Origin of the sequence: Streptomyces sp. NPDC050508 (genome assembly GCF_040655155.1) — a bacterium.
GTDB lineage: Bacteria > Actinomycetota > Actinomycetes > Streptomycetales > Streptomycetaceae > Streptomyces.
The window spans coordinates 1-54,653 of sequence record NZ_JBFAJJ010000034.1 but is presented as its reverse complement, the minus strand read 5'-3'; the positions used below and the strand labels follow the sequence as shown (position 1 = coordinate 54,653).

Annotated in this window: 55 protein-coding genes (1 of these 55 running past the window's edge); 23 read left to right on the top strand and 32 right to left on the bottom strand. The window is 69.5% G+C overall.

Features of this window, described 5'->3' with window-relative positions:
- The 3 genes from AB0I69_RS47205 to AB0I69_RS47195 all read right to left on the bottom strand — a co-directional run.
- A protein-coding gene (locus AB0I69_RS47205; protein WP_363102027.1) for a MarC family protein crosses the window boundary here: on the bottom strand, nt 1–537 show its 5' portion. 69 nt of this gene lie to the left of the window's left edge; 537 of the gene's 606 nt are visible here — the first part of the coding sequence; the start codon lies at nt 535–537; its stop codon lies beyond the left edge, outside the window.
- 63 nt (nt 538–600) lie between these two features.
- Nucleotides 601–1,458 carry a PHP domain-containing protein gene (locus AB0I69_RS47200; protein WP_363102026.1) on the bottom strand — a complete coding sequence of 286 codons (858 nt, stop codon included), beginning with the start codon at nt 1,456–1,458 and terminating at the stop codon, nt 601–603.
- 173 nt (nt 1,459–1,631) lie between these two features.
- Nucleotides 1,632–2,273, bottom strand: a complete 642-nt coding sequence (locus tag AB0I69_RS47195; protein WP_363102025.1) for a DUF6758 family protein — start codon at nt 2,271–2,273, stop codon at nt 1,632–1,634.
- Nucleotides 2,274–2,421: 148 nt separating this feature from the next.
- Here AB0I69_RS47195 and AB0I69_RS47190 point away from each other — a divergent pair, with 148 nt between their 5' ends.
- The gene (locus AB0I69_RS47190) at nt 2,422–3,672 is read left to right on the top strand and encodes an MFS transporter (protein ID WP_363102024.1); all 1,251 of its coding nucleotides are present in this window, start codon (nt 2,422–2,424) and stop codon (nt 3,670–3,672) included.
- A 42-nt stretch (nt 3,673–3,714) separates the two neighbouring features.
- Here the strand turns inward: AB0I69_RS47190 and AB0I69_RS47185 are convergent, their stop codons facing one another.
- Entirely contained in the window at nt 3,715–4,311 is a 597-nt protein-coding gene (locus tag AB0I69_RS47185) for a suppressor of fused domain protein (protein ID WP_363102023.1), read from the bottom strand.
- Between the two features lie 511 nt (nt 4,312–4,822).
- Between AB0I69_RS47185 and AB0I69_RS47180 the strand changes: the two genes are divergently transcribed.
- The gene (locus AB0I69_RS47180) at nt 4,823–5,941 is read left to right on the top strand and encodes a magnesium and cobalt transport protein CorA (RefSeq protein ID WP_363102022.1); all 1,119 of its coding nucleotides are present in this window, start codon (nt 4,823–4,825) and stop codon (nt 5,939–5,941) included.
- 23 nt (nt 5,942–5,964) lie between these two features.
- Entirely contained in the window at nt 5,965–6,477 is a 513-nt protein-coding gene (locus AB0I69_RS47175) for a hypothetical protein (RefSeq protein ID WP_363102021.1), read from the top strand.
- 6 nt (nt 6,478–6,483) lie between these two features.
- Here the strand turns inward: AB0I69_RS47175 and AB0I69_RS47170 are convergent, their stop codons facing one another.
- Nucleotides 6,484–7,203, bottom strand: a complete 720-nt coding sequence (locus tag AB0I69_RS47170) for a hypothetical protein (protein ID WP_363102020.1) — start codon at nt 7,201–7,203, stop codon at nt 6,484–6,486.
- Between the two features lie 208 nt (nt 7,204–7,411).
- On the opposite strand from AB0I69_RS47170, the gene AB0I69_RS47165 reads away from it, so the two are divergent.
- Genes AB0I69_RS47165 through AB0I69_RS47155 form a run of 3 tightly spaced genes read left to right on the top strand, consistent with a single transcriptional unit; the run spans nt 7,412 to nt 10,491 of the window.
- Nucleotides 7,412–8,731: a CBS domain-containing protein gene (locus AB0I69_RS47165; protein ID WP_363102019.1), complete on the top strand. Its 1,320-nt coding sequence runs from the start codon at nt 7,412–7,414 to the stop codon at nt 8,729–8,731.
- Nucleotides 8,721–9,314: a DUF1003 domain-containing protein gene (locus AB0I69_RS47160; RefSeq protein WP_363102018.1), complete on the top strand. Its 594-nt coding sequence runs from the start codon at nt 8,721–8,723 to the stop codon at nt 9,312–9,314. The genes AB0I69_RS47165 and AB0I69_RS47160 overlap by 11 nt, the downstream gene beginning before the upstream one ends.
- A gap of 43 nt (nt 9,315–9,357) precedes the next feature.
- Nucleotides 9,358–10,491, top strand: a complete 1,134-nt coding sequence (locus AB0I69_RS47155; RefSeq protein WP_363102017.1) for an Mrp/NBP35 family ATP-binding protein — start codon at nt 9,358–9,360, stop codon at nt 10,489–10,491.
- A 61-nt stretch (nt 10,492–10,552) separates the two neighbouring features.
- On the opposite strand, the gene AB0I69_RS47150 is transcribed toward AB0I69_RS47155, so the two are convergent.
- The 3 genes from AB0I69_RS47150 to AB0I69_RS47140 all read right to left on the bottom strand — a co-directional run bounded on the left by AB0I69_RS47150 (nt 10,553) and on the right by AB0I69_RS47140 (nt 13,599).
- Complete coding sequence (locus tag AB0I69_RS47150) at nt 10,553–11,212, bottom strand: hypothetical protein (RefSeq protein WP_363102016.1); 660 nt, start codon at nt 11,210–11,212, stop codon at nt 10,553–10,555.
- A 212-nt stretch (nt 11,213–11,424) separates the two neighbouring features.
- On the bottom strand, nt 11,425–11,865 hold the full coding sequence (locus tag AB0I69_RS47145; RefSeq protein ID WP_363102015.1) for a sec-independent translocase: 441 nt from the start codon (nt 11,863–11,865) through the stop codon (nt 11,425–11,427).
- A 201-nt stretch (nt 11,866–12,066) separates the two neighbouring features.
- Nucleotides 12,067–13,599, bottom strand: a complete 1,533-nt coding sequence (locus AB0I69_RS47140; RefSeq protein WP_363102042.1) for a trypsin-like peptidase domain-containing protein — start codon at nt 13,597–13,599, stop codon at nt 12,067–12,069.
- A gap of 84 nt (nt 13,600–13,683) precedes the next feature.
- Here AB0I69_RS47140 and AB0I69_RS47135 point away from each other — a divergent pair, with 84 nt between their 5' ends.
- Nucleotides 13,684–14,217 carry a hypothetical protein gene (locus AB0I69_RS47135; protein ID WP_363102014.1) on the top strand — a complete coding sequence of 178 codons (534 nt, stop codon included), beginning with the start codon at nt 13,684–13,686 and terminating at the stop codon, nt 14,215–14,217.
- Between the two features lie 263 nt (nt 14,218–14,480).
- Here AB0I69_RS47135 and AB0I69_RS47130 read toward each other — a convergent pair whose 3' ends face one another.
- A complete protein-coding gene (locus AB0I69_RS47130; RefSeq protein WP_363102013.1) occupies nt 14,481–15,458 on the bottom strand; it encodes an anti-sigma factor in 978 nt (325 codons plus the stop codon).
- The gene (gene sigE / locus AB0I69_RS47125) at nt 15,455–16,228 is read right to left on the bottom strand and encodes an RNA polymerase sigma factor SigE (protein WP_174447548.1); all 774 of its coding nucleotides are present in this window, start codon (nt 16,226–16,228) and stop codon (nt 15,455–15,457) included. Before sigE ends, AB0I69_RS47130 begins: the two co-directional genes overlap by 4 nt.
- A gap of 199 nt (nt 16,229–16,427) precedes the next feature.
- Between sigE and AB0I69_RS47120 the strand changes: the two genes are divergently transcribed.
- Nucleotides 16,428–17,126, top strand: coding sequence for an O-methyltransferase (locus AB0I69_RS47120; protein WP_363102041.1), 699 nt, complete (start codon nt 16,428–16,430; stop codon nt 17,124–17,126).
- Between the two features lie 106 nt (nt 17,127–17,232).
- Here the strand turns inward: AB0I69_RS47120 and AB0I69_RS47115 are convergent, their stop codons facing one another.
- Nucleotides 17,233–17,400 carry a DUF3117 domain-containing protein gene (locus AB0I69_RS47115; RefSeq protein ID WP_003966491.1) on the bottom strand — a complete coding sequence of 56 codons (168 nt, stop codon included), beginning with the start codon at nt 17,398–17,400 and terminating at the stop codon, nt 17,233–17,235.
- Between the two features lie 375 nt (nt 17,401–17,775).
- Here AB0I69_RS47115 and AB0I69_RS47110 point away from each other — a divergent pair, with 375 nt between their 5' ends.
- Nucleotides 17,776–18,579 (top strand): enoyl-CoA hydratase-related protein, encoded by an 804-nt coding sequence (locus tag AB0I69_RS47110; RefSeq protein ID WP_363102012.1) that lies wholly within the window; start codon nt 17,776–17,778, stop codon nt 18,577–18,579.
- A 55-nt stretch (nt 18,580–18,634) separates the two neighbouring features.
- Here AB0I69_RS47110 and AB0I69_RS47105 read toward each other — a convergent pair whose 3' ends face one another.
- Together AB0I69_RS47105 and AB0I69_RS47100 are read right to left on the bottom strand one after the other, a co-directional pair.
- On the bottom strand, nt 18,635–19,216 hold the full coding sequence (locus AB0I69_RS47105) for a DNA-3-methyladenine glycosylase I (protein WP_363102011.1): 582 nt from the start codon (nt 19,214–19,216) through the stop codon (nt 18,635–18,637).
- Nucleotides 19,213–19,563, bottom strand: coding sequence for a DivIVA domain-containing protein (locus AB0I69_RS47100; RefSeq protein ID WP_363102010.1), 351 nt, complete (start codon nt 19,561–19,563; stop codon nt 19,213–19,215). The genes AB0I69_RS47105 and AB0I69_RS47100 overlap by 4 nt, the downstream gene beginning before the upstream one ends.
- A gap of 135 nt (nt 19,564–19,698) precedes the next feature.
- Here AB0I69_RS47100 and folP point away from each other — a divergent pair, with 135 nt between their 5' ends.
- Entirely contained in the window at nt 19,699–20,559 is an 861-nt protein-coding gene (gene folP / locus AB0I69_RS47095) for a dihydropteroate synthase (RefSeq protein ID WP_363102009.1), read from the top strand.
- 120 nt (nt 20,560–20,679) lie between these two features.
- Here folP and AB0I69_RS47090 read toward each other — a convergent pair whose 3' ends face one another.
- Nucleotides 20,680–21,438, bottom strand: coding sequence for a TIGR00730 family Rossman fold protein (locus AB0I69_RS47090; RefSeq protein WP_043674715.1), 759 nt, complete (start codon nt 21,436–21,438; stop codon nt 20,680–20,682).
- 77 nt (nt 21,439–21,515) lie between these two features.
- A complete protein-coding gene (gene dapE / locus AB0I69_RS47085; protein WP_363102008.1) occupies nt 21,516–22,595 on the bottom strand; it encodes a succinyl-diaminopimelate desuccinylase in 1,080 nt (359 codons plus the stop codon).
- An 85-nt stretch (nt 22,596–22,680) separates the two neighbouring features.
- Here dapE and AB0I69_RS47080 point away from each other — a divergent pair, with 85 nt between their 5' ends.
- Both AB0I69_RS47080 and AB0I69_RS47075 read left to right on the top strand, forming a co-directional pair.
- Entirely contained in the window at nt 22,681–23,664 is a 984-nt protein-coding gene (locus AB0I69_RS47080; RefSeq protein WP_363102007.1) for a heavy metal transporter, read from the top strand.
- Between the two features lie 297 nt (nt 23,665–23,961).
- Nucleotides 23,962–24,414, top strand: coding sequence for an ATP-binding protein (locus tag AB0I69_RS47075; RefSeq protein ID WP_262055831.1), 453 nt, complete (start codon nt 23,962–23,964; stop codon nt 24,412–24,414).
- Between the two features lie 111 nt (nt 24,415–24,525).
- Here the strand turns inward: AB0I69_RS47075 and AB0I69_RS47070 are convergent, their stop codons facing one another.
- Entirely contained in the window at nt 24,526–25,620 is a 1,095-nt protein-coding gene (locus AB0I69_RS47070; protein WP_363102006.1) for a bifunctional succinyldiaminopimelate transaminase/glutamate-prephenate aminotransferase, read from the bottom strand.
- Between the two features lie 130 nt (nt 25,621–25,750).
- Nucleotides 25,751–26,071 carry a ferredoxin gene (gene fdxA, locus AB0I69_RS47065; RefSeq protein WP_019058397.1) on the bottom strand — a complete coding sequence of 107 codons (321 nt, stop codon included), beginning with the start codon at nt 26,069–26,071 and terminating at the stop codon, nt 25,751–25,753.
- A gap of 141 nt (nt 26,072–26,212) precedes the next feature.
- On the opposite strand from fdxA, the gene AB0I69_RS47060 reads away from it, so the two are divergent.
- Together AB0I69_RS47060 and AB0I69_RS47055 are read left to right on the top strand one after the other, a co-directional pair.
- A complete protein-coding gene (locus AB0I69_RS47060) occupies nt 26,213–27,265 on the top strand; it encodes a GNAT family N-acetyltransferase (protein ID WP_363102005.1) in 1,053 nt (350 codons plus the stop codon).
- Nucleotides 27,266–27,282: 17 nt separating this feature from the next.
- Nucleotides 27,283–28,134, top strand: a complete 852-nt coding sequence (locus AB0I69_RS47055) for a transglutaminase-like domain-containing protein (RefSeq protein WP_363102004.1) — start codon at nt 27,283–27,285, stop codon at nt 28,132–28,134.
- A gap of 75 nt (nt 28,135–28,209) precedes the next feature.
- Here AB0I69_RS47055 and AB0I69_RS47050 read toward each other — a convergent pair whose 3' ends face one another.
- The 8 genes from AB0I69_RS47050 to AB0I69_RS47015 all read right to left on the bottom strand — a co-directional run bounded on the left by AB0I69_RS47050 (nt 28,210) and on the right by AB0I69_RS47015 (nt 36,085).
- Complete coding sequence (locus AB0I69_RS47050) at nt 28,210–28,824, bottom strand: response regulator transcription factor (RefSeq protein ID WP_363102003.1); 615 nt, start codon at nt 28,822–28,824, stop codon at nt 28,210–28,212.
- Nucleotides 28,821–30,026 carry a histidine kinase gene (locus AB0I69_RS47045; protein WP_363102040.1) on the bottom strand — a complete coding sequence of 402 codons (1,206 nt, stop codon included), beginning with the start codon at nt 30,024–30,026 and terminating at the stop codon, nt 28,821–28,823. The genes AB0I69_RS47050 and AB0I69_RS47045 overlap by 4 nt, the downstream gene beginning before the upstream one ends.
- Before the next feature lie 5 nt (nt 30,027–30,031).
- On the bottom strand, nt 30,032–30,772 hold the full coding sequence (locus AB0I69_RS47040) for an ABC transporter permease (protein ID WP_363102002.1): 741 nt from the start codon (nt 30,770–30,772) through the stop codon (nt 30,032–30,034).
- Nucleotides 30,769–31,695: an ABC transporter ATP-binding protein gene (locus tag AB0I69_RS47035; RefSeq protein ID WP_363102001.1), complete on the bottom strand. Its 927-nt coding sequence runs from the start codon at nt 31,693–31,695 to the stop codon at nt 30,769–30,771. The genes AB0I69_RS47040 and AB0I69_RS47035 overlap by 4 nt, the downstream gene beginning before the upstream one ends.
- A 168-nt stretch (nt 31,696–31,863) precedes the next feature.
- Nucleotides 31,864–34,392 carry a hypothetical protein gene (locus AB0I69_RS47030; RefSeq protein WP_363102000.1) on the bottom strand — a complete coding sequence of 843 codons (2,529 nt, stop codon included), beginning with the start codon at nt 34,390–34,392 and terminating at the stop codon, nt 31,864–31,866.
- Nucleotides 34,393–34,542: 150 nt separating this feature from the next.
- A complete protein-coding gene (locus AB0I69_RS47025; protein WP_363101999.1) occupies nt 34,543–34,959 on the bottom strand; it encodes a DUF6113 family protein in 417 nt (138 codons plus the stop codon).
- On the bottom strand, nt 34,959–35,867 hold the full coding sequence (gene mshB, locus AB0I69_RS47020; RefSeq protein WP_363101998.1) for an N-acetyl-1-D-myo-inositol-2-amino-2-deoxy-alpha-D-glucopyranoside deacetylase: 909 nt from the start codon (nt 35,865–35,867) through the stop codon (nt 34,959–34,961). The genes AB0I69_RS47025 and mshB overlap by 1 nt, the downstream gene beginning before the upstream one ends.
- Nucleotides 35,868–35,890: 23 nt before the next feature.
- A complete protein-coding gene (locus tag AB0I69_RS47015) occupies nt 35,891–36,085 on the bottom strand; it encodes a hypothetical protein (RefSeq protein ID WP_019058412.1) in 195 nt (64 codons plus the stop codon).
- A gap of 202 nt (nt 36,086–36,287) precedes the next feature.
- Here AB0I69_RS47015 and AB0I69_RS47010 point away from each other — a divergent pair, with 202 nt between their 5' ends.
- Nucleotides 36,288–38,405, top strand: a complete 2,118-nt coding sequence (locus AB0I69_RS47010) for a prolyl oligopeptidase family serine peptidase (RefSeq protein WP_363101997.1) — start codon at nt 36,288–36,290, stop codon at nt 38,403–38,405.
- 150 nt (nt 38,406–38,555) lie between these two features.
- Here the strand turns inward: AB0I69_RS47010 and AB0I69_RS47005 are convergent, their stop codons facing one another.
- The 5 genes from AB0I69_RS47005 to AB0I69_RS46985 all read right to left on the bottom strand — a co-directional run bounded on the left by AB0I69_RS47005 (nt 38,556) and on the right by AB0I69_RS46985 (nt 43,165).
- The gene (locus tag AB0I69_RS47005) at nt 38,556–39,659 is read right to left on the bottom strand and encodes a dipeptide ABC transporter ATP-binding protein (protein WP_363101996.1); all 1,104 of its coding nucleotides are present in this window, start codon (nt 39,657–39,659) and stop codon (nt 38,556–38,558) included.
- Nucleotides 39,652–40,626: an ABC transporter ATP-binding protein gene (locus tag AB0I69_RS47000; protein ID WP_363101995.1), complete on the bottom strand. Its 975-nt coding sequence runs from the start codon at nt 40,624–40,626 to the stop codon at nt 39,652–39,654. The genes AB0I69_RS47005 and AB0I69_RS47000 overlap by 8 nt, the downstream gene beginning before the upstream one ends.
- 8 nt (nt 40,627–40,634) lie before the next feature.
- A complete protein-coding gene (locus AB0I69_RS46995; RefSeq protein WP_363101994.1) occupies nt 40,635–40,817 on the bottom strand; it encodes a hypothetical protein in 183 nt (60 codons plus the stop codon).
- A 451-nt stretch (nt 40,818–41,268) separates the two neighbouring features.
- Nucleotides 41,269–42,249 carry an ABC transporter permease gene (locus AB0I69_RS46990; protein WP_363101993.1) on the bottom strand — a complete coding sequence of 327 codons (981 nt, stop codon included), beginning with the start codon at nt 42,247–42,249 and terminating at the stop codon, nt 41,269–41,271.
- Nucleotides 42,242–43,165, bottom strand: a complete 924-nt coding sequence (locus AB0I69_RS46985) for an ABC transporter permease (RefSeq protein WP_363101992.1) — start codon at nt 43,163–43,165, stop codon at nt 42,242–42,244. The genes AB0I69_RS46990 and AB0I69_RS46985 overlap by 8 nt, the downstream gene beginning before the upstream one ends.
- A gap of 280 nt (nt 43,166–43,445) precedes the next feature.
- Between AB0I69_RS46985 and AB0I69_RS46980 the strand changes: the two genes are divergently transcribed.
- Together AB0I69_RS46980 and AB0I69_RS46975 are read left to right on the top strand one after the other, a co-directional pair.
- Entirely contained in the window at nt 43,446–43,889 is a 444-nt protein-coding gene (locus tag AB0I69_RS46980; protein WP_363101991.1) for a hypothetical protein, read from the top strand.
- Between the two features lie 20 nt (nt 43,890–43,909).
- Entirely contained in the window at nt 43,910–44,527 is a 618-nt protein-coding gene (locus tag AB0I69_RS46975; protein ID WP_363101990.1) for a hypothetical protein, read from the top strand.
- Here the strand turns inward: AB0I69_RS46975 and AB0I69_RS46970 are convergent.
- Complete coding sequence (locus tag AB0I69_RS46970) at nt 44,514–46,148, bottom strand: ABC transporter substrate-binding protein (protein WP_363101989.1); 1,635 nt, start codon at nt 46,146–46,148, stop codon at nt 44,514–44,516. The genes AB0I69_RS46975 and AB0I69_RS46970 overlap by 14 nt on opposite strands.
- A 450-nt stretch (nt 46,149–46,598) precedes the next feature.
- Here AB0I69_RS46970 and AB0I69_RS46965 point away from each other — a divergent pair, with 450 nt between their 5' ends.
- The 5 genes from AB0I69_RS46965 (at nt 46,599) to AB0I69_RS46945 (ending at nt 52,693) form a co-directional block, all read left to right on the top strand.
- Nucleotides 46,599–47,624, top strand: a complete 1,026-nt coding sequence (locus AB0I69_RS46965) for an ABC transporter permease (RefSeq protein WP_363101988.1) — start codon at nt 46,599–46,601, stop codon at nt 47,622–47,624.
- A 93-nt stretch (nt 47,625–47,717) separates the two neighbouring features.
- Nucleotides 47,718–49,448: an ABC transporter substrate-binding protein gene (locus AB0I69_RS46960; protein WP_363101987.1), complete on the top strand. Its 1,731-nt coding sequence runs from the start codon at nt 47,718–47,720 to the stop codon at nt 49,446–49,448.
- 102 nt (nt 49,449–49,550) lie between these two features.
- The gene (locus AB0I69_RS46955) at nt 49,551–50,531 is read left to right on the top strand and encodes an ABC transporter permease (protein WP_363101986.1); all 981 of its coding nucleotides are present in this window, start codon (nt 49,551–49,553) and stop codon (nt 50,529–50,531) included.
- Between the two features lie 49 nt (nt 50,532–50,580).
- Nucleotides 50,581–51,621, top strand: a complete 1,041-nt coding sequence (locus AB0I69_RS46950; protein ID WP_363101985.1) for an ABC transporter ATP-binding protein — start codon at nt 50,581–50,583, stop codon at nt 51,619–51,621.
- A gap of 25 nt (nt 51,622–51,646) precedes the next feature.
- A complete protein-coding gene (locus AB0I69_RS46945; RefSeq protein WP_363101984.1) occupies nt 51,647–52,693 on the top strand; it encodes a dipeptide ABC transporter ATP-binding protein in 1,047 nt (348 codons plus the stop codon).
- A 9-nt stretch (nt 52,694–52,702) separates the two neighbouring features.
- Here the strand turns inward: AB0I69_RS46945 and AB0I69_RS46940 are convergent, their stop codons facing one another.
- Nucleotides 52,703–53,089, bottom strand: coding sequence for a VOC family protein (locus AB0I69_RS46940; protein ID WP_363101983.1), 387 nt, complete (start codon nt 53,087–53,089; stop codon nt 52,703–52,705).
- 94 nt (nt 53,090–53,183) lie between these two features.
- On the opposite strand from AB0I69_RS46940, the gene AB0I69_RS46935 reads away from it, so the two are divergent.
- Nucleotides 53,184–53,954: a class I SAM-dependent methyltransferase gene (locus tag AB0I69_RS46935; protein WP_363101982.1), complete on the top strand. Its 771-nt coding sequence runs from the start codon at nt 53,184–53,186 to the stop codon at nt 53,952–53,954.
- Nucleotides 53,955–54,653: the final 699 nt, after the last annotated feature.

Below are 54,653 nucleotides of genomic sequence, written 5' to 3'. Positions count from 1 at the left end.
CCCGGCGAGCCGCGTCACCAGCACCACACCGCCGTCCTTGATGACCCGGATGATCAGCAGCGAGTACCGCATCACCACCCACAGCACGACATGGATCGCGAGGATCGCCGCCCACACCGACACCTGGGTGGCCACGCTGTCGGCCTTCTGCACGGCGAGGATGACGGACACGATCGCACCGGGCCCGGCGAGCAGCGGCATGCCCAGCGGTACGAGGGCGACGTTGACGTCCTTGGTCTGCTTGGGCTCGTCGGTCTTGCCGGTGAGCAGGTCGAGCGCGATCAGCAGGAGCAGCAGCCCGCCCGCGATCATCAGCGCGGGCACGGAGACGTGCAGGTAGTCGAGGATCTGATGCCCGAGCAGCCCGAAGACGGTGATCACACCGCCGGCCACGCAGACGGCCTGGAACGCCATCCGCTTCTGCACCTTGGACGGCCGTCCGGCGGTCAGGGCGAGGAAGATGGGGGTGATCCCAGGGGGATCCATGATGACAAAAAGGGTCAGGAAGAGAGAGCCGAAAACAGCGACGTCGAACATGGGTGAGCCACGAGCCTTGCAGAGAGGTGAGCGGAGAGAAGACGTACGAGATCGGTGCGGGCGTCAGGCTCCGCCGGCCCCTGGCACCGGGAACGCCCCGGTAGCGCGCCGCGTGATCTCGCCGTACACCTCGGGATCGGTCGTGTACTCCCCGAGCTGCACGCTCTTGCGGCTCCCGTGGTAGTCGCTGGACCCGGTCGTCAGCAGCCCGAGCTCCTTGGCGAGCCCCCGCAACCGCACCCGCGTCTCGGCGTCGTGATCCATGTGGTCGACCTCGATGCCGTCGAGCCCGGCGGCGGCCATCTCGGCGATGGCGGCCTCGGGCACGGTGTGACCGCGCTTGCTGGCCCCGGGATGCGCGAAGACGGTGACCCCGCCCGCGGCCTTGACCAGTCGGATCGCCTCGAACGGATCGGTCTCGTGCTTGGCCACATGCGCCCGGCCGCCGTCGGCGAGCCAGTCCTCGGTGAAGGCGTCGTTCACGGTCGGTACGACACCCAGCTCGACCAGCGCGGTGGCGACATGAGGCCGCCCGACCGACCCCTCACCGGCAATCCGGGCAACCTGCTCCCAGGTCACCGGCACACCCAGCTCCTGCAGCCGCCCCACCATGGCCCGAGCCCGGGGCACCCGATCGTCCCGCACCAGCTCCCGCTCGGCGAACAGAGCAGGCTCCTCCGGATCGAAGAGATAGGCCAGCATGTGCATGGACACCCCGTCGATCCGACAGGACATCTCGGCCCCGGTGACGAGAGTGAGCCCCGAGGGCAACGCGTCGATCGCCTCGGCGTACCCACGACTGGTGTCGTGATCGGTCAGCGCGACAACGTCCAGCCCGGCGGCACCGGCATTCCGCACCAGCTCAGCAGGCGTGTCCGTACCGTCGGAGGCCGTGGAGTGGGTGTGCAGATCGATACGCACGCGCAGACTCCAGACGGTGACGATACGAAGGGGACCACTCAAGGGTAACGGCAACCCCGAGGGCCTCCAGGACACCGCTTAGGGCATCCCACCTAAGGGGCGCGGGGAACTGCGCGACAAGCCCCCACACACCCGCACCCGCCCCACAACAGAACCCGGCACCCCCCTAGGCGCTACGGCTCCAGCAAGCGCGGCGACAACGCCCCACACGGCACCAGATCAACCTCGGCCCCCGCATCCCGCAAATCCGTCAACACCAGCTCGTCATACATCAACAACCCCGACTGCTCAGGCCAGACAACAGCCCACAGCCACAGCCCCAACGCCTCCCCCGCAAACACCGCCCGATCATCCGGCGCCGTAGCAACATGCCACAACGGCGTAGGCCGCCCCGCAGCCAGCAACTTCGCCTGAGGAGGCTTCTCGACGTTCATATAGGGCCCAGGATCCGGCCCGTCGATCCCCGCATACCGCGCCCCGAGCCCAACCCCTAGCTCCTCGGCGACAAGGATCAACTCCCCGATCCCCCCGAGCGGCCCCGGCCCGGAACAGGCCACGGCCGTAGCCCGCCCCCCACTACGGTCATCCCCCGCGCAGACCACGCCGGTGAACAGCCATCCGACCGGCAACGGCCACGGCATCCACACCGGCACCTTCGTCCGATGCACGACAACGCTGAGGGCCTCGACGCTGGGCGGGATCACGGGCTGCAGCGGATGCACCGTCCCGTGGACATCGCACTGCCAGGAATCGGCGAAGAGTCCGGGAGCCCTGACCCGGCCACCACACTTCGGGCAACTGGGTTCGCCCCTCATAGGGCCCCACGGTCCTACCCTCACTCCCCCGCGTCAAGGACGATCACCCGTCCGGCCCGGACCACTCACGGAGCGAATCTAGATGTAGCTTGCATTAATTACCTTGCCTAACTTACTATGTGCATATACCAACTACTCGGGAGGAAGCATGGACGACCCCTTCAGTGCGGGAGCCGACGCGGGAGCCGACACCGGCACCGGCAGCCTTCTGCGGCAGCCGAAGGCCGTATGGGCCACCGCCGGCGCCTCGGTCGTCGCCTTCATGGGCATCGGACTCGTCGACCCGATCCTGCCGTCGATCGCCAAGGGCCTCGACGCCACGGCGAGTCAGGTCTCCCTGCTCTTCACCTCGTACTTCCTGATCACCGCCGTCGCGATGCTGGTGACCGGCTTCGTCTCCAGCCGGATCGGCGGCAAGAAGACCCTGCTGCTCGGCCTCGCCCTCGTCGTGGTCTTCGCCGGTCTCGCCGGCACCTCGGGCTCGGTCGGCGAACTCGTCGGCTTCCGGGCGGGCTGGGGTCTCGGCAACGCGCTCTTCGTGTCCACGGCCCTCGCGGTCATCGTCGGCGCGGCGGCCGGCGGCAGCGCCGCGGCGATCCTGCTCTACGAGTCCGCCCTCGGCCTCGGCATGGCCTGCGGCCCGCTGCTCGGCGCGCTACTGGGCAACCAGAGCTGGCGCTACCCCTTCTTCGGCACCGCGTTCCTGATGGCGATCGGCTTCCTGTGCATCACGGTGTTCCTGAAGGAACAGCCGAAGCCCGCACAGAAGACGTCACTGCTCGACCCGCTCAAGGCGCTCGGCCACGGCGGTCTGGCCTCGGCCGCGATCTCGTCGTTCTTCTACAACTACACGTTCTTCACCGTGCTGGCCTTCACCCCGTTCGTGCTGAACATGACCCCGTACAAGTCCGGCGCCGTGTTCTTCGCCTGGGGTGTCCTGCTCGCCGTCTTCTCGGTCTTCGTCGCCCCGCGCCTGCAGGCCCGGTTCGGCTCTCTGAAGGTGCTCGGCGGTTCGCTGGTGCTCCTCGCCGTCGACGTCCTGGTCCTCGGCTACGGCAGCCACACCACCGCCGTCGTCTGCACGATCCTGTCCGGCGCCTTCATCGGCGTGAACAACACCGTCTACACCGAGCTGGCCCTGGGTGTGTCGGACGCGCCGCGCCCGGTGGCGAGCGCGGGCTACAACTTCGTCCGCTGGTTCGCCGCCGCTGCCGCGCCGTTCTTCGCGCCGAAGATCGAGGGCTGGACCAACATCCATATCCCGTTCGTGGTCGCGGCGGTCACCGCGGCGCTGGGCGCGCTGGTGGTCCTCGTACGACGGAACGCGCTCACGCACGAGGCCGAGGAGCTGGAGCCGAGGCACGCGGTGGAGGACAGTGTCGGGGTGTTCGCCAACTAGCCGATTACCGGCCGACGTTGGTGAGCTTGCTCACTCTGACTGTCAGTCGAGCGGGACGGATCTACGGGACGGATCCCGGAGGTCCGTCCCGTTCGTCAGCCAGCGCTCCTGGAGGGCCTGCGCGCCGTGGACGCGTTTCCAGGCGGCCTCGTTCGGGGTCATGGGGAGCAGCGGCAGGAAGCGGACCGGGTCGAGGGGCGCGTCGAGTTCCAGGTCCTCGACCAGGCCGCCCGGCTCGGCGACCAGCACCGAGGTGAACGGAGCGCCGGGCCACAGGGGTTCGCCCACGTCGAGGGAGGCGCCGGGGGCCACGACCACGCCCTCGACCTGCGGGGACGCGGCGAGCACGGCGAGGGGCCGGAGCACCTTGTCGGTGTCGGCGAGGCCGCCGCGGACGGACAGGACCAGCTCTGCGCGCGGGCCCGCGACCGGGTCGGCGAGCATCGCCGTGGGGTCGCTCATGGGCTGCGCGGACATGCCGAGGGTGGCGTAGCGGACGACGGGCCCGTCCTGGTTGTCGCCCGGGAAACGCAGTACCTCGACGCGGTCCGTCCCCAGGAAAGTGACCGCGGCGCGGGCGTCCGGATCGCCCAGCGCGGTACGCAACCGTGCCTCGACCAGAGCAAGAACATCAACCATGCGGCGAGCATAGAACTCGTCAGTACCGGGCAAAGCAGCGCCTTGACACTTCGGCCGGCTGCTAGTCTGGGCCGGTCGTTCGGGCAGCACGCAGAAGCGTCGCGATCAAGTCCCGACGCCGTTGAGACTCCCCTACGGGGGACCGGCCGGAGGAGGTGGGGCTGCAATGGACCGAAGTCGGCCTGGCAGTACCACCCGCTCTTCCGGCCGCTGATGTCGTCGCTCTGGCTCTAGCCCCTCCAGTCGGCTGCCGCCGCTCGCACTTCTTCACTGTCGCGGAAGAGCACTTCGTTTCTTTTTCCTGATCTGCCTGATCTGTTCGGTGTATCCGATCCGACCGATCTGTCTGTTCCGAAGTCAGTGCCTGTATCAGTAGCGAAGTTCGCCACCGCGACGGTGCGGTGCTCCCCGCTTTGTGGACGTGCCAAACATCCGCACTCAGGACGTCCCCATTCCGGGCAGTTCCAACCGTCGTTGGCGCCTTTCGTTGCTCGTCGCGAAGGAGCCCGCCATGTCGATGATCCGCGACCTGCGTGCCGTGGTCCGCCCGTCCCGTCCCTCCCTGCGCAAGGACGGCGGCGCGTACGACACGACCCGCGACCCCGGCACCCCCTCGGCCGTCGTCGACTGCGCCGTCTACCGCGACGGTGCCCGTATCGACATCGGCAAGCCGCTCACCCCGCACGAGGCGATGCGCCTGGTGCGCCGTGACGGCGGCTTCGTGTGGATCGGCCTGCACGAGCCGACCGAGGCCGAATTCGCCGTCATCGCCCGGGAGTTCGGACTCCACCCGCTCGCCGTCGAGGACGCCGTACAAGCCCACCAGCGGCCCAAGCTGGAGCGCTACGACGACTCCCTGTTCACCGTCTTCAAGACCATCCACTACGTCGAGCACGACCAACTCACGGCCAACAGCGAGGTAGTTGAGACCGGCGAGGTCATGTGCTTCACCGGGCGGGACTTCTTCATCACCGTCCGGCACGGCGGCCAGGGCTCGCTGCGGGCGCTGCGGCACCGGTTGCAGGACGACCCCGAGCTGCTCGCCCGCGGTCCCTCGGCGGTGCTGCACTCGATCGCCGACCACGTCGTCGACGGCTATGTCGCGGTCGCGGACGCGGTGCAGGACGACATCGACGAGGTCGAGACCGAGGTGTTCACGCCGGGCCGCAAGGGCGGGGTCTCGCGCGGTGTCGACTCGGCGCGGATCTACCAACTCAAGCGCGAGGTACTGGAGTTCAAGCGCGCGGTGTCGCCACTGCTGCGTCCCATGCAGCTGCTGAGCGAGCGGCCGATGCGACTGATCGACCCGGACATCCAGAAGTACTTCCGGGACGTCGCCGACCACCTCGCCCGCGTCCACGAGCAGGTCATCGGCTTCGACGAGCTGCTCAACTCGATCCTCCAGGCCAACCTCGCGCAGGCGTCCGTCGCGCAGAACGAGGACATGCGGAAGATCACCGCGTGGGCCGCGATCATCGCCGTACCGACGATGGTCACGGGCGTCTACGGCATGAACTTCGACAACATGCCGGAGCTCCACTGGAAGTACGGCTATCCGCTGGTGCTGACCTTCACCGTGACCGTCTGTCTGGCGATCCACCGCACGCTGAAGCGCAACGGCTGGCTGTGAGCGGCCTGGATAGGCTGAGCGCCATGACAAGCGAGCTGCTCGACCAGGCCCTCGTCGAGGAGGCCACGAAGAAGTCCGGCCTCGTCTGGGTCAACGGTCCCGGAGTCCCGGCCCGTGCCCTGTGGCACGTCTGGCACGAGGGCGCGGCCTGCCTGATCGGCGACGGACCGGGCGAGCAGCCGCTGCCGGGACTGACCGACGGCGGCGGTGCCGAGGTCACGGTCCGCAGCAAGGACAAGGGCGGCCGGCTGGTCTCGTGGACCGCGAAGGTCGTCGAACTGGCACCGGACTCCGAGGCCTGGACGGCGACCGTCGCCGAGCTGAAGGGCAAGCGCCTCAACGCCCCCGACGGCGAGGCGATGACGGCCCGCTGGGCGCGCGAGTGCCGGGTGCTGCGCCTTGAACCGACGGGAGCGACGGCCGACCTGCCGGAGGGTTCGCTGGCGGAGCCCCCGCTGCCGTCCACGGCGACGACCCGGCATCCGGTCCCGGCCGGCCTGCCGCGCCTGCTCCTGAAGAAACGCAAACGCCGGTAACTGCCGCTAGGAAGACGGCAGTTGCTTGCCGTAGTCGACAGTGTCGTCGTCCTTCGGCTCCTTCACTGTGAAGCTCTTGCCCCAGTCCGAGAAGGTCAGGGTGCCCGCGCCGCCCGCGCGGACCAGGCGGAGGGGGTACGGCTTGCCCTCCAGGGAGACGTCGAGGGTGCCGCCGGAGCCGTCGTCGCCGGTGATGCGGATCGTACGGACGCCGTTCTGGTCGTGGTGTCCGTCCGTCGCGAGTGAGCCGTGCAGGGTCAGCAGACTGGAGAGGAGGACGTCCTTGTCCGTGAAACCACTGAACTTCTTGTACGAGGGGTCGCCCTGCGGCACCTTCACGTACTTGCCGTGCAGCGAGTCGCCGACGCCCGAGTCCCCGTTGCTGTTCCAGAAGTCCGCGTCGGCCTTCAGGTACAGCTCCTCGCCGATCCGCAGCAGCCCGAAGGTCGACCCCTTCGAGGTGACCGACCCGCTGCCGCCGTCGGACTTCAGCCGCATGTCGAGCGTGTACGTCCGCCCGCTGGTGACGACGGTCCCGGACAACCGTACGGCGTCGGCGGCGCCCGCGGCCGTCACCGACGTCGACTGGATCTTGTCGGCGGCCAGCTTGCCGACCCCGTTGGTCCCCGCGTCCGGGTCCCCGCCGCCGCATCCCGTCAGGGTCAGGACACAGACCGCGCCGAGCAGCGCCGCACGAGGGTTTCGGACCTGGGGGAGCGCAGTCACAGGTGGGTTGCCTTCCGTGCGGGGGCGATGGCGTACGGCAGCGTACCGGGGCCGCGAGGCGTCGGCGGAGCCAGTCCGTCCGGACCGTCCACCAGCGCGGATCACATAGGGACGGGCTAGCCTGAAGCCCGTCCGAGCAGGCATTTCGGAAGATCCGGAAAGCACAGAATCCATCGGCGGATCAGAAGAGAAAGAAGGAGGTGCGGCCATGGCAGCCGGCGCTCCCCGAGTCTTCGTGTCGCACCTCTCCGGTGTCGCCGTCTTCGACCCGAACGGCGACCAGGTGGGCCGCGTCCGCGACCTCGTCGTCATGCTCCGCGTGGGCCGGCGGCCCCCTCGGCTGCTCGGCCTCGTCGTCGAACTCTCCACCCGGCGCCGCATCTTCCTCCCGATGACCCGCGTCACCGGCATCGAGTCCGGCCAGGTCATCACGACCGGCGTACTGAACGTCCGCCGCTTCGAGCAACGGCCCACCGAGCGGCTGGTGTTCGGCGAACTCCTGGACCGGCGCGTCACCCTCGTCGAGACCGACGAGGAGGTCACCGTCCTCGACCTGTCCGTGCAGCATCTGCCGGCCCGCCGGGACTGGGAGATCGACCGCATCTTCGTACGGAAGGGCAGGACCGGCGGAGCCTTCAGGAGGGCCAAGGGCGAGACGCTGACCGTGGAGTGGTCCGCCGTCACCGGTTTCTCCCTGGAGGAGCAGGGACAGGGCGCGGAGAGCCTCCTGGCCACCTTCGAGCAGCTGCGCCCCGCCGACCTCGCCAACGTCCTGCACCATCTCTCCCCCAAGCGACGGGCCGAGGTCGCCGCCGCCCTCGACGACGATCGCCTCGCCGACGTCCTCGAAGAGCTGCCGGAGGACGACCAGATCGAGATCCTCGGCAAGCTGAAGGAGGAGCGCGCGGCGGACGTCCTGGAGGCCATGGACCCGGACGACGCGGCCGACCTCCTCTCCGAACTCCCCGAGGACGACAAGGAGCGCCTGCTGAACCTGATGCAGCCCTCCGAGGCAGCCGACGTACGCCGCCTGATGTCGTACGAGGAGCACACCGCGGGCGGCCTGATGACGACCGAGCCGATCGTCCTACGGCCGGACGCGACCGTCGCCGACGCACTCGCCCGGGTCCGCAGCGCCGACCTCTCCCCCGCGCTCGCCGCCCAGGTCTACGTCTGCCGCCCGCCCGACGACACCCCGACCGGCAAGTACCTCGGCACGGTCCACTTCCAACGGCTGCTGCGCGACCCGCCGTACACCCTGGTCAGCGCGATCATCGACGACGACCTGCAACCGCTCGACCCGGACGCGACGCTTCAGCTCATCGCCGGGTTCTTCGCGACGTACGACATGGTCGCGGCGCCCGTGGTCGACGAGACCGGGTCGCTGCTGGGTGCGGTGACCGTGGACGACGTGCTGGACCACATGCTGCCGGAGGACTGGCGGGAGACCGAGTTCCATCTCGACGAGGGCGACGGCGAGAACGAGGCATCGGCAGAGGCGGAGGAGGTGGCGGCTCATGACTCCTGAGCGCGAGACCACGCGCGAGCGGACACCGGCGGGCGCGACCGCCACCACCCGGACCCGGGCCCGGCTCGACCAGCCGCGCCCGCCCCGGCGCCGGTTCCTGCCCGAGTACGACCCGGAGGCCTTCGGGCGGCTGTCGGAGCGGATCGCGCGGTTCCTGGGGACCGGGCGGTTCATCGTCTGGATGACGGTCGTCATCATCGCGTGGGTGCTGTGGAACATCTTCGCGCCGCGGGACGTGCGGTTCGACAACTACCCGTTCATCTTCCTGACGTTGATGCTGTCGCTCCAGGCCTCCTACGCGGCCCCGCTGATCCTGCTCGCGCAGAACCGGCAGGACGACCGCGACAAGGTCAACCTCGAACAGGACCGCAAGCAGAACGAGCGGTCGATCGCCGACACCGAGTACCTCACCCGCGAGATCGCCGCCCTGCGCATCGGCCTCGGCGAGGTGGCGACCCGGGACTGGATCCGCTCCGAGCTGCAGGACCTGGTGAAAGAGCTCGACGAACGGGAGAACGGCCACCACAAGCACGTCGTATTCCCGGCGGAACGGTCGCACGGACGTGACGTAGACGACCGGTGACCGGCTTGGCCGGGGCCCCGCGCGGCGCCGTACCATCGACCCCATGGCTACGGAAGACGCGGTGCGTGAAGCGCTGTCGACGGTGAACGACCCCGAGATCAACCGACCCATCACCGAGTTGGGGATGGTCAAGTCGGTGGAGATCGGTGCGGACGGAGCGGTCGCGGTCACCGTGTACCTGACGGTCTCCGGCTGCCCCATGCGCGAGACGATCACGCAGCGCGTGACGGAGGCGGTCCTGGGTGTCGAGGGCGTCACCGGTGTCGACGTGACCCTGGACGTGATGAGCGACGAGCAGCGCAAGGAACTCGCGACCGCCCTGCGCGGTGGCAAGACCGAGCGCGAGGTCCCCTTCGCGCAGCCCGGCTCCCTCACGCGCGTGTACGCGGTCGCCTCCGGCAAGGGCGGCGTCGGCAAGTCCTCGGTGACGGTGAACCTCGCCGCCGCGATGGCCGCCGACGGCCTGAAGGTCGGTGTCGTCGACGCCGACATCTACGGCCACTCCGTGCCGCGCATGCTGGGCGCCGACGGCCGTCCCACCCAGGTCGAGAACATGATCATGCCGCCGTCGGCACACGGCGTGAAGGTCATCTCCATCGGCATGTTCACGCCGGGCAACGCGCCGGTGGTGTGGCGCGGCCCGATGCTGCACCGCGCGCTCCAGCAGTTCCTGGCGGACGTGTACTGGGGCGACCTGGACGTGCTGCTGCTGGACCTGCCCCCGGGCACCGGCGACATCGCGATCTCGGTCGCCCAACTCGTCCCGAACGCCGAGATCCTGGTCGTGACGACCCCTCAGCAGGCGGCGGCCGAGGTGGCCGAGCGGGCGGGCTCCATCGCCGTACAGACCCACCAGAAGATCGTCGGCGTCGTCGAGAACATGGCGGGCCTGCCCTGCCCGCACTGCGGCGAGATGGTCGACGTCTTCGGCACGGGCGGCGGCCAGTCGGTGGCGGACGGCCTGACGCGCACGACGGGCGCGAACGTCCCCGTCCTCGGTTCCATCCCGATCGACGTCCGCCTCCGCGAGGGCGGCGACGAGGGCAAGCCGGTGGTCCTGAGCGACCCCGACTCCCCGGCGGGCGCGGCGCTGCGCGCGATCGCGGGGAAGCTGGGGGGACGGCAGCGGGGCCTTTCGGGACTGTCGCTGGGGATCACTCCCAAGAACAAGTTCTAGGGATCTTCTTACGACGATGGGGGCGCCGTCTCACCGGACGGCGCCCCCATCGTCGTAACCGCTACTGGGCGTACGTAGCGATGTCCTTGATCATGGCGAAGCCGAGCCCGTACGCGCTCATGCCCCTGCCGTACGCCCCCACGTGGACCCCCGCCTGAGTGGACCCGGCCAGCACCCAGCCGAACTCGGACTCGCGGTAGTGGAAGGGCGTCGGCACACCGTCCACCGGAAGGGACAGGGTCGACCAGTCGTCGCCGGCGAGGTCGTCGGCCAGCACCCACGCCGTCTCGGTCTGCTGCTCCAGCCAGTCGTCGCGCAAGGTGTGGTCCATCTGGCCGGGCCAGGTGAAGGACAGCAGCCCCACACCGGCGAGCCAGGCCGCCGAGGACACCGAGGTGGCCTCCAGGAGGCCCGTGCCGTCCGCGGTGCGCCGGGCGGGGTTGCCCGCGACGGTGACGACCACCGCGAACTTCTCCTTGTCCTCCGTGCCTTCGTTGCGTACGGAGGGCTCGTCGCCGTGCCCGATCGAACCGTGCTCGACGGCACCGTCCGCCGCCATGCCCACCTGCATCAGCCAGCGCGGTCCCGTGAAGGCCTCGTCGAGGCCGTACCACGGGAAGGGCGCCAGCAGGTAGCCGTCGACCGTGCGCCGGGCGGAGGGGAGTTGTTGTCCACCCTCCGCGGCCGGCGCCTGCGCGCCTACCCGACTCGTCGTCTCCATGCTCCGGACGCCTCCTCGTTCTCGTCGGACCGGGGCGGCCCGCCCCCCTTCGGGCGACTCGCCCGGTCCGCACAACAACTCGGCAGCATAGCCACCTCGTGCGAGGCAGCCCGGAAAGCGCCCGGCGCGTGAGGCGCGCAAGGGCCTTGTTCAGGCCGTACGGGGGCGTGGTGAAGGTATGAAACGCGTCACGTAAAAGCCGCGCGAGGGGGTCAGGTGGCGTCGGCGTCGAAGGGCGGGCGGTCGTCCTTCTCCGGGTCCTCGGGCTTCTTGGTCATATCGAGACGACCGCTGCCGGAGGAGGACGACGACGAGGAGGCAGAGGGGGTGTCCGCGTTCTGGACCGCCTCCGTGACCTCGGCCATCTCCTTCTTCAGGTCGAAGCCGTTGCGGATCTCCTTGAGCCCCAGCTCGTCGTTGTCCAGCTGCTTGCGCAGGAACGTCTTGGGGTTGAGGTCCTCGAAGTCGAAGTCCTTGAACTCCGGGCCGAGCTCCTCGCGGATGTCCGCCTTGGCGCTCTCCGAGAACTCTCGGATCTTCCGGATCGTCCGCATGACGTCCTGGATGACCTTCGGGAGCTTGTCCGGACCGAAAACGAGCACGGCGAGGACAATGATCGTCACCAGCTCTAGCGGTCCTATGTCATTGAACACCTGAAGCTCCTTGCGATGTCCTCGGCCCTCGGCCCTCGGTGGTCTGTGCGCGTCTTCCGTGGTCCGGGCCGGGTCCACGGTACCCGGCGATCCCACCCGACCGGTACTGTCCCGGGGGCTACGAGTGGGTGTACGCGACCGGTTTTCCGGGTTGTTTGCCTAGTGGGACGGGTCGCAGGGCTCTCACCTGTGACGTTTCTGTCAATCACCGGTCGAGGAGCCCAGGACGAGCGACACGGTCAGGCCCCTGCCACCGCGTCGGAGGGTCAGGCGCAGGTGGTCGCCTGGGCGGTGGGCCCGGGTCCTGACGATGAGCTCGTCGCCGGAGTGGACGCGCACGCCGTCCACCTCGGTGATGACGTCGCCCGCCTTGAGGCCGGCCTCGGCACCGGGCCCGCCGACGGTGACGGCCGGGGCACCGTCACTTGCCTTCGTCGCGACGCGGGCTCCGTCGCCGGTGTAGTCCATGTCGAGGGTGACGCCGATGACCGGGTGGGTGGCCTTCCCGGTGTTGATCAGTTCCTCGGCGACGCGCCTGGCCTGGTTGACGGGGATGGCGAAACCGAGCCCGATGGAACCGGCCTGACCGCCTCCCGTGTCGGTACCGTCGTCGGCGGAACGGATGGCCGAGTTGATCCCCACGACCCGCCCCTGCGAGTCGAGCAGCGGCCCGCCGGAGTTGCCGGGGTTGATGGGCGCGTCGGTCTGCAGAGCATCGACGTACGACACGTCGCTCCCGTCCGCCGCCTCACCGCCGGCCGTGATGGGCCGGTCCTTGGCGCTGATGATGCCGGAGGTCACGGTGTTGTCGAGGTCGAAGGGCGCGCCGATCGCGACGACGGGGTCGCCGACCCGCACGTTGTCGGAGTTCCCGAGCGGCATCGGCTTCAGCCCACGCACCCCGCTCACCTGCACGACGGCGAGGTCGTACCCGGTGTCGTGCCCGACGACCTTGGCCCTCGCGGTCTGTCCCCCGCTGAAGCTCACGGATATCTCGCCGTCGGCGCCCGCGGGCTGCACCACATGGTTGTTGGTGAGGATGTGCCCCCGCGTGTCCAGCACGATCCCGGTACCGGTCCCCGACTCCTCGTCACCGGTCACATGCAGGGTCACGACACTGGGCAGAGCCCGAGCCGCGATCCCGGCGACACTCCCCGGCACCCGCCCACCGTCCTCCGTCCCGGCCTGCGGCAACACGATGTCCCCACCACCACTGTCCCGCTCGACGTACGCCCCTACGACACCTCCGACGCCCCCGGAGAGAAGAGCGAGCGCGAGCGCGGAGACGATGAGGAGTTTCCGGCTGCGGTTGCGACGCTGCTGGTGGGTGGGGGTGGGGGCGCCGTTCTGTTGGAGGGGGGCGGGGGACGCCCACGGGTCGTAGCGGTGCCAGGGGTCGGTGGTGGGGTCCGGCACGGGTGCGGGGGCGCCAGCGGTCGGGGGGTCGGAGAAGGAGGGTGTCGCAGGGACACCAGCGGTCGCGGCGTCGGAGAAAGGTGGCGCAGGGATGCCGGGGGCCGCGGGCGCGGTGTGCGGAGCCGGCGGGACGGAAGTACCGGGAGCCGCTGTGGGGGCCTGTGGGGCGGCGCCGGGCACGGAGGCGACCGCAGGGTGCTGAACGGGCGGCGCGGGCGCCCAGGGCCCCGGCTCGCCGTACGGCGGGGTGCTGTAGGGATCGGGGTCGTGGAGAGGCTTGGGCCGGTCGCTGGGCGGAAGGACCGCGCCGACGGTCACCGAAGGTCCGGACGCGACAAGATCCGACACGAAGCCACCGTCAACTTCGTCACCCGCACCGCCGGTCCGAGACTCCGACGCGGGGTGCCCCGACTCGAACCCACCATCGGCGTCTACGACCACGCCGCCGACCGGGGACTCCGGAACACCGGTATCCACGGCCACGCCACCGGCCGAGGTCCTCGACGCAGGACGGCCCAACTCGAAATCACCGTCAACACCCGCAGCCGCACCGCCAGTTGCCGACTCGACCACGGGAGGACCGGGCTCAGCACCACCACCGGCGTCCACGGTCCCACCGCCCACCGAAGACTCCCGGACGCCAGAGCCCGCCTCGAAACCACCACCGGCGTCTACGACCACGCCACCGGCCGAGGACTCCGACACGGAACGATCCGGCCCAGCGCCACCGCCCACCGGGGACGCGGACACAGGACGGCCCGGCCCGACGCCACCATCGGCACCCTCAGCCGCACCACCCACCGAGGCCCCCGACACAGGACGAGCCAACTCGAAGTCGCCCTCGGCAGAAGGCGATTCGGCGCTCAGTTCCTCGGTCGGTGCGCGCAGCTCGAAGGACTCGTCGTCCGATTCCCGAAGCGCACCCGGCGGTCGTAGCGCGAAGTCCCCGTCGGTGGCATCTGCAGGCCCATCGAGATCCGCGCCGGCATCAGCCGCACGCCCGGGCTCAGCGGGCTCGACCCCGGTCGCGTCCGGCGTCGCCAGGTCCCCGGGATCTCCCGGGCGGGCCCGACCCCACCACTTCGGTTTCGTGGGCCTTGGTTTCGGCGTCGCCTCGTTCATGCTCTCTCCACAGCCCGCCGTGCCACCCCGTACTCCCCGGATTCAACCAGGTTCGCGGGTCGTGGCGCAGGGGCCGGTCAGCGGAGTGGGCGGGAGGAGGCGGAGGGGGTGGGAGTGGGGGAAGAGGTGGTGTCGGGGAGGGGCGCGGCGAGCAGGCCGGGGGACATGATCTCGGGGGCCGTGGACCACGTCGTGAGGGCGACCGGTGTGGTCGCGTTCAGCGGGCGTATCAGCGGGGACATGGCAGCCGCTCCGGCCATCACCGGCGTGGTCAGCGTGTGCATGACCTCGTCGCGCTGGACGGCCGCCGGAGACGGCACCCCGGGCAGCAGCGGTGCGGAGACGGAGGTCGGCGCCATCGCTGTGTCGCCGAGCATCGATCGCTGACTCGTCCCCTGGGCGAGCAGGGGTCCGACCCCACGGCGACGCCCCGCGTCGGGGGTCGCGGCGCCCGTCCCCTGGGTCCGAGCCGGCGTCACACCCGCGCCACCGCGCGCTTCCGCGGCCGTGTCGCCCGGCGTGACCGTGGCCACCCCGCCCAACGCGATCGCGGCCAGCGACACCGCGCCGGCGGCGACGAACGCGAACCGCATCCCGCGCGAGGCGGAGCGGTCGGCGTCGTGCCGGCTGACGTCATGGATACGGAAACCCTCGCGGGCGGAGGGAGACGAAGGGGCCAGGGCTGTCGCGGCGTGCGGGCCCGCCGGGACGTAGCCGAACTCGAACACGTCGAGCGGCCCGTTTCTCTTCACGCCGAAGAGGCCGACCCCGGCGAAGAGTCCCCCGCCGGGCGGCTCCTCGCTGTCGGTGTCGCCGTCTCCCCCGGGGAGTCCCTGCAGGCGGGCCAGGAAGCTCTCGGAGGGGGGCGGTGGGGCCATTTCCGCGAACACGTTCTTCAGTCGGCGCTGCGCGTCGGCCTCGGCCTTGCACTTCGTACAGGTGGCAAGGTGCGCCAGTACGCGCTCGCGCGACTCATGACCGAGCTCCCCGTCCACCAGGGCGGAAAGTCGGTCTCCCAGATGCTGCTCCGAAGGCGTAGGACGAGATCCACTCACGCGGTCGCGCCCCCTCCCCCCAGCGCGGGCACACGCGCCACGAAGGAACGGCGCTCGGCCCGTGCTTCCGGCGAGCGGTGCGCGAGGGCCTTGCGGAGCTGGGAGCGGCCACGGTGGATCCGGGAACGGACCGTGCCGAGCTTGACGCCCAGGGTCGCGGCGATCTCCTCGTAGGAGAGGCCCTCGATGTCGCACAGGACGACCGCCGCCCGGAACTCCGGGGCGAGGGTGTCCAGGGCCTGCTGGACGTCGGCGTCGAAGTGCGCGTCGTTGAAGACCTGCTGGGGAGACGGCTCGCGGCTGGGCAGGCGCTCGGCCGCGTCCTCCCCCAGCGCGTCGAAACGGATGCGCTGCTTGCGGCGGACCATGTCCAGGAAGAGGTTGGTGGTGATGCGGTGCAGCCAGCCCTCGAAGGTGCCGGGCGTGTACGTCGACAGGGAACGGAAGACCCGGACGAAGACCTCTTGCGTCAGGTCCTCGGCGTCGTGCTGGTTCCCCGTCAGGCGGTACGCGAGCCGGTACACACGGCCGCTGTGGGTGCTGACGATCTCCTCCCAGGTGGGCGGAGTCCACGCCTGCCCGTCCGCGTCGGTGGAGAAGGTCGCGGTCTGGGCATGGTCAGCGGCGTGGCTGTGGTCAGCAGCGGTGTCGTTCACGGATTTCGGCCTGCCCGCCGATCCGAGAAAGCGCCGGAGCACTCCTCCCCGATCCACAGGTACAGCCGCACCTCCCCTGTCGGCTCTGGTGGTGTCCAGTGGAGCCCCTACCATAGCCACCTCGCCCGTTAGCTCCGGATAAGCGGTTTTACGAGAATTTGATACACGCTCATACCGACCTGCCGGTGGTGTGAGCCGATGCTCGTGCCCCTGCTCGGGCCGCTGCCCGACGTACTGATCCATCCTCATCCCCCGCTCTTCCCTCCGGCCGCGTCCCCCAGTGCTTTCCTCCCCCCTCTAAACGCCCGGTCCCATCAGCAGGTTCCCGGCACCAACGGATACAGTCACGCCCAGGCAACCACGGGGACAGGAGAGGGTCATTACCGGCAACCGGCAGACGAGCTGGGCGTTCGCCGACGCCTATGTCGCCGAGGACGAAGCACTGCGCTGGGCCCGGGACCGGGCCCGCGAGGCAGGGCTGCGCTCGGTGTCGCCCGGCACGGGCGCCGCGCTGCGGATGCTCGCCGCCACCGTGGACGCGAAGGCGGTCGCGGAGATCGGAACCGGGACCGGCGTGTCCGGCATGCATCTTCTGTACGGCATGCGGCCGGACGGGGTACTGACCACGGTCGACCCGGAGCCGGACCACCAGCAGTTCGCCCGCCAGGCCTTCCGCGCCTGCGGCTTCGCCAGCAACCGGGCCCGCTTCATCCCGGGCCGCGCCCTGGACGTGCTGCCCCGGCTCGCGGACGCCGGTTACGACCTCGTGTTCTGCGACGGTGACCGGCTGGAGTTCCTGGACTATCTCGCTGAATCGTTGCGCCTGCTGCGTACGGGTGGCCTGGTGGTCTTCGAGGGCGTCTTCGCCAACGGCCGCACCGTCGACTCGGGCCCCCAGCCCACCGAAGTCCTCCGGCTGCGCGAACTGCTGCGCGCCGTGCGCGAGAGCCCTGAGCTGGTGCCCTCGCTGCTCCCGGTGGGCGACGGGCTACTGTGCGCCGTCAAACGGTGAACAGGCCTCAACCACTCGACAGGCCATAGGACTTCGGGAAAGCAGCTGCCCCGGCACCGTCTCGGGTGCCGGGGCAGCTGAAGGGGTATGGTCGCGTTCCGCCGCGTCAGCCGACGACCTTCTTGAGGGCGTCGCCCAGCGCGTCGGCCTCGTCAGGGGTCAGCTCGACGACGAGCCGACCGCCGCCTTCGAGCGGAACGCGCATGACGATGCCCCGCCCCTCCTTGGTCACCTCGAGCGGGCCATCGCCCGTCCGCGGCTTCATGGCCGCCATGCTCGTTCCCCTTCCTGAAACCAGCTCATCGTCGCCGACGGCCCCATGGAGGGCACGCGCGGCCCCTAATGAGACACGCGTCACCGGCATCGAACACATTGCTTCCAAGCCATTATCCCGCATCTCAGGACCCGATGACCAACATCAGTCGGCATCGCTTGGGCAACGCGCGCGAGCAAAACCACCCAATTCGCCGATGTGACTGCGATACTTCGCCGCCGCGCGGACTCCGGCCGACCGAATCCGGAGCGGAATTCTTTGACGCAGGTCACACGTCCGGTCCGGTGCGTGGACGGCGATCTCCGCCATGCTGTCCTACGGACGTAGGACGTACCGACCGGTACGCCGGAGCCGCCACACCGGAGGGGATACGCCATGGCCGACACCGTGCTCTACGAGGTGAGCGACGGACTCGCGACGATCACGCTGAACCGCCCGGAGGCGATGAACGCGCTGAACATCGCGACCAAGGTCGCCCTCCGGGAGGCGGTCGAGTCCGCAGCGGCCGACGACGCCGTACGGGCCGTGCTGCTGACCGCGGCCGGGGAGCGGGCGTTCTGTGTGGGCCAGGACCTCAAGGAGCACATCACGCTGCTGGCGTCCGACCGGGAGGCCGGGACCGGGGCCACCATGACCACGGTGAAGGAGCACTACAACCCGATCGTGCGGGCGCTGGCCGGGATGGCGAAGCCTGTTGTCGCCGGGGTCAACGGGGTCGCCGCGGGCGCCGGTTTTGGTCTCGCCCTGGCGGCGGACTACCGGGTCGTGGCGGAGACGGCCGGCTTCAACACGTCCTTCGCGGGGGTCGCGCTGACGGCTGACTCCGGCATCTCCTGGACGCTGCCGCGGGTCGTCGGACCGGGGCGGGCATCCGACCTGTTGCTGTTTCCGCGCACGATCTCCGCGCAGGACGCGTACGACCTGGGGATCGCCAACCGTCTCGTGCCCGTCGGTGAGCTGCATGCCGAGGCGGAGAAGGTTGCTCGGCAGTTGGCGGACGGGCCGACGGTGGCGTATGCGGCGCTGAAGGAGGCGGTGGCGTATGGCCTGACGCACACGCTTGAGGAGACCCTGGAGAAAGAAGACGAACTTCAGTCTCGGGCGGGCGCGTCGGAGGACCATGCGATCGCTGTGCAGGCCTTCGTCAACAAGGAGAAGCCGAAGTACTTGGGTCGGTAGCGCCGTGGGGGGGCTGCGGGTCCGCTGTGGCTGGTCGCGCAGTTCCCCGCGCCCCTTAAGGGGCGCTCCTGGCCACGCATGTTTTCAAGTGGTCGTTCACCAAGCCGCACGCCTGCATCAGGGCGTACGCCGTCGTCGGGCCCACGAATTTCAGGCCCCGCTTCTTGAGGGCCTTGGACAGGGTTGTCGACTCCGCCGTGACCGCCGGGACGTCTCCGAGGGTTTTCGGGGCCGGGCCCGGGGTCGGGGCGTGGGACCAGATGAACTCGTCCAGCTCGCCCGGGGCCCAGTCCGCCAGCACGCGCGCGTTGGCGATCGTCGCGTCGATCTTGAGGCGGTTGCGGATGATGCCCGCGTCGGCGAGGAGGCGTTCGCGGTCGGTGTCCGTGAAGGTCGCCACCTCGGCGATCTTGAAGCCGGCGAAGGCGGCGCGGAAGCCCTCGCGGCGGCGCAGGATCGTGATCCAGGAGAGGCCGGACTGGAAGGCCTCCAGGCTGAGCCTCTCGTAGAGGGCGTCGTCGCCGTGGACCGGACGGCCCCACTCTTCGTCGTGGTAGGCGACGTAGTCCTCCGTGGACAGCGCCCAGGGGCAGCGCAGGGCGCCGTCCGGACCGGCGACGGCCCCGCCCTCGCTCACTGCTGGTCGCCTTCCACCGGCTTCTGCATGGAGACATGGGCGCTGGCCTGCGCGCCGGCGAGCGCGGACTCCAGGTCGGCGATCCGCGCGTCGCGCTCGGCGAGTTCGGCGGCGAGGCGGCTCAGCACGTCGTCCACCTCGTCCATGCGGTAGCCCCGCGCGGCGAGCGGGAAGCGGAGAGTCTCCACGTCGGTGTGGTTGACCGGCCGGTCCAGGGGCAGCGGGTCGTCGAGGCGCTCGGGCGCGGCGTCGGGAAGCGGGGCGCTGTCGCCACCGCCGATCACCGAGAGCGTCACGGCGCCGACGACGACGGCGAGCGCGACGACCAGGAACAGGAACATGAACATCGCTGGGGTCTCCACGGGCGTCGATGTCGGACGTGCCGAAGCCGAATGTGTCAGGGTCCGATCGTGCCATGCGACGCTGACAGTTAGGGTCACAGGCGGCTGAAGACCGGTACGCACTAGGAGAGGTCACAGGGGATGCTCAGGCTGGGCAGGCGTGAATTCGACGCGCACGAGCCGGTGATCATGGCGATCGTGAACCGGACCCCGGACTCCTTCTACGACCAGGGGGCCACGTTCCGCGACGAGCCCGCCCTCGCGCGCGTGGAGCAGGCGGTGGCCGAGGGCGCCGCGATCATCGACATCGGCGGGGTCAAGGCCGGGCCCGGCGAGGAAGTGACCGCCGAGGAAGAAGCCCGGCGCACTGTCGGCTTCGTGGCCGAGGTACGGCGACGCTTCCCTGACGTGATCATCAGCGTCGACACCTGGCGGCACGAGGTCGGCGAGGCCGTCTGCGAGGTCGGCGCGGATCTCCTGAACGACGCGTGGGGCGGCGTCGATCCCCGGCTCGCGGAGGTCGCCGCGCGGTACGGCGTGGGGCTGGTGTGCACGCACGCGGGTGGCGCACAGCCGCGTACACGGCCGCACCGGGTGACGTACGACGACGTCATGGCCGACATCCTGCGCGTGACCCTGGGGCTCGCCGAACGGGCCGTAGAACTGGGCGTGCCCCGGGAGTCGGTGTTGATCGATCCCGGGCACGACTTCGGGAAGAGCACCCGGCACAGTCTGGAGGCGACGCGGCGGCTCGGGGAGATGGTGGAGACGGGGTGGCCGGTGCTGGTCTCCCTCTCCAACAAGGACTTCGTGGGCGAGACGCTCGACAAGCCGGTCAAGGAGCGGGTTGTCGGCACGCTCGCGACCACTGCCGTGTCGGCTTGGCTGGGGGCTCAGGTGTATCGGGTGCACGAGGTCGCGGAGACGCGGCAGGTGTTGGACATGGTGGCGTCGATCGCTGGGCATCGGCCTCCGGCGGTGGGGCGGCGGGGGCTGGCGTAGGTTTTTTCGCCCCCGCCGCCCCTACCCGTCCCGTCCCTGGGGGCTGCCGCCCCCAGACCCCCGCTTCGGCCCTGAAGGGGCCTCGTCCTCAAACGCCGGACGGGCTGAAAGCAGGCTGCGTCAGCGGCCTGCCTCCTTCGACACCAACGCGACCGCCTCGTCCACGTCATCCGTCACGTGGAACAGCAGCAGGTCCTTCTCCGATGCCTTGCCCTGGGCGATCAGTGTGTTCTTCAGCCAGTCGACCAGGCCGCCCCAGTACTCGCTTCCGAAGAGGACGATCGGGAAGCGGGTGACCTTCTGGGTCTGTACGAGAGTGAGGGCCTCGAAGAGTTCGTCGAGGGTGCCGAGGCCGCCGGGGAGGACCACGAAGCCCTGGGCGTACTTGACGAACATCATCTTGCGGACGAAGAAGTAGCGGAAGTTCAGGCCGATGTCGACGTAGGCGTTGAGCCCCTGCTCGAAGGGCAGCTCGATGCCGAGGCCTACGGAGATGCCCTTGGCCTCCAGGGCGCCCTTGTTGGCCGCTTCCATGGCGCCGGGGCCGCCGCCGGTGATCACGGCCCACCCGGCCTCCACGAGGGCGTGTCCGAGGCGTACGCCCGCCTCGTACTCCGGTGAGTCCGGCTTGGTGCGGGCCGAGCCGAACACGCTGATCGCGGGCGGCAGTTCGGCCAGGGTGCCGAAGCCCTCGATGAACTCCGACTGGATGCGCAGGACACGCCACGGGTCGGTGTGGACCCAGTCCGAGGGGCCGCCCGCGTCCAGGAGGCGCTGGTCGGTCGTGCTCGCGGTCACCTGGCCGCGCCGCCGGAGGACCGGTCCCAGGCGCTGCTCCTCCGGTGGCTGCTGCTTGCCCTCGGGGTTGCCTGTAGCCATGTGCGCTCCCTCCACTTGCAGGTGTTTCGTACTTCAGCGTAGGTCTACGCGGGTTACGGAGGGGGGACATACGGATGTCAGACGGTGAGCCAGTCCCGCAGCCGCCGCTCCGCCTCGGGGATGAGAGCCGCCTCGACCCGCTCGTCCACCTTGTGGGCGAGGAGTTGGGCACCCGGGCCGTAGTTCACCGCGGGCACTCCGAGCGCACTGAAGCGGGCCACGTCGGTCCAGCCGAACTTGGGGCGGGCCTCGCCGCCGACGGCCGCCATGAAGGCCGCGGCGGCCGGGTGGGTCAGGCCGGGGCGGGCGCCGCCGGTGTGGTCGTCGACGACGAACTCGTCGACCCCGCAGTCGGCGAAGTAGTCGCGCACGAAGGCCTCCGCCTCCTCCTCGCTGCGGTCGGGCGCGTAGCGGAAGTTGACGACCAGGGTGCACGCGTCGGGGATGACGTTGGTGGCCACTCCCCCTTCGACGCGCACCGCGTTGAGGCCCTCGTGGAACTGGAGGCCGTCCACGACGGGCGTACGGGGTTCGTACGCGGCGAGCTTGGACAGCGCCCTGGAGGCGGCGTGGATCGCGTTGGAGCCCATCCACGCGCGCGCGGAGTGCGCCCGCTCTCCCTTGAACTTCAGGAACACCCTGAGCGTGCCCTGGCAGCCGCCCTCGACCTGACCGTCCGTCGGCTCCAGGAGGACCGCGAAGTCGCCCTCCAGCCACTCGGGGTGGGCTTCGGAGACGTGCTTGAGGCCGTTGAGAGGGGCGGCGACCTCTTCGTTGTCGTAGAAGACGAACGTCAGGTCGCGGTTGGGGGCCGGAACCGTGGCCGCGATGCGGAGTTGGACCGCCACTCCCGACTTCATGTCGCAGGTGCCGCAGCCCCACAGGACGCCGTTCTCGTCGAGGCGCGAGGGGACGTTGTCGGCGATCGGGACCGTGTCGATGTGGCCCGCCAGGATGACGCGTTCCGGGCGGCCGAGGGTGGTGCGCGCGACGATGTTGTTGCCGTACCGGTCGACCGTCAGGTGCGGCAGGGCGCGCAGCGCGGTCTCGATCGCGTCCGCGAGGGGCTTCTCGCTGCCGCTCTCCGAGGGGAAGTCGACGAGCTGCGCGGTGAGCCGTGCGGCGTCCAGCGTGAGGTCAAGTGGGGTGTCGGCCATGGCGTCGACCCTAACGCGAACGGCCTGTGCGCCGACTGTCCACACCCGGCGCAGCGGTAACAGGAGCCTCCAGTACCTTGTGGGGATGCTTGAGCAGTCCCCCACCCCAAAGAAGCGTCGACGCGGCCGCCTCTTCCGAATCTCCTCGGCCTTCGTGGTGCTGCTCGCGGTCGCGGGCTATCTGGTCGTTCAGTACGTCACCGGCGGCCGGGGCGGGCCCGGCTGCAAGGTCGTCTCCGGGAAGAACGACGGCCAGGAGTACGAGTTCTCGCAGGAGCAGACGATGAACGCGGCGACGATCGCCGCCGTCGGTACCGGGCGCGGGATGCCGGAACGGGCCGTGACGATCGCGCTCGCGACCTCCCTCCAGGAGTCGCAGCTCGTCAACATCCAGCACGGCGACCTGGATTCGCTCGGCCTGTTCCAGCAGCGGCCCTCGCAGGGCTGGGGCACCAAGAAGGAGATCCTGGACCCGACGTACGCGGCGGGCGTCTTCTACGAGCACCTGTCCAAGGTGGACGACTACCAGAAGCTCCCTCTCACCGTCGCCGCGCAGCGCGTGCAGCGCAGCGGTTACCCGGAGGCGTACGCCAAGCACGAGCCCGAGGCCACGCTGCTGTCCGCCGCCCTCACGGGGCAGGCGGCCGCCACGCTGACCTGTCAGGGCCTCCCGGACAGCACGCAGGCGAACGTCGGCCCGGACGCCGTACGGGCCGCGCTGGTACGGGACTTCGGGCGCACGGTACTGAAGGAGACCGGTGCGGAGGTGACCGGGAGCGGCTCGACGTCGAAGGGCAAGGCGAAGGCCAAGTCCACGCCGGCGCCCAGCGCGAGTGCGACCGGCGGGAGCAGCACCGTGACCCTGCCGGTGCGGTCCGGCAGCACGAGGACCGGCTGGCAGCTCGCGCACTGGGCGGTGGCCAACTCCTCGGAACTGCACATCGAGCGCGTGTCGTACGCCGGTCGCGAATGGGCCGCCGGCAGTGCGGACGACCCGTGGCACTCGACCGCCACGAAGGCCGCCGGCGGGGTTCGCATAGTGACCGAGCGGCAGGGCGGGGAGAAGTAGCCGGGCAGTCGCGGTCGGGCAGTCGTACGGGGCCTCACCCGTAAGGGTCGTGCGCGGTCGATCCGGGCCCGGGGGTGCTCAGGTTTTCGCGCGGTCACCCTCGTGTGTACCGAAGTCCTTGAAAACAAAGGGCTGCGACCATTCGACGGGGTTTCGGGCCGGGCGCTCTTTGTCCGTTTTTATCCGTAGCTGATAATGCGACGCATTGCCAACTCTTTACGTTGGCGCTCCGCAACCTTCGCGCGCTTCGAGCGGTAGTCACTGCGTCCGAGCCCGGAGATCAACACAAGGAGCATCATGTCCCTCCCCCTGACCCGCCGGATCGCCCGTGCCGCGCTGCTCGTCGCAGCGGGAGCGGCAGCCGGGGTCGGTGCGGCCGGCTCCGCCAGTGCGGCCCCCTCCCTGCCGGCCACCCCGAACCTGGGCGCGCTGACCGCCCTGGACGGGGCGAGCGTCGGCAACACGGTCGACGGCGCGAGCCAGAACGTCACGGGGGTCGCCGGCAAGTCCGGTGGCCAGACGCTGGAGAAGGCGGTGCCGGCCGCCGGGAAGACCGGCGGGAAGGTTGCCAAGACGGTGGCGCCGGCTGCGCAGCATGTTGCCGGGGACACGGCGGGTCAGGCGGGTGGCCTGCTTGGTGAGACCGCGAAGACGGCGACTGCGGGTGGCGGGTTGCCGACTGACGCGGTGACCAAGGGTGGGTTGCCCACGGCTCAGGAGCTGCCGTTGAAGGGGCTGCCGCTCGGCTAGTCCGGCTGCGTTGAAGGGGTCCAGGGAGTTCCCTGGGCCCCTTTTTTCGGTCGTTCGTCGACTGACGGCCGGTGGGGGCTGGTCGCGCAGTTCCCCGCGCCCCTAAAAACCTCAGCCCAGCCTCTCTACAGCTGCCCGGACTCGCTCATCCGTCGCCGTCAAAGCCACCCTTACGAAGTTTTCGCCGGCCTCTCCGTAGAAGTCGCCCGGGGCCACGAGGATGCCCAGGTCGGCCAGGTGGGCGACCGTCTTCCAGCAGGACTCGTCCCTTGTTGCCCAGAGGTAGAGGCTGGCCTCGCTGTGTTCGATGCGGAAGCCGTGGGACACGAGGGCCTCGCGCAAGGCCGTGCGGCGGGCCTTGTAGCGCTCGCGTTGTTCCTGGACGTGGGTGTCGTCGCCGAGGGCCGCGATCACCGCCGCCTGGGTCGGGGACGAGGTCATCATGCCGCCGTGCTTGCGGATCTCCAGGAGCGGGGCGAGGACCGCCGGGTCGCCGGCCAGGAAGGCCGCGCGGTAACCGGCGAGGTTGGAGCGCTTGGAGAGGGAGTGGACGGCGACGATCCCGTCGTAGGAACCGCCGTTGACGTCCGGGTGCAGGACCGAGACCGGGTCGGCCTCCCAGCCCAGTTCGAGGTAGCACTCGTCGGAGAAGACCAGGACGCCGTGCTCGCGGGCCCAGGCGACGATCCGGGTCAGCTCGTCCCTGGAGAGGACCTTGCCGGTGGGGTTCGACGGGGAGTTGAGCCAGAGGAGCTTCAGGCCCTCGGGGTTCAGCTGTGTCGGGTCGTCGTAGGTCTCGTATTCGGCTCGGGCCAGGCGGGCGCCGACCTCGTACGTGGGGTACGCGAGGCGCGGGTAGGCGACCCGGTCGCCCGGGCCCAGGCCCAGGTGCGTCGGGAGCCAGGCGACGAGTTCCTTGGAGCCGACGATGGGCAGGACGTGGCGGTGGGTCATGTCGCGGGCGCCGAGGCGGTGCTCCACCCAGCCGGTGATCGCGTCGCGCAGTGCCGGCGTGCCCCAGACCGTCGGATAGCCGGGCGAGTCGGCCGCGGCGATCAGCGCTTTCTGGATCAGCTCGGGGACCGGGTCCACCGGGGTGCCGACGGAGAGGTCGACGATGCCGTCCGGGTGCGCTGCGGCCGTCTTCTTGTACGGCTCCAGCCGGTCCCAGGGGAAGGTGGGCAGGCGGTCGGTGACTGCGGACACGGTGTCTGGCTCACTTTCTGGTGCGTGCGCCCCGTACAGCCGTCGTCAGACCGTCGTACGGCAAACGCCTCGGCCCCGTACGGCGATCAGGCCGTACGGGACCGAGGCGGCGCGTCTGTGCGGGCCGCTCTTACTGGTTCTGCGGCGGCAGCGCGGCGACGAAGGGGTGGTCGCGCTCGATCAGACCCAGCTTGCTGGCGCCGCCGGGGGAGCCGAGCTCGTCGAAGAACTCGACGTTGGCCTTGTAGTAGTCCTTCCACTCCTCCGGAGTGTCGTCCTCGTAGAAGATCGCCTCGACCGGGCACACCGGCTCACAGGCTCCGCAGTCGACGCATTCGTCCGGGTGGATGTACAAGGACCGTGAGCCCTCGTAAATGCAGTCGACCGGGCACTCCTCGATGCACGCCTTGTCCTTGACGTCTACACAAGGCTGCGCGATGACGTAGGTCACGCTGTCGTTCCTCCTCGATAGGGCGCTGGCGGGCCTCCGTAGGCTCCGCCGCCCGGCGCGCGGGAGCGCGGCGTCGTCCATGCCCGCCACCTAGTATCTCCGTTCCGGGGCGTGATCCATACAGGAGGGGTGAACTGACCTGTGGAAATCTCTGCGGCTGGACGTCTTGAGGTCCGCATCACCGCTGCTGACGTGGGCAAACGGGTGTCCGTCAGGCGCTTGGCAGGTACGGAAGACACGACGGAGAAGTTCACCGACACGGTGGGTGTTCTCACATCATGGGACAGCGGTGTGCTCACGATCACACGGAAGGGCGGCGAGTCCGTCCGCATTCCGGAATCCGCGCTGGTAGCGGGCAAGGTCGTCCCGGCCGCTCCGGCCCGCCGACGGGGACCGTCCGCTTCGTACGCCGAACTCGCCCATGTCTCCTCGCGTGCCTGGCGGCCGGTGGAGAGCGAGCGGCTCGGTGAGTGGGAGCTGCGGGCCGCCGCCGGATTCACCCGGCGCGCCAACTCCGTGCTGCCGCTCGGCGATCCCGGCCTGCCCCTCGACGAGACCCTCACTGTCGTACGACGGTGGTACGGCGACCGCGGCCTGCCCGCGTACGTCCAGACCGCGACCGGCGCCGAGGGCACGCAGGAGCTGCTCTGTGCCGAGCTGGAACAGCGCGGCTGGACCCGCGAGGTCACGGCCGAGCTGTGGGTCGGGGCCCTGGCCCCGGTCGCCGACCGCGCCGACGCGGCCGGGGTCGTGTTGTCCAGGGCGGCCGACGAGGCGTGGCTGGCCCGCTATCAGCGCAAGGGGGTGAGCGACGTGGCCCTGAAGGTGCTGGGCAGCGGCCCCTCGGTGTGGTTCGCCACCGTGCCCGGTGAGGCTGCGGATACTGCTCCTGCGGCGATCGGGCGGTGTGTCGTCGACGGGCGGTGGGCCGGTTTCGGCGCGGTCGAGGTCGATCCGGCGCTACGGCGGCGGGGCCTGGGCTCGCTCGTCATGGCCGCGTTGGCCGCGCGGGCGCTGGACGAGGGGGCCTCGGTCGCGTGGTTGCAGGTCGAGGCGGACAACGCGGGGGCGCGGGCGCTGTACGCCGGGATGGGGTTCGGGGCGCATCACGCCTACCACCACTATCGCGAGCCGGCGGCCTCGATCGGTGACGCCGGTGACACCGGTGTCACCGGTCGTGACGGTTCGTCGTGAGGGGGTACGAGTTCGCCATGTCCGGTCCCTGTCCCCCGCCGCCCGAGCGGTCCGCCGAGGTGCGTCGGCTGTTCGCCGAGGAAGTTCGGTCCGAGCGGCCCGATCTGACCACGCTGTGCCTGCTGGTGGGGGCGGCGGCGGACGGGACGCTGGAGGATTCCGGCATCGACGCGGCACAGATGGAACTGGACCGGCTGGCCGGGCAGGTGCCGTACCGGCCCGGCGCGCCGTTGGCCTGGGCGACCGCGCTGCACCAACTCCTCGGCGTCCGTTTCGAGTTCCGCGGTACGCCGGGTGACTATCAGCGGCTGTCGTCCTCGCTGCTGCACGAGGTGCTGCGGCGGCGGCGCGGGTTGCCGATCCTGTTGTCCGTGGTGTGGATGGAGGTGGCCCGGCGGGCGGGGGCGCCGGTGTACGGGGTGGCGTTGCCGGGGCACTTCGTGGTGGGGTTCGGGCCGGCGGAGGATCAGGTGCTGGCCGATCCCTTCGACGGGGGGCGGGTGTTGTCGGGCGGCGATGCGGAGTTGCTGGTCGCCGGGGCGACGGGGGCTTCGCTGGAGCCCGGGATGCTTGTGCCTGCGGCGCCTCTTGAGGTTGTGTCGCGGGTCCTGAACAACATCCGGGCGTGGGCTGCGGCTCGGCCTGAGCGGTCGGATGTGGCCCTGTGGGGCGTTGAGTTGGCCTTGCTGCTGCCGTCGCATTCGGCTCGGTTGCGGTATGAGCGGGCTCAACTGTTGGTTCAGCGGGGGGATTTCCTGACGGGGGCCGCCGAACTGGAGGCGTATGCCGAGGTGGTGGCTGTCGTGGATGAACCTGCCGCTGATCGGGTGCGGGGGCAGGCGCAGTCGGCTCGGGCGATGCTGAACTAGTAGTGCGTCTGCGGGTGCGTCGTGGCTGGTCGCGCAGTTCCCCGCGCCCCTGGGTGGGCTGCCCTGACCGGTGTTCTACAGCCAGCCTTTCTCTCTCGCGATGCGTACCGCCTCTGCCCTGTTCCTCACCGCCAACTTCTGGATCGCTGTCGACAAGTAGTTGCGGACCGTGCCCTGCGACAAATGCAAGGCCACGGCCAGTTCCGCGTTCGTGGAGCCGTCTGCCGCTGCCCGCAGCACCTCGCGCTCGCGGTCCGTCAAAGGGTTCGCGCCCTCTGCCAGCGCCGCTGCCGCCAAGGTGGGGTCGATGACCCGCTCTCCCGTCAGTACTTTCCTTACCGCTTCCGCCAGTTGGGCCGCCGGGGCGTCCTTGACCAGGAAGGCGTCGGCGCCCGCCTCCATCGCGCTGCGGAGGTAGCCGGGGCGGCCGAAGGTCGTGAGGACGACGAGTTTCACAGCGGGGAGTTCCTTGTGGACCTGGGCCGCCGCCTCGATGCCCGTGCAGCCCGGCATCTCGATGTCTAGGAGGGCCACGTCCACGGCGTGCTCCCGTGCCGCCGCCAACACCTCGTCGCCGCGCGCGACTTGGGCGACGACCTCGATGTCGTCCTCCAGGCCGAGCAGCGCGGCCAGTGCCTCGCGGACCATCGACTGGTCCTCGGCGAGGAGGACCTTGATCGTGCGGCTCATGCGGGGGATCCTACGTCCGCCGGGACGGCCGGAGTGCCGGCGGGCACCCTCGCGACCAGTCGGAAGCCGCGTTTGAGGCGGGTCGCCTCCAGGGAGCCGCCGACCTTCGCGAGGCGCTCGCCGAGCCCGGTCAGACCGTTGCCGGGGCCCTTGCCGGAGCCGCCGGTGCCGTCGTCCTCTACGGACAGTTCGAGCACCGGACCGTCCAGGGTCTGGCGCCGGACCAGTTCGACCACGCAGCGCCGGGCGCCGCTGTGCCGTACGACGTTGGTGATCGCCTCGCGCAGGGCCCAGGCGAGGGCGGACTCGCTGAGTTCGGGGATGTCGGTGAGGTTCGGGTCGGTGGGGAGGTCGGCTGTGACTCCGGCGGCTGTCAACGCCACCTGGGCGCCCGCGAGTTCGCCGGGGAGGCGGGGGCGGCGGTAGCCGGTGACGGCCTCGCGGACGTCCACCAGGGCCTGGCGGCTGACCTGTTCGATGTCGGCGACCTGCTGGGCCGCCTTGTCGGGGTGCTCGGGGAGCATGCGGCCGGCGAGTTCGCTCTTCAACGTGATCAGGGACAGGGAGTGGCCCAGTAGGTCGTGCAGGTCTCGGGCCAGGCGCAATCGCTCCTCATTAGCGGCCAGTTGGGCGACTGTGGCGCGGGCCTTGCGCAACTCGACCGTCGTACGCACCAGTTGCCGTACGCCCGTCATGGAGTAGCCCACCAGCAGCACGATCAGGAACAGGCCCCAGGCCTCGTCCAGGTCGTCGACGAACCATCCCGCCAGCATCATCGCGGCGGTGGTCAGCGGGATCGTCCAGTACGCGGCCCGTAGGGGGAGGGTGACCCCGCAGGTGACAGAGACGTAGACGAAGAGGCCGAGCCAGGAGTTGCCGAGGCTGAGGGCCAGGACCACTGCCAGTACCCACAGGACGGCTACCAGGGCGGCGACCATCCAGCCGGAGTACGGGCGGCCCATGGTGCGGAAGACGACTGCCAGGTAGATCCCGGTGAAGGCCACCAGGCCCACCCAGCCGGACACCGTGGCCGGGGTGGTGTGGTGGCCGGCCGTCAGGTCCTGCACGGGTGCGCCGAGGAAGACCAGCCAGGGCAGGATCCACACCAGTTTGCGCAGCATCTCGCCCCGGTCACGGGGCGGCTGTCCGATCCGGATCAGCCGCTCCACCCTGGCCTTTTCCGGCAGCGGGTCTTCGGTCATCGCGCTCACGCCTTCAGCGTGTCCTTCCGGTACAGCCACGCCGCCCCGCCCGCGAACAGGGCGAAGTAGACGACGAGGAGGGTGACGTCCTTGGCGTGGGGCGACTGGCTCTGCTCGATGGCCTGCCCCAGGGCAGCGTACGCGTGGGTGGGCAGCCACTTCGCGATGTCCTGCAGCCAGGTCGGGAAGGTCGTGGCGGGCATCCACAGGCCGCCCAGCATCGACAGGCCGAAGTAGGTGATCATCGTGATCGGACGGACCGCGTCCCCGCTCGCCATGTACCCGATGGCCACCCCGAGCGCGGCGAAGACCAGGCTCCCGGCCCAGATCGCGCCGGTCAGCGCGAACCACTGCCAGGCGTCCAGGCGTACGTCCTTCACGGTCGCGGCGACGATGAAGACCACGACGATGGAGGGCAGGCTGACGACCGCGGCGCTGGCCGTCTTCGCGAGGACATAGCCGCGGCCCGGGAGCGTGGTGAGCCTCAACTGCCGTACCCAGCCGCTCTCCCGCTCCTTCGCGATGCGCTCGCTGTTGCCCATCAGGACGGCGGTCAGGGCGCCGAAGGAGGCCATCGAGACCATCATGTAGGTCGCCACGGTCAGGCCCGTGCCGTCGACCCTGTCCGTGCCGCCGGCGCTGCCCGCGATGAGCAGGAACAGGGCCGAGGGGTAGATCACCGAGAAGAACAGGAACTTGCGGTTGCGCAGGGCGCGGGTGAGTTCCAGCTTGATCAGGCTGTTCATGACTGCTTGGCCTCCTCGGCGGCGGTGATGGCGACGAAGGCCTGCTCCAGGCCGAGCCCGGCGACTTCGAGGTTGCGGGGGTAGACGCCGAGGCCGTAGAGCGCGTGGACGGTCGCGTCGGCGTCGGTGGACTGGATGCGGATCGTGGAGCCGCTTATGTCGATGGTGGTGAGGAACGGGAGGGACCGCAGCGGGGCCTCGTCGATCTCGCCCTCCAGGTCGAAGGCGACCCGGCGGGCACCGGCCTTCGCCTTGATCTCGGCGGAGGTGCCGTCGGCGAGCAGCCGGCCGCGGTGCAGGACGAGGACGCGGTCCGCGATGGCGTCGGCCTCTTCGAGGTAGTGGGTGGCGAAGAGGACCGTACGGCCCTGGTCGGCCTGTTCGCGCATGGTGGCCCAGAAGGCCTGCCGGGCGGTGACGTCCATGCCGGTGGTCGGTTCGTCGAGGACGATCAGGTCGCTGTCGCCCGCGGTCGCGAGGGCGAAGCGGACGCGCTGGGCCTGACCGCCGGAGAGCTTGTTGACCTTGCGGTCGGCGATCTGGGCGATGCCCGCGCGGGCGATCACGTCACCGACCTTGTGCGGCTTGGGGTGCAAGTCGCAGGCCAGCTTGACCAGTTCGCCGACCGTGACCTCGTCCATCAGTCCGCCGCTCTGCAGCATCGCGCCGACCCGCCCGGCGACGATGGCCTCGCGGGGGCTGGTGCCGAAGACGCTGACCGTGCCGCGGTCGGCCTGCTTGAGGCCGAGCAGCAGGTCGAGGGTGGTCGACTTGCCGGCCCCGTTCGGGCCCAGCAGGGCCACCGTCTCCCCCGGGTGCAGCACGAGCGACAGCCCGTCGACGGCCCGGACCTCGCCGTAGCTCTTGCTCACCTGGTCGAACCCGACCACCGGGCTGCCGGTGGTCGCCGCTGTTGTCGTCATGGCAACCATCGTGGCCGTCGCGGGCCGGTGCGCGGCAGTGTCGCGGGTCCGGTGTGCCGCATGACAGATGTCATGCCGGGGCGGTGGGACGGCGGGGCAGTGGGACGGTGGCATACGACGAGGGGGCACCCGGCGCTGTGCCGGGTGCCCCCTCGTTCGGTCGTGCCGCTAGCTCGGGTTCGTGTCGATGACCGCGACCCGGTTGCTCGTGCTCGTCAGGGCCTTGCGCAGGGCGAGGTACACGTCCTCGGGGGTGACGGCGGTCTTCTTGCCGTTGGCCCGGCTGATGAGCACGCCGTCGAAGGTCTGGCCGTAGAGGTCCTTCAAGGCGGTCAGGTCGGGCTTGTCGACCAGCTTGCCGTCGACGGCGGACACCTTGAGGAACTTCCACAGCGAGTTCTGCGGGCTCATCAGGACCGAGTGCGCCGCGTCGGTCTGGACGGTCACCTTGGCGGACATCGCGGGCTGTGCGAAGGCCTTCATCTCGCGGTCGACCTCGGCGTTCGTGACCGTGGGCTGTTTGGTGGTCGTCGGGACCGTCACCGCGGTGGCCGTGCCCGTCTCCACCTCGGCCCGGTAGGCCTCGCCCACGGCCCCGGTGGAACCGGCCGCGTCGATGGCCTTGCCCGCCTTGCCGTAGACGGCGACCGCCTTGCCGGACGTGAACTGGATCGTGCCCTCGGTCACCGCGCCGGAGCCGGAGCCGCCGCCGAGGTCCGCGAGAGCCGCCTGGAGCTTCTCCTCGTCGATCGGCATCTCGGGCTCGATGACCCGGTGCTGGCCGAAGAGCGAGCCGATCACGGAGACCGGGTTGTAGTCGCTGGTGGCCGCCTTGCTGACGGTGGTCGCGAAGTCGAACTGCAGCCCCGCCTGGTCCGGCTTGAGCGAGACCGTCTTGCCGCCGACCGACAGCTTCAGGGGCTTGTTCACACGGCCGCCGAACGCGTCGTCGAGTTTCTTGACGGCGTCGTCGCGGGTGCCGCCGCCGATGTCGACGCCGAGCACGGTGGTGCCCTTGGGCACGTCGGTGTGGTTCATCAGCAGCCCGGCGCAGTAGGCGCCGCCCCCGATGACGATCACGCCGACGCAGAGCAGGACCAGCTTGCTGCGGCCCTTCTTTTTCTTCGCCGCGCTCTTGCCGGTGTTCTTGGCGGCGGCGGGCGCGCTCTGTGCCGAGCCGGGCTCGGGCAGCTTCGGGGGCGTGTGCGGCAGCGGTCCGTCGGGGTGGGTACCGGGGCCGAACGGCGAGTTCCCGGCGCCGGGGACGACCGGCATACCGCTGGTGACGGTGTGTCCGGAGACCTGGTCCGCGGGGGCGCCGTAGCCGGGCATACCGGGTCCGGGGGCCGGCTTCTGCGGGGTGAGGATCGCGGTGTCGTCACTGAGACCACCGCCGGGGATCATGCCGGGGAGACCGGCGCCGGGGCCTGAGCGGGGACCGCCGGGGCCCATTCCGGGACCACCGGGGACGCCCGTGGCGGGACCACCGGGACCACCGGGGCCTGCGCCGGGACCGCCCGGTGCCCTGCCGCGACCGCCGTGTCGGCCGGAGCCCGTGCCCGGGCCGCCGGGAACACCGGTGCCGTTCGTACCGCCGGGTCCGTCCGCGTAGCCGCTCAGCGCGCTGGGCGCGCCCGGTGCTCCACCCATCGGGCCGGGCGGCAGCATCAGACCGTCTCCGGTGACCGGACCGCCGGTCGGACCCGCGGGACCCTCAGGGCCGCCCTGACCACCGCGCCCGTTCGGGCCGTTGAAACCGCTGGGTCCGCCCGGGCCGCCGGGACCCATGCCCTGGCCGCCAGGGCCGGGGAACTGTTCGGCTCGCCCGCCGCCGTGACCGTCGATCCCGGGATAGCCGCCCTGCTCGCTCTGGCCGCCAGGCCCGGGGAAACCGCCCTGCTGCCCGTTCTCCGCGAAGTACGGCAGCTCGTCGCGGCGCGGTTCGCCGGGGCCGCCGTTCGGACGGGACCCGTTGCCCAGCGGTCCCGCCGCCAGCGCTTCGGTCACGTCGAAGGAGCCGGTGCCGCCACCGTGCCCGGGGGCCACGGGTCCGCCACCGGTCGCACCGGCGAACCCGGCACCGTTCGTACCGCCGTTCGCGCCACCCGGCCGGGAGCCGCTCGGCAGGCCCATGGCGCCGACCACACCACCCGGTCGGCCACCGCTCGGCCGCGCACCACCGGGCGCACCGGAGGCACCGGGGCCCGGGGCACCGGCGCCCGGGGCACCGGCGCCCGGGGCACTCAGGTTGCCCGCGGCCGAACCGCCGGGAATTCCCGCCCCGTTGGTGCCGCCACCGCCCTGACCGCCCTTCGCGGGGCCGGACTTGCGGGGTGCGAACCAGTCGCTGGGCTTCTCCTCGGCGCCGGGCAGCGCGAGTTCACCGGTCGGCTCGACGATGCCCTCGGGCAGCGCGGAACTCGGCAACTGCACCTCGGCGGTCGTGGACCCCTCGGTGTCCGCGACGGGCGTGCGCACGACGACAGGCGGAATGGGCCGGGAACCGGGGATGTTGATCCGGATCCGGGTCGTCAGCGTCGTCTCGGTCTTGCGTTCCTCCGGCTGCGCGGCCGAACGCCCCGCATCCGTACGGTCGTCGGAAGCCGCGGGCGTCCCGTACGGCGGGGTCCCCGAGGGGTAGGCGGCTCCGCCGCGCCCGTCGGGCCCGGAGGACGGAGTGTCAGTTTCACGACTCAAGGCAGGTTCTCCCGGTTGGCTCCGCCGCCCGACACCCACGGGCGACTCGGCGGCGCGCACCACCATACTGGCCACTTCTTGGCGGTATCCCACGGCCGCTGGGGAAACCCACACCGGACTCGCACGCGCGCGTCACCGCGAAGTGGTACGTCACTTGCCAAGTCGGACGTCAGGGCTGGTTGGTTGCCGCCCCAAACCCAACGTGGCGCACATCACAGCTACGGCCATCCCACCGAGCAGGAAGAGATAGGAACCGACTCCCGCGCCGAAGAGGAAGTCGCCTTCCGGGCGGCTGGCCGTGAGCAGGATGACGGCGACCATCCAGCCGGCGGCGGGCGCGACGGCACCGCCCCTGCCGTCGGCGGCTCTCGCTCCGCCGAGGAACAGTCCGGCCGCTCCGACGAGCGCGAGCAGCAGCCCGCCCGGGAACCACGCGGCCTGCACCAGCGCCCCGGCCGCCCCGACGACCGCGCCGAGCACGAAGAGCCCGAGGTAGGCCAACACCCGTAGTCCGGAAGGCCGTTGCAGCGGCTGGGCGAGGAGGCTCCCGCCGTTGGTGGCGCTCATCACAGGTCCAGCCCTTCGAAGAGGTCGGTCTCGGGCGTCCCGCCGGGTTCGCCGTTCACAGCAGAGTGCACCAACTCGTAGTACTCGGTGGTGAAGACGGGCTGCGCGAGGTAGTTGGAGAGCACGAAGTACGGCTGATCCGGGGCCACTTCGATCTGGGTGGCGTGCGCGCGCATCGCCGCGGTCTTGGCGTCGGCGTACGCGGTGCCGTCGATCGCGGTGGTGATCTGCCCGTCGTCCACGACACCCGGTACGTCGTCCACGGCGGCCGTCTTGCCGAACGGGAGGTCCGGCAGCGCGTCACGGAGCCGCGCGAAGCCTTCCTCTACGACGGTCCGGGGTACGCGGTTCCAGTAGACCTTGGCGATCGGCTGCCCGGCGTCGGCGGCGAGTTCGGCGGCGCGCATGGCCACGCGGTGGGCCTGGATGTGGTCGGGGTGGCCGTAGCCGCCGTCGGGGTCGTAGGTGACCAGGACCTGGGGGCGCGTCTCGCGGATCACCTCGACGAGCTGTCCGGCCGCCTCGTCGACGTCGGCCTGCCAGAAGCAGGACGGGTTGTCGTTGTCCGAGGTGCCCATCATCCCGGAGTCCTGGTAGCGGCCCGCGCCGCCGAGGAACCGGAAGTCGTCGACGCCCAGCTCACCCATCGCAGCCGTGAGCTCGCCCACCCGGTGCTCCCCGAGCGCGGTGCCCGCCAGATGCCGCGACGCGGGCGGAATGACCTCGCCGCCCTCACCGAGGGTGCAGGTGACCAGCGTCACCAGGGCACCCTCGGCCGCGTACTTGGCCATCGTCGCGCCGTTGTTGATCGACTCGTCGTCCGGGTGCGCGTGCACCAGAAGCAGACGACGAGCGCAGCGAGATGGGGGTCCCCCCGCCCGCAGGGTGGGGGAGGGCAGTTCCGTCATGGGCCCACCCTAAAGGTGAGCCGTCAGAACTTGATGCTGCCGATCATGCTCGCGATGTTCGTCGTGAGATCGCTGATCGTGGGCGCGATGGTCGAGGAGGCCAGATAGAACCCGAGGAGGACACAGACGACCGCATGTCCGCCCTTCAGCCCTGATTTCTTGACCAGAAGGAAGACGACGATCGCCAGCAGCACCACCGCCGAAATCGAGAGTGCCACGGCGGCTCACCTCCAATGATCCCAGGGACTAGGGGGGTCGGACTATGGGGGCAATGGATCCATGGCGTGGATCCGTAGAGCAAATCCATACAGCAGCCAGCAGGTTCATACCCACGCAGCGCTAGTGATCATAACTATCCGCGCTCGCGCATCGCTCGGCGCACAGCCGCACAAGGGGGCGCATGGCCAATATGGTCGGGGTATGACGACCGAGGCTGACTCCTTCCCCCGACGGCACGCCCGGACCCAGCGGTTCACGCTCGGCGCGCCGCGCGCGTTCACCGTGTCGCCCGACGGTTCCCGGGTCGTGTTCCTGCGTTCCCCCTCCGGCACGGACCGGGCGAACGCGCTGTGGGTCCTCGATCCGGCGGGCGGCGAGGAGCGCCTCGCGGCAGACCCGCGCACCCTCCTCGGCGGCGCCTCGGAAGACCTCTCGCCCCAGGAGCGGGCGCGCCGCGAACGCAGCCGCGAGGGCGGTGCGGGGATCGTCGGCTACGCCACCGACAGCGAGGCCGAGTTGGCGTCTTTCGCCTTGTCAGGACGGCTTTTCACGGCCGAGCTGCGGGCCGGCACGGCACGCGAACTCCCCGTCCCCGGACCGGTGATCGACCCGCGCCCGGCCCCCGACGGACGGCACATCGCCTACGTCACGGGCGGCGCCCTGCGCGTCGTGGGAGCCGAGGGCGACGGTGACCGGGCGCTCGCCGAGCCCGAGTCGGAGCAAGTCACCTACGGTCTGGCCGAGTTCATCGCGGCCGAGGAGATGAGCCGTACGCGCGGCTTCTGGTGGTCGCCGGAGTCGGACCGGCTGCTGGTCGCCCGCGCGGACGACACGCCCGTACAGCGCTGGTGGATCGCCGACCCGGCCCATCCGGAGCGCGAGCCGCAGCGGGTGGCGTATCCGGCGGCGGGCACGGCCAACGCGGACGTACGGCTGTACGTGATCGGTCTGGACGGGGTGCGCACGGAGGTCGTCTGGGACCGGGCGCGGTACCCGTATCTGGCGCGAGTGCACTGGTCAGCGGCGGGTGCGCCACTGCTGCTCGTGCAGGCCCGGGACCAGCGCAGCCAGCTGTTCCTGGCCGTGGAGCCGGACTCCGGGGCGACCCGGATGGTGCACGCCGACGAAGATCCAATTTGGCTTGATCTTTTCCCTGGCGTGCCGTGCTGGAGCCCCTCCGGGCAGCTCGTACGGATCGCCGACGAGGGTGGCGCCCGGGTGCTCGCGGTCGGTGAACGCCTGCTCACCGGACCGCAGTTGCACATCCGGGCGGTGCTGGACGTCTCCGACGACAACCTGCTGGTCTCGGCGTCGGCGGGCGAGGCCGCACCCGCCCCGGAGACCGGCGAGGTGCACGTCTATCGCGTCAACGAGCTCGGCCTGGAGCGTCTCTCGCAGGAGCCCGGCGTGCACTCGGCGGTACGCGCCGGGGGCGTGACCGTACTGCTGTCGGCGGTGCCGGACCGGCCGGGCACCCAGGTACAGGTGCTGCGCGAGGGCAAGAAGACGGTGACCATCGCGTCGTATGCCGAAGATCCCGGTATGTCCCCGCGCATCACGTTCACCGAGGGGGGCGCACGGCGCGTCCCGTGCGCCCTGCTTATGCCACGGGACTACGACGGGGCCGGCCCGCTGCCGGTTTTGATGGACCCCTACGGCGGTCCGCACGGCCCGCGCGTGGTCGCCGCGCACAACGCGCACCTCACCTCGCAGTGGTTCGCCGACCAGGGTTTCGCGGTGCTCGTCGCCGACGGCCGCGGCACTCCCGGCCGTTCACCGGCCTGGGAGAAGGCCGTCCACCGCGACTTCACGGTCTCCCTGGACGACCAGATCGACGCCCTCCAGGACCTCGCGAAGTCCCACCCGCTGGACCTCTCCCGGGTGGCCATCCGCGGCTGGTCGTACGGGGGTTGGCTCGCGGGGCTCGCGGTACTGCGCCGCCCGGACGTCTTCCACGCGGGCATCGCGGGCGCCCCGGTCACCGACTGGCGGCTCTACGACACCCACTACACGGAGCGGTACCTGGGCGACCCGGCCAAGGACCCGGAGTCGTACGCGAAGAGCAGCCTGGTGACGGACGACGGCCTGTCCTCCCCAGCCGACCCGCACCGCCCGCTGATGGTCGTGCACGGCCTCGCCGACGACAACGTGGTGGTCGCGCACGCCCTGCGACTGTCCTCGGCGCTGCTGTCCGCCGGCCGCCCGCACGAGGTGCTGCCGCTGTCGGGCGTCACGCACATGACCCCGCAGGAGCAGGTCGCGGAGAACCTGCTGCTACTCCAAGTGGACTTCCTGAAGCGGGCGTTGGGGATGGTCTAGGTACGGCAACGGACCGGGGCGACATGGCGCGCCCCGGTCCGTTTACGGCACCCGCACGGCCGTACGTCAATCAGGTTGACGCGTCCGTATATCGAGATCGGGTCGGCCGAGTTGCCTGCGTGTTAACGCGGTTGATGCATGTTTGTGCGGTTATTCCGCCCCCTGATCAAGATCGTCCGTCGATTCCGCGGGGGTCGCGTCCTGGGGTACGACCGTCTTCTCCTCCGCGAAGTGACAGGCCGAGTCGTGTGCCGCGGGCCCGGTCGCGAGCCGGAACTCGGCCGGTACCGCGAGCAGCGGCACCTCCAGTGAGCAGCGCTCCTGCGCCTTCCAGCAGCGGGTGCGGAAGCGGCACCCGGACGGAATGTTCGTCGGCGACGGCACGTCACCCGCCAGGATGATCCGCTCCCGGTGCTCGCGCGCGTCCGGGTCGGGCACGGGCACCGCGGACAGGAGCGCCTGGGTGTACGGGTGCGTCGGGTGGTCGTAGATCTCCTCGTCCCTGCCGATCTCCACGATCCGCCCGAGGTACATCACCCCGACCCGGTCCGAGATGTGCCGGACGATCGACAGGTCGTGCGCGATGAAGACGTACGACAGGTCGAACTCGTCCTGGAGCCGGTCGAGGAGGTTGATGACCTGGGCCTGGACGGAGACGTCGAGCGCGGAGACGGGTTCGTCGGCGACGATGACCTCGGGACGCAGCGCCAACCCCCGGGCGATGCCGATGCGTTGACGCTGGCCGCCGGAGAACTGGTGCGGATACCGGTTGATGTACTCGGGGTTGAGCCCGACCACGTCCAGCAGATCCTGAACTCGCTTGCGCCGGTCGCCCTTTGGGGCCACCTCGGGGTGGATCTCGTACGGTTCCCCGATGATGTCGCCCACCGTCATGCGGGGGTTGAGGGAGGTGTACGGGTCCTGGAACACCATCTGGATGTTGCGGCGGGCGGCCTTCAGGGCGCGGCCCGACATCTTGCTGATGTCCTCGCCCTTGAACTTGATCGAGCCTTCCGTCGGCCGCTCCAGGTTGACCAGCATCTTGGCGACGGTCGACTTGCCGCAGCCGGACTCCCCGACGATGCCGAGGGTCTCTCCCCTGTTGAGCGTGAAGTCCACGCCGTCGACCGCCTTGACGGCACCGACCTGTTTCTTGAACAGGATGCCCTGGGTCAACGGGTAGTGCTTGACCAGGCCGGTCACTTCCAGGATCGGCTCAACTGCTGATCCTGTTGAGGCCGTCGAGTCAGCCATTGAGGCACTCCCTCCAGAAGTGGCAGGCGCTGCCGCGGTGTTCGTCCACCTCGAAGAGGGGTGGTTCGTCCGTCCGGCACACGTCCTGGGCCATCGGGCAGCGGGGGTTGAAGGCGCAGCCGGGCGGGATGTGCATGAGGTTCGGCGGGAGGCCCTTGATGGCGTAGAGCTCCTGGCCCTTCTGGTCCAGGCGCGGGATCGAGTCCAACAGGCCCTTGGTGTACGGGTGGGCGGGCGCCTTGTAGATGTCGTGGACGGGGGCCGACTCGACGATCCGGCCCGCGTACATCACGGCGATCTTGTCGGCGACGTCGGCGACGACTCCTAGGTCGTGGGTGATGAGGATGAGCCCCATGTTGAGCTCGCGCTGCAACTCGGCCAGCAGGTCCATGACTTGGGCCTGCACGGTGACATCGAGGGCGGTGGTGGGTTCGTCGGCGATGATGAGCGCCGGCTCCAGGGCCAGCGCCATGGCGATCATGATGCGCTGGCGCATACCGCCGGAGAACTGGTGCGGATAGTCGCGGACGCGCTGCGCCGCCCCCGGGATCCGCACCCGGTCCATCAGCTCAACTGCCTTGGCCCGCGCGTCCTTTCGGGACATGCCCCGGTGCACGATGAACATCTCGCCGAGCTGGTCGCCCACGGAGAGCACGGGGTTGAGCGAGGACAGCGCGTCCTGGAAGATCATCGCCATCTCGGCACCGCGGACCTTGCGCCGTTCCTCTTCCTTGAACTTCAGCAGGTCCTTGCCCCGGAACAGAATCTCCCCGCCGGTGATCTTCCCCGGCGGCACATCGAGGATCCCCATGACAGCCTGCGCGGTCACGGACTTCCCGGACCCCGACTCCCCCAGCACGGCAAGGGTCTCCCCCTCGTCCACGCTGTAGTTGACCCCGTTGACGGCCTTGGCGACCCCGTCCCTGGTCCTGAACTCCACGTGCAGGTCCCGCACTTCGAGCAACATGACGCCGGTCACCTCAGCTTCGGGTCGAGGGCGTCGCGGACCGCGCCGCCGAGCAGGAAGAACGACGGCACCGAGACTGCCGAACCGCTCCACGGTCGCCACCGGACACGCAGGGCGACCACCCCACCCGCATCCCGCGCCCGGGGCGGAGCCCCCAACCACCGCCGCACACCACGCACTTCCGGCACCATCGCGCCGTCACCTCAGCTTCGGGTCGAGGGCGTCGCGCAGGGCGCCGCCGGGCAGGAAGAACGCGGACACGGCGACGCCGACACGGCCGAGGCACACAGGGCGGAGCCAACGGTGCGCCTGCGTCCGTCACCCCCGACAACAGCTCGCGCCCGGTCCCTCACGGCGGCCCGGAATCCCGGCCTCTCCGGCTCCAGGACCGTCGCTCCGTCGCCTCGGCTCCGGTTCGAGGGCATCACACACCGCGTCGCCGAGCAGGAAGGACGTCCGCGCGCCGGTCGTCGGTCGCCGGCCCGGCACAGTGGCCGCCCCGCGTCCCCGCGCCCGCCGCACACCATGGACGTCCGCACCGTGACCGCTTGCCCGCCGCGCGGCCCGCACCGGACCCACGGAGCGGCCGTACCACCCTGCAACTCCCGCCGCGCACCACGCACTTGCAGCACCATCGCGCCGTCACCTCAGCTTCGGGTCGAGGGCGTCGCGGACCGCGTCGCCGAGCATGATGAACGCGAGCACGGTGAGGCTCAGGGCGCCGGCCGGCCACAGCAGCATGTGCGGGGCGCTGCGGATGTGCTGGGCGGCCGCGGAGATGTCGATGCCCCAGGAGACGGTGGGCGGGCGCAGCCCCACTCCCAGGAACGACAGGGTCGCTTCGAGCGAGATGTACGTGCCCAGGGCGATGGTCGCCACGACGATCACCGGCGCTACGGCGTTCGGCGCGACGTGTCGCAGGAGCATCCGGCCGTTGCCGGCGCCCAGGGCCCGGGCGGCCTGTACGTAGTCGTTCTGTTTGGCCGTCAGGACCGCGCCGCGCGCGATGCGTGCCACCTGGGGCCAGCCCAGCAGGACGATGAAGCCGACCACCGGCCAGATCGTGGTGCTGGTGACGACCGAGAGGAACACGAGCCCGCCGAGCAGGACCGGGATGCCGAAGAAGATGTCGGTGACGCGGGACAGCAGCGCGTCCCACCAGCCGCCGTAGAACCCGGCGAGTCCGCCGAGGACGCTGCCCAGCAGGGCGACTCCCAGGGTGGCGCAGACGCCCACCGTCACGGAGGCGCGCGCCCCGTGCACGGTGCGGGTGTAGACGTCGCAGCCCTGGGTGTCGAACCCGAACGGGTGGCCGGAGGTGGGCCCTTCCTGGGACTTGGCGAGGTCGCAGGAGAGCGGGTTGCCCGAGGCGATCAGCGAGGGCCAGATCGAGATGACCACCAGGAAGGCGATGAGGAGCGCGGACACGATGAAGACCGGGTTGCGCCGCAACTCGTGCCACGCGTCCGACCAGAGGCTGCGCGCCTTCTCGTCCTCCCCCTGGCCTTCCGACCGGCCGTCCGGTGGCACGGAAAGGGACGTCGCCTCGCTGAGCGCGAGGTCCATCGCGCCGCCGGTGCCGGTGGCCGCGATGGCCTCCCGTGGGTCCTGGGGTTCAGACATAGCGAATCCTCGGGTCGAGAACCGCGTACAACAGGTCGACCACGAGGTTCGCCAGCAGGAAGACGATCACCAGGATCGTCACGAAGCCGACGACGGTGGGAGCGTTGTTGCGCAGGATCCCTTGATAGATCTGGTAACCGACTCCGTGAATGTTGAAGATGGTTTCGGTGACGATGGCACCGCCCATCAGCGCGCCGATGTCGGTGCCGATGAAGGTGATGACGGGAATCAGTGAATTCCGCAGCAGATGACGGGTGATGACGCGCCGTCGGGGAAGTCCTTTGGCCACGGCGGTCCGCACGTAGTCCGCGCGGGAGTTCTCCGCGATGGAGGTTCTCGTCAGTCGGGTCACGTAGGCGAGCGAGACCATGGCCAACACGACGCCGGGCAGGATGAGTTCGTTGAGCGGGGCGTCGGTGGAAACCGTCGGGCGGACGATTCCCCATTTCACACCGAGGAGATATTGCAGCACATAGCCGGTGACGAACGTCGGTACGGAGATGACCAGCAGGGTGGCGAAAAGGGTCGAGCTGTCGATGAGCCGGCCCCTCTTGAGTCCGCTGAGCACGCCCAGGGTGACGCCCACGACGAGTTCGATGACGATGGCGACGAGGGTGAGCCGCAGGGTGACGGGATAGGCGTCCCTCATCAGTTCGGTGACCTTCTGGCCGTTGAAGGCGGTACCGAAGTCGCCCTGGAACAACTGGCCCATGTAGTGCAGGTACTGCTTCCACAGCGGCTGGTCCAGGTACAGCTCGCGGCGGATGCGCGCCGCGGTGGCCGGGTCGGGGGCCCTGTCGCCGAAGAGGGCCGCCACGGGGTCACCGAGCGAATACACCATGAAGAAGATGAGGAAGGTGCTCCCGAAGAACACCGGAATCATCTGGAGCAGCCGGCGGATCACATAACTGCCCATGCGGCCCTCCACAGGTCGGCTCGGCACGGTGGTGTGGGCACCGATTCCCTCCTTCAGGCCGGTGGAGACACCTCAGCCCAAATACACCGCACGCGGACAAAGACTGCACCTCCAGCGCCGCCTTTCGGGTAGGTCCGCGCGGTCCACTCACCCGGACGGGCGAGGGGCGCCGAATTGCCGTACCGCCCGGGGGAATTGATCGGCATTCAGATATCCACAGTTGACTCACAGGAAATTCCCTGGATAACGTCACGGCCAGACCAGCAAGAAGGGGGAATTCATGTCACACCTGGCCAGGCGCGCGCTGATCACCGTCGCCGCCATGAGCGCCGTCACCGCGACGACCGTGACCGGAACGGCCCAGGCCGTGGACGGCGACCAGTGGACGTGTCATCACGCCAGTTCCGCCAGCCCGAACGACAAGGGGGGACGGGACTCGTACGTCACCCATGTGAACCCGGACAACGGGCAGCGGGCCGGAATGAACTTCACGGCGAGCAGCGAGAAAGTGCTGCAGTGGAACGACAGCAAGGACAACGTCGACTTCTACGCCAACTTCTATTCCGGCAACAGGATCGTCCTGACCTGGCACTGGAACATGGAAGGTCACGAGAAGGACCTCACGCATGACTTCGACCGTCCCGAAGGCCAGAAGGTGCAACTCGAAGTGACGCACTGGCAGCCTTCCAAGGGCGGCTGCATGGACAAGGGCGGCGTCACCTGACGGCCCGTCGGGCCTGGGCCGTGGCGGTCACGACGGCATCCGTCGTCGTGGCCGCCACGGCCTGCTCGTCCGGGTCGTCGCCCACGCGCGCCGACCGGGTCGAGCGGGCCTCGTCCTGCGCTCCGGTCTTCGACTGGGACATCGCCCGGTCGTGGCGCCTGATCACCCTCGACGACCTCGTCAAGGTCGCACGCGGCGGCACCCTGAAGATCAGGGCGAAGCCGTACGAGCCGCTGACCTCGGCGGTGTCGGTCACCGGCGGCCGGAACGCGCCCACCGACTCCGAGGTGCTGACGGCCCTGCACGCGAGGACCGGCGCCGCGCTCGCCGCGCCCGGCACCTCGACCTCCGGGCTGGCGAGGAGGGCGGACGTCACGTTCCGGGAGAAGGCCGCCGAGGCCGTCTACTTCCAGGGCCTGCGCACCGTCACCGCCACCTACCGGTACCGCTGTACGGCGAAGGGGGCGGGCCCGGACCGGGGCACGGGGCGCGTCACGACCTGGGACCAGGAGTCCGTGACCTTCGGACTGCTCGACTGCCTGGCACCGAAGCGCGAGAACCCCGACAGCGTGCCGGCGGGACTGGCCCTGGGGAAACGCTGCCCCAGGGACAGCCCCGCCGCGCTCAGCCGACCTTGATCTCGTTGTAGACGGGGACGCTGAACGGGTTGAGCGCCACGTTGGAGAGCCGGTCGGAGTAGCCCGCGCTGCCGTTCTGGTACCAGAGCGGGATGGCGGCCATGTTGTCCCGTACGACGCCCTCGGCCTGCTGGAAGAGCTTGATCGCCTTGCTCGTGTCCGTCTCCGCGTTGGCCTGGTTCACGAGCTTGTCGAAGTCCTTGTTGGACCACTGGCCGTCGTTGGAGGAGGCGTTGGTGTAGTACAGCGGCTGCAGGAAGTTCTGGATGAGCGGGTAGTCCATCTGCCAGCCGGCCCGGAACGGCCCGGTCATCTTGTGCTGGCCGATCTGGTTCCTGAAGTCGGCGAAGGTACCGACCGGGTTCCCGACGCACGCCTTGTCGTTGCCGAGCGCGTTGTTGATGGAGTTGCACACGGCGTCCACCCACTCCTTGTGCGAGCCCGTGTCCGCGTTGTACGTGATCTTGACCTGGCCGCCGGGCAGCCCGCCGCCCTCCTGGACCAGCTTCTTCGCCTCGGTCGGGTTGTACTTGCAGGCGTCCCCGCACAGCCCGTCCTGGAAGCCGCCCTCGGTGCCGAGCACCGGGGAGGTCCAGTCGGTGGCCGGGGTGCGGGTCTTCTGGAAGATGGTGTTGGTGATCTGCTCCCGGTTGATGGCCATCGACAGCCCCTGGCGGACCTTCTCCGAGCCGCTCTTGTTCCAGTCCTTGTCGTAGTACGGGAACGCGAGGGTCTGGATGATGCCGGCGGGCGTGTTGATGTACCGGCTGCCGAGGTCGCTCTTGACGTTCTTGAGCTGCGAGGCCGGGATGTCGTCGACGAGGTCGAGGTTGCCGGCCAGCAGGTCGGTGTAAGCCGTGTTGTTGTCGGTGTAGACCTTGAGGGTCACCCCGTCGTTCTGGGCCTTGTCCGCACCGGTGTAGCCGGCCCACTTCTTGAGCTGCATCTCCGAGCCCTTGGTGTAGGACGCGATGGTGTACGGCCCGTTGCCGACCGGCTTCTTCAGCCAGGCCGCGTGGTCGGAGAAGAACGTCTGCGGCAGCGGGGAGTAGGCCGCGTAGCCGAGGGTGTCCGGGAAGGTCGAGAACTTCTGGGTGAGCTTGATGGTGAAGGTGTCCGTGCCGGTCACCTTGAGCCCGGAGAGCGTGTCGGCGCTCTGCGACCCGCTGTCGGGGTGGGTCTTGTCGTACCCGTCGATGTACCCGAAGAAGTACGCGTTCTTCTGGTTGTTCTTGAGGCTGGCGCCGTAGTTCCACGCGTCGACGAACGACTTCGCGGTGACCGCCTCGCCGTTGCTGAACTTCCAGCCACTCTTGACCGTGACCGTGAAGTTCTGCGAGTCCGTGGTCTCGATCTTGTCGGCGAGCATGTACTCGGCCTTGCCGGTCTTCGGGTCGTACCGCTTCAGGCCGCGGAAGACCATGTCGAGGACCTTGCCGCCCTGCACCTCGTTGGTGTTGGCCGGTTCCAGCGGGTTCTGCGGGTCTCCCCAGGAGGCGCTGACCACCGCGCTGCCGTCACCACCGCCACCGCCGCTGCTCCCGCCGCCCCCACAGGCGGTCGCCGCGAGGGCTACCGCCGCCGCGCAAGCGGCCCATTTGGCGTGCGTGGCTCCACGCATCGAGTGCCTCCTCAGGAAAGCCGATCCATTCCGGTCCGTTACCGGTCAATATCGGCCCAAAGGTGGCACATCGCCTGCTGGCCCACCCTTTCGGGGGACCCCTGACGTCCGCTCAGAGGATCTTCGGTGCAGCGCACAATGGATCACCGCGAAGCGATGCGGAACCGTTGGATTACGACGCCCCGATGTACGCATTCCGATACAGAGGCGTCCGGATAACGAACTCATTGCCCGTTTCGCGCAGTTGGCCCGACATAAAGCACGGCTCGATCACGGCATGCTACCCGCGTAGCTACGGATTGGTCAAGTATGGGCAAAGAAAGTAAAGAGAAACCCAAGTCGGACCAGATTTTATTGACCTTGCATGAATTGCGTTGAAAAAGTCCGGCGTAGCCCGTAGGGGAGTGCCCTGCGGAGTCTCATCAGACCCTCCCTTGGGCCAGGAGCACCATGACCCCCCCAACTCCATCCGCGGCCCCGCTTGAGGTGACCGACGAGAGCGTCGAGAAGTCGATCACTTCTCCCGCCTCGAAGGCCAACGAGAGCCGGTCCCCGGGTCAGCTCGCATGGCGCCGTTTCAAACGGGACCGTACGGGCGTCATATCGGCGATCATCGTGATCTTCTTCTTCGCGATCGCGCTGGCCGCACCGCTGATATCCAAGCTCTACGGGAAAAATCCGTACACGACGTACGCGAGCCAGGACCCGGGTCTGCTCGACGCCTTCTCGTACCCGACGGGTCCCAACGGCGGCATGAGCTCGCAGTTCTGGTTCGGCATCGAGCCGCAGCTGGGCCGCGACGTCTTCACCTTCCTGATCTACGGCATCCGGACCTCGCTGGGCATCGCCCTGGCAGCCACCCTGATCACCACCGCCGTCGGCGTGGTGATCGGCGTGACCGCGGGCTACCTGGGCGGCAGGACGGACTACATCGTCGGCCGGATCGTCGACATCGTGCTGTCGATCCCCTCGACGCTGTTCATCATCGCCTTCATGCCGGTGGTGTTCGGGCTCTTCGTCGCCGCCGACGACAACATCCCGACCTGGCTGCGGGCCACCGCGCTCATCATCATGATGTCCTTCTTCGGCTGGGCGTCGATCGCCCGTCTGCTGCGCGGCCAGGTACTCGGCCTGCGCGAGCGGGAGTTCATCGAGGCCGCCAAGGTGACCGGGGCGTCACCGGCGCGCATCGTGTTCAAGGAACTGCTGCCCAACCTGTGGACCCCGATCCTCATCCAGTCCACGCTCATGCTCCCGGCGTACGTGACCGCGGAGGCGGGCTTCGCCTTCCTCGGGGTCGGCATGATCGACCCGACTCCCGACTGGGGCGTCATGATCCAGCGGGGCGCCCAGTTCTACACCCAGGACTTCACCTTCATGCTCTTCCCGGGCCTGGCCATGGTGATCTTCGTCCTGGCGTTCAACCTGCTCGGCGACTCGGCGCGCGACGCGCTCGACCCGAAGTCCAAGCGCTGACACACCTCTCATCTCCGGCCCGGTCAATGTCGTCCGGCTGGCCCGTCCCACCCGTAAGGCAGGGTTACTGTGTCTTTTTCCCGTAGAAACTTCATGATCGCCACCGGTGTGGTGGCCGCGTCGAGTTCGGTGCTGACCGCCTGTGGCGGCGGCAACTCGACCTCGAACAGCAAGGTCCCCTCGGTCAGCAAGGCCAAGCAGACCAAGATCGAGGTCGGCACCAAGGCCGACTCGACGGGCCCCGCGCCCGAGGTCGCCGGCGCGGTCAAGGGCGGGACGATCTACGGGCTCGACCAGTTCGACATGGACCACCTCGACCCGGCGCAGATCTACGTCTCCACCGAGATCCTCATCACCACGCCGATCATGCGCGGCCTGACCGGCTACAAGCTCGACGCCAAGGGCGGCGCCACCCTGGTCGGCGACGTGGCCACGGACGCGGGCACGGCCAAGGACGGCGGCAAGACCTGGTCGTTCACCATCAAGGACGGCATCAAGTGGGAGGACGGCTCCGACCTCTCCATGGACGACGTCCGCCACACCTTCGAGCGCCTCTTCGCCTCCTTCGTCACCGAGGGCCCGCGCTACGTCCAGCAGTTCCTGGTCGGCGGCGACAAGTACAAGGGTCCCTACGACGGCAAGAGCCTCGACTCCATCGAGATCGACGGCAAGACCATCACCTTCCGCCTCACCGAGGCCCGTGGTGACTTCAACTTCACGCTCGCCGAGCGGGCGTACTCCTTCGTGAAGAAGTCGAAGGACACCAAGGAGAAGTACGACAAGCAGCCGTTCTCCTGCGGCCCGTACAAGATCTCCGCCCGCGACGTCGGCAAGTCGCTGACGTACACCCGCAACGAGCACTGGGACGCGGCGACGGACCCGATCCGCAACGCCTACCCGGACAAGTACCTCTTCCAGTTCGGCTTCGAGCTGCTGGCCTCGACCGACCGCTACATCGCGGACAAGGGCAACGACCAGTACACGATGTCGATCTTCAACGAGATCGCCCCCGAGCGGATCGCCACGGTCCTCACCAACACGAAGCTCAAGCAGCGGGTGCTCACCGCGGTCGACACGGTCACCTACTACTGGCCGATCAACACCACCCGGATCACGGACGTCAAGGTCCGCCAGGCGATCAACTACGCCTGGCCGAACCAGCAGTTGCAGACCATCCGCGGTGGCGCGTCCACCAGCGAGATCGCGACCACGATCCTCTCCCCGGTGACGCCCGGTTACGTGGAGTTCGACCTCTACGGCAAGACCACGAAGCCCGGCGGCGACCCGGTCAAGGCCAAGGCCCTCCTCAAGGAGGCCGGCAAGGTCGGGCAGAAGCTGGTCATCGCCTACCAGACGTCGGACAACGCGGTGAAGCAGGCCGTGGCGATCAAGAACGCGCTGGAGGCGGCCGGCTTCACGGTCGTCAACAAGCAGATCGACAAGTCGACCTTCTACACCCAGATCGGCAAGATCGACAACCAGTACGACCTGTTCGCGGCCGGCTGGAGCCCGGACTGGCCGGGCGGCTACTCGGTCTTCTACCCCTGCTGGGACGGCGCCAACATCGGCGACGGCCGCAGCAACTACGCGCAGCTGAAGAACACCGGCGTCGACAAGGCCATCGCGGCCGCCTCGCTGATCACCGACGCGGACGCGGCCAACAAGGCCTGGGGCGCCGTCGACAAGCAGATCATGGAGCTCGCGGCCTGCGTCCCGGACTACCACGCCATCCGCAACTGGATGCACGGTTCGAAGGTCGGCGGCTTCGTCTACGACGCCGGAAACACCGGCATCGCACTCACGAGGCTCTACGCCAAGGCGTAGGCACCACACGGCACCAGGGGGCGGCCTTCACCGGGCCGCCCCCACCGGCCCCTCACCCCTCACGCCCCGGCAACGGCGCCTCGCCCGGAGAGTCCTGACCCCATGTTCCGCTTCCTTGTCCGCCGTACGATCGGCGCGCTGGTCATTCTTTTGATCATCAGCGCCATCACCTTCTGGCTCTTCTACGCCGTCCCGCGTGACCCGGCCATGATGTCCTGCGGCAAGAACTGCACGCCGGCCTCGCTCGCGCAGATCCGGCACAACCTGGGCATCGACCACCCGATCCCGGTCCAGTACTGGTACTGGCTGAAGGGGATCTTCGTCGGGCGGGACTACAGCGGCTTCGGAATGTGCAACGCTCCGTGCCTCGGCTACTCCTTCGCCAACAACGAGCCCGTCTTCGGCACGATCATGGACCGACTGCCGCTGACCCTCTCGCTCGCCTTCGGCTCGGCGGCCATCTTCCTGGTCTTCGGTGTCGGCACCGGCATGATCGCGGCGCTGAAGCAGGGCAAGTTCCTGGACAAGTTCGCGACCTCGGCGTCACTGCTCGGCTCCTCGCTCCAGATCTACTTCGTCGGCTACATCGCGCTGTACTTCCTGGTCTTCAAGACGGGCATCCTCGACCAGCCCTCGTACACGCCGCTGACCGAGAACCCCGCCTCCTGGTTCTCCGGCCTGCTCCTGCCGTGGATCGTGCTGTCGATCATCTTCACCGCCAACTACACCCGCATGGCCCGCTCCCAGCTCGTCGAGCAGCTCAGCGAGGACTACGTCCGCACCGCCCGCGCCAAGGGCCTCTCCCGCACGAACGTGTTCCTGCGCTTCGCCTGGCGCGGCGCCATGGGCCCGATCGTCACGGTGTTCGGCATCGACCTGGGCACGCTGATCGGCGGCGCGATCATCACCGAGCAGGTCTTCAGCCTCCAGGGCATCGGCCGCCTCGCGGTGATCTCCGTCATCCAGAGCGACCTGCCGATGCTGCTCGGCGTCACCGTGCTGGCGGCCGCCGCGATCGTGTTCTTCAACATCATCGTCGACGCCGCCTACGCCTTCATCGACCCGCGGATCCGGCTCGCCTGACCCTCCGCCCGTAACCCCTACCCCCCGCATCGCCCCCAGGAGCGTCTCCGTGACGAGCACCGATCAGCAGCCCTTCCTCTCCGTCAGGGATCTCAAAGTCCACTTCTCCACCGAGGACGGCATCGTCAAGGCCGTCGACGGGCTCTCCTTCGACCTCGCCAAGGGCAAGACGCTCGGCATCGTCGGCGAGTCGGGCTCCGGCAAGTCCGTCACCAACCTGACGATCCTGGGCCTCCACGACCGCGACCGTACGGCGATCGAGGGCGAGATCCTGCTCGACGGCAAGGAGTTGCTCACCGCGAGCGAGCGGGAACTGGAGCGGCTGCGCGGCAACAAGATGTCCATGATCTTCCAGGACGCGCTCGCCTCGCTGTCGCCGTACCACACGGTCGGCAAGCAGATCAGCGAGGTGTACCGCAAGCACACCGGCGCCTCCAAGAAGGAGTCCCGCGAGCGGGCGATCGAGATGCTGAAGCGGGTCGGGATCCCCCAGCCCGAGGTCCGGGTGGACGACTACCCGCACCTGTTCTCGGGCGGTATGCGCCAGCGCGCGATGATCGCCATGGCCCTGGTCTGCGACCCCGAGCTGCTGATCGCCGACGAGCCGACAACCGCCCTCGACGTGACGGTCCAGGCCCAGATCATGGACCTGCTGAAGGACCTCCAGCAGGAGTTCGGCACCGCCATCGTGTTCATCACGCACGACCTCGGCGTCATCGCCGACATCGCCGACGACGTCCTCGTGATGTACGGCGGCCGGTGTGTGGAGCGCGGCACCAAGAAGGAGGTGCTGACGGACCCGCAGCACCCCTACACGCTCGGTCTGCTCAGCTCCATGCCGACCCTCGAAGGTCCGGTCGACGTACCGCTGATGCCGATCCCGGGCTCGCCGCCCTCGCTGCTCAATCCGCCGTCCGGCTGCCGCTTCCACCCGCGGTGCACCTTCGCCGAGAAGGTCGAGGGCGGACTGTGCTCCAGCGAGCGGCCCGTACTGGAGGTGGTCGACGGCCGGGGCTCCGCCTGCCATCTCACCACCGCGCAGCGCCAGGAACTCTTCGCCGACCTTCTCGCCGTAGCCCAGCACAACTGACGTACTAGAAACGGGACTTCCCATCATGAGCAACGCGAACCCCCTCCTGGACGTCAGCGGGCTGACCAAACACTTCCCGATCAAGGGCGGCTTCCCGATCCGGCGTACGGTCGGTGCCGTGCAGGCGGTCGACGGGCTGGACTTCCAGGTCGGCGAGGGCGAGAGCCTGGGCCTGGTCGGCGAGTCCGGCTGCGGCAAGTCGACGACAGGCCGGCTGATCACCCGCCTGCTGGAGCCGAGCGGCGGCAAGATCTCCTACCGCGGCCAGGACATCACCCACGCGGGCCGCAAGCAGCTGGCGCCGATCAGGTCCGAGATCCAGATGATCTTCCAGGACCCGTACGCCTCGCTGAACCCGCGGCAGACGGTCGGCAAGATCGTGGCCGGCCCGATGGAGATCAACAACATCAACCCGGCCGGCGGCCGCGAGGCCCGCGTCCGTGAGCTGCTGGAGATCGTCGGTCTCAACCCCGAGCACTACAACCGCTTCCCGCACGAGTTCTCCGGCGGCCAGCGCCAACGCATCGGCGTCGCCCGCGCGTTGGCCCTGGAACCGAAGCTGATCGTCGCCGACGAACCGGTCTCCGCCCTGGACGTCTCGATCCAGGCGCAGGTCGTCAACCTGCTCCAGAAGGTCCAGAAGGAACTCGGCATCGCCTTCGTGTTCATCGCCCACGACCTGGCGATCGTCCGGCACTTCTCACAGCGGGTCGCGGTGATGTACCTCGGCAAGATCGTGGAGATCGCCGACCGCGACGACCTGTACGGCAACCCGCGCCACCCCTATACCCGGGCCCTGTTGTCCGCCGTGCCCGAGGCCACGGTGGACGAGACGCCCGCCCGGGACCGCATCCGGCTGGTCGGTGACGTGCCGTCGCCGATCAACCCGCCCACCGGCTGCCGCTTCCGCACCCGCTGCTGGAAGGCGACGGAGAAGTGCGCGACGGACGCCCCGCCGCTGGTCCAGGTCGAGGGCAACAAGCCCGGCCACCTGACCGCGTGCCACTACCCCGAGACGGCGGACACCGTTCCGGCACCCCGTCTCTCCAAGGACCCCGAGGCGGCGGCCTGACACACCCCTTTAGTCAGCCGCCCCCTTTCGGAACGGACTTTCAAGGCCCATTGACCCGAGCCCACGAACGTCCGGTTCCAGGGGACGAAGGCCCGCGCTTACCCGAGCGCGGGCCTTCTTCTTGCCGTGCGCGGCCACGAGGGCGTCGAGTTCGGTACGGTCGCCCGGGACGTGGAAGGCCAGGTGGTTCAGGCCGGGCAGCATCCGATCGTGGCCGTGGCCGTTTCCGCGCAGCGCAGGTGACTCCTCGACCACGATGTACGTCCGTCCCATCCGCCAACTCCGGCCGGCAGCCCAGTTCTGGTGGGGCTCGTAGCCCAGGCTCTCCAGGAGCCAGCCCCATGAGGTGACGGCTCGGCCGAGATTCGGCACCCACAACTCCACGTGATGCAGCAACGCACAATCCCCTTGTCCTCGCCCGGAGTTCGGAAGTCGGGAAGAAACGGCCGAGCCCGCCAACCATCTCCTCCCCGTATGACAAACTGCCGCGGTGGTTGATCGTTCGTTCGCGGATCTTTCGCTCGCCGCGCTGTACGACACCCTCAACCCCTGGGGGCCCGGCGACGACTTCTACCTCGGGCTCGTGATGTCCGCCGGCGCTGTGCTCGATATCGGGTGCGGTACCGGGCGGTTGCTCGGGCGGGCCCGGCGGGAGGGGCATCGGGGGCGGCTCATGGGGCTCGATCCCGCCGCCGCGATGCTGGTGCAGGCGCGAGCCCATGAACCCGGCATCGAGTGGGTCCTCGGAGACCTACGGGCCCGGGAGTGGCACGGCGAGTTCGAGCTCGCCGTGATGACCGGACACGCCTTCCAAGTGCTGCTCGGCGACGAGGAGTTGCGCCTCGCCCTACGTGCCGTACGCGCCGCCCTCGTACCCGGCGGCCGGTTCGTGTTCGAGACGCGCAATCCGGGCGCCCGGGCCTGGGAGGCGTGGACGCCGGACCGCATGCGGGAGATCTCCGACGGGTACGGCGGAGTCGTACGCGTGTGGCACGAGGTCAAGTCCGTGGCGGCGGACGGACAACGCGTCACGTTCACCGAGACCTTCGAAGGTGCTCGCTGGGAACGGCCGCGGGTCGACCGGACCACCCTGCGGTTCCTCGACGCCGGCACCCTGGACCGTTTCCTCCGCGAGGCTGGGTTTGGCGTTGTCGAGCGGTACGGCGACTGGGGGCGGGGGCCGTTCACGTCTACGAGCCCGGAGATCATCACTGTGGCTGAACCTGCTGCGGGCCGGAATTGCGGCCAGGGTGTTTTGTAGTGACCGTTGGGCCACTCGCTTCTTGGTCAGTGTCGGGCTTCCGCGGCCCGAGTAAAGGGCGCTCCCTGCGGTCGCGTCGGCTGCGCCGATGGCCCTGCGGGCCACCCTTGACTCGGTCCGCTCCAGCCCGTTGGAGAAGCGAGCGAGCGGCCCGGAGGAGCGGGTGGCCGAGGCATGAAGGCCGTCGGGTGGGCTGCGTTCTTGGCCGGGGTGGAGGGGCGCGTCAGCGTCTCGCCTGCACGCCGGGCCGTCTCGGCGGCCAACCGCGAGTGGGTGGATGGGCGGTTGGGTGGGGGTGCTGGAAGGTGTGTGGGTCAGACTAACCGCTCACCGACCCTGTGACTGGTTAGAAATGACCCCACACCACAGAGAGTGGTGGGCTCGGAAGTGTGCTGCCCGACGCGCTCGCCCCACCGGCCCCCAGTCGCCACCGGCCGCCGGCGGCCGTCGGTGACCGGCCCGGAGGCTCCATCCATCCTCCATCCCGCCTGTTGCGGGTGTCCCCACTCACCGTTGGCCGCTGAGCCGGCCCGGCGTGCAGGCGAGACGTTGACGCGCTCCCTCACCCCGGCCCGCAAGGCAGTACAGGCAAGGGAGTTCATGGCTGGGCCACCCATCCCTCGGGGCCGCCCGCTCGCTTCTCAAACGGGATTGCGTGAGACGAGTCAAGGGTGGAGCGCAGCGGAATCGGCGCAGCCG

Excerpts from the sequence above, each read along its gene's own strand:
- AB0I69_RS47195 (WP_363102025.1), bottom strand. The coding sequence starts at position 2,273 with ATGAGGGGCGAACCCAGTTGCCCGAAGTGTGGTGGCCGGGTCAGGGCT.
- AB0I69_RS47190 (WP_363102024.1), top strand. The coding sequence starts at position 2,422 with ATGGACGACCCCTTCAGTGCGGGAGCCGACGCGGGAGCCGACACCGGC.
- AB0I69_RS47185 (WP_363102023.1), bottom strand. The coding sequence starts at position 4,311 with ATGGTTGATGTTCTTGCTCTGGTCGAGGCACGGTTGCGTACCGCGCTG.
- AB0I69_RS47180 (WP_363102022.1), top strand. The coding sequence starts at position 4,823 with ATGTCGATGATCCGCGACCTGCGTGCCGTGGTCCGCCCGTCCCGTCCC.
- AB0I69_RS47175 (WP_363102021.1), top strand. The coding sequence starts at position 5,965 with ATGACAAGCGAGCTGCTCGACCAGGCCCTCGTCGAGGAGGCCACGAAG.
- AB0I69_RS47165 (WP_363102019.1), top strand. The coding sequence starts at position 7,412 with ATGGCAGCCGGCGCTCCCCGAGTCTTCGTGTCGCACCTCTCCGGTGTC.
- AB0I69_RS47160 (WP_363102018.1), top strand. The coding sequence starts at position 8,721 with ATGACTCCTGAGCGCGAGACCACGCGCGAGCGGACACCGGCGGGCGCG.
- AB0I69_RS47155 (WP_363102017.1), top strand. The coding sequence starts at position 9,358 with ATGGCTACGGAAGACGCGGTGCGTGAAGCGCTGTCGACGGTGAACGAC.
- AB0I69_RS47150 (WP_363102016.1), bottom strand. The coding sequence starts at position 11,212 with ATGGAGACGACGAGTCGGGTAGGCGCGCAGGCGCCGGCCGCGGAGGGT.
- sigE (WP_174447548.1), bottom strand. The coding sequence starts at position 16,228 with ATGGTAGGGGCTCCACTGGACACCACCAGAGCCGACAGGGGAGGTGCG.
- AB0I69_RS47115 (WP_003966491.1), bottom strand. The coding sequence starts at position 17,400 with ATGGCGGCCATGAAGCCGCGGACGGGCGATGGCCCGCTCGAGGTGACC.
- AB0I69_RS47110 (WP_363102012.1), top strand. The coding sequence starts at position 17,776 with ATGGCCGACACCGTGCTCTACGAGGTGAGCGACGGACTCGCGACGATC.
- AB0I69_RS47100 (WP_363102010.1), bottom strand. The coding sequence starts at position 19,563 with ATGTTCATGTTCCTGTTCCTGGTCGTCGCGCTCGCCGTCGTCGTCGGC.
- folP (WP_363102009.1), top strand. The coding sequence starts at position 19,699 with ATGCTCAGGCTGGGCAGGCGTGAATTCGACGCGCACGAGCCGGTGATC.
- AB0I69_RS47090 (WP_043674715.1), bottom strand. The coding sequence starts at position 21,438 with ATGGCTACAGGCAACCCCGAGGGCAAGCAGCAGCCACCGGAGGAGCAG.
- dapE (WP_363102008.1), bottom strand. The coding sequence starts at position 22,595 with ATGGCCGACACCCCACTTGACCTCACGCTGGACGCCGCACGGCTCACC.
- AB0I69_RS47080 (WP_363102007.1), top strand. The coding sequence starts at position 22,681 with ATGCTTGAGCAGTCCCCCACCCCAAAGAAGCGTCGACGCGGCCGCCTC.
- AB0I69_RS47075 (WP_262055831.1), top strand. The coding sequence starts at position 23,962 with ATGTCCCTCCCCCTGACCCGCCGGATCGCCCGTGCCGCGCTGCTCGTC.
- AB0I69_RS47055 (WP_363102004.1), top strand. The coding sequence starts at position 27,283 with ATGTCCGGTCCCTGTCCCCCGCCGCCCGAGCGGTCCGCCGAGGTGCGT.
- AB0I69_RS47050 (WP_363102003.1), bottom strand. The coding sequence starts at position 28,824 with ATGAGCCGCACGATCAAGGTCCTCCTCGCCGAGGACCAGTCGATGGTC.
- AB0I69_RS47045 (WP_363102040.1), bottom strand. The coding sequence starts at position 30,026 with ATGACCGAAGACCCGCTGCCGGAAAAGGCCAGGGTGGAGCGGCTGATC.
- AB0I69_RS47040 (WP_363102002.1), bottom strand. The coding sequence starts at position 30,772 with ATGAACAGCCTGATCAAGCTGGAACTCACCCGCGCCCTGCGCAACCGC.
- AB0I69_RS47035 (WP_363102001.1), bottom strand. The coding sequence starts at position 31,695 with ATGACGACAACAGCGGCGACCACCGGCAGCCCGGTGGTCGGGTTCGAC.
- AB0I69_RS47025 (WP_363101999.1), bottom strand. The coding sequence starts at position 34,959 with ATGAGCGCCACCAACGGCGGGAGCCTCCTCGCCCAGCCGCTGCAACGG.
- mshB (WP_363101998.1), bottom strand. The coding sequence starts at position 35,867 with ATGACGGAACTGCCCTCCCCCACCCTGCGGGCGGGGGGACCCCCATCT.
- AB0I69_RS47010 (WP_363101997.1), top strand. The coding sequence starts at position 36,288 with ATGACGACCGAGGCTGACTCCTTCCCCCGACGGCACGCCCGGACCCAG.
- AB0I69_RS47005 (WP_363101996.1), bottom strand. The coding sequence starts at position 39,659 with ATGGCTGACTCGACGGCCTCAACAGGATCAGCAGTTGAGCCGATCCTG.
- AB0I69_RS47000 (WP_363101995.1), bottom strand. The coding sequence starts at position 40,626 with ATGTTGCTCGAAGTGCGGGACCTGCACGTGGAGTTCAGGACCAGGGAC.
- AB0I69_RS46995 (WP_363101994.1), bottom strand. The coding sequence starts at position 40,817 with ATGGTGCCGGAAGTGCGTGGTGTGCGGCGGTGGTTGGGGGCTCCGCCC.
- AB0I69_RS46990 (WP_363101993.1), bottom strand. The coding sequence starts at position 42,249 with ATGTCTGAACCCCAGGACCCACGGGAGGCCATCGCGGCCACCGGCACC.
- AB0I69_RS46985 (WP_363101992.1), bottom strand. The coding sequence starts at position 43,165 with ATGGGCAGTTATGTGATCCGCCGGCTGCTCCAGATGATTCCGGTGTTC.
- AB0I69_RS46980 (WP_363101991.1), top strand. The coding sequence starts at position 43,446 with ATGTCACACCTGGCCAGGCGCGCGCTGATCACCGTCGCCGCCATGAGC.
- AB0I69_RS46970 (WP_363101989.1), bottom strand. The coding sequence starts at position 46,148 with ATGCGTGGAGCCACGCACGCCAAATGGGCCGCTTGCGCGGCGGCGGTA.
- AB0I69_RS46965 (WP_363101988.1), top strand. The coding sequence starts at position 46,599 with ATGACCCCCCCAACTCCATCCGCGGCCCCGCTTGAGGTGACCGACGAG.
- AB0I69_RS46960 (WP_363101987.1), top strand. The coding sequence starts at position 47,718 with ATGATCGCCACCGGTGTGGTGGCCGCGTCGAGTTCGGTGCTGACCGCC.
- AB0I69_RS46955 (WP_363101986.1), top strand. The coding sequence starts at position 49,551 with ATGTTCCGCTTCCTTGTCCGCCGTACGATCGGCGCGCTGGTCATTCTT.
- AB0I69_RS46945 (WP_363101984.1), top strand. The coding sequence starts at position 51,647 with ATGAGCAACGCGAACCCCCTCCTGGACGTCAGCGGGCTGACCAAACAC.